The organism is Flavivirga sp. 57AJ16 (assembly GCF_028736925.1).
Classification (GTDB): Bacteria; Bacteroidota; Bacteroidia; order Flavobacteriales; family Flavobacteriaceae; genus Flavivirga.
In genome coordinates this window covers 115,343-173,013 of record NZ_JAQZAT010000003.1, presented here as the reverse complement: position 1 = coordinate 173,013, position 57,671 = coordinate 115,343, and the positions used below count along the sequence as shown (strand labels likewise).

At 33.1% G+C, this 57,671-nt stretch carries 48 protein-coding genes, 2 tRNA genes and 1 pseudogene (2 of these 51 running past the window's edge); 34 read left to right on the top strand and 17 right to left on the bottom strand.

The window, feature by feature from the left end; all coding sequences use genetic code 11:
- Both rpoC and PQO00_RS04720 read left to right on the top strand, forming a co-directional pair.
- A protein-coding gene (gene rpoC / locus PQO00_RS04725; RefSeq protein ID WP_274183678.1) for a DNA-directed RNA polymerase subunit beta' crosses the window boundary here: on the top strand, positions 1-841 show its 3' end. Its footprint begins 3,461 nt before the window's first position; 841 of the gene's 4,302 nt are visible here — the last part of the coding sequence; its start codon lies off the left edge, out of view; its stop codon occupies positions 839-841.
- A 209-nt stretch (positions 842-1,050) separates the two neighbouring features.
- Entirely contained in the window at positions 1,051-1,368 is a 318-nt protein-coding gene (locus PQO00_RS04720; protein WP_274183677.1) for a DUF3467 domain-containing protein, read from the top strand.
- Between the two features lie 715 nt (positions 1,369-2,083).
- Here PQO00_RS04720 and PQO00_RS04715 read toward each other — a convergent pair.
- Together PQO00_RS04715 and PQO00_RS04710 are read right to left on the bottom strand one after the other, a co-directional pair.
- Positions 2,084-2,320, bottom strand: a complete 237-nt coding sequence (locus PQO00_RS04715) for a (4Fe-4S)-binding protein (protein WP_274183676.1) — start codon at positions 2,318-2,320, stop codon at positions 2,084-2,086.
- 129 nt (positions 2,321-2,449) lie between these two features.
- On the bottom strand, positions 2,450-4,039 hold the full coding sequence (locus PQO00_RS04710) for a peptide chain release factor 3 (RefSeq protein ID WP_274183675.1): 1,590 nt from the start codon (positions 4,037-4,039) through the stop codon (positions 2,450-2,452).
- A gap of 1,095 nt (positions 4,040-5,134) precedes the next feature.
- Here PQO00_RS04710 and PQO00_RS04705 point away from each other — a divergent pair.
- The 8 genes from PQO00_RS04705 (at position 5,135) to PQO00_RS04670 (ending at position 15,364) form a co-directional block, all read left to right on the top strand.
- Complete coding sequence (locus PQO00_RS04705; RefSeq protein ID WP_274183674.1) at positions 5,135-10,003, top strand: gliding motility-associated C-terminal domain-containing protein; 4,869 nt, start codon at positions 5,135-5,137, stop codon at positions 10,001-10,003.
- 31 nt (positions 10,004-10,034) lie between these two features.
- A complete protein-coding gene (locus PQO00_RS04700; RefSeq protein ID WP_274183673.1) occupies positions 10,035-10,967 on the top strand; it encodes a type IX secretion system membrane protein PorP/SprF in 933 nt (310 codons plus the stop codon).
- A gap of 13 nt (positions 10,968-10,980) precedes the next feature.
- Positions 10,981-12,879, top strand: a complete 1,899-nt coding sequence (locus PQO00_RS04695; protein WP_274183672.1) for an OmpA family protein — start codon at positions 10,981-10,983, stop codon at positions 12,877-12,879.
- 149 nt (positions 12,880-13,028) lie between these two features.
- Positions 13,029-13,553, top strand: coding sequence for an isopentenyl-diphosphate Delta-isomerase (idi, locus tag PQO00_RS04690; RefSeq protein ID WP_274183671.1), 525 nt, complete (start codon positions 13,029-13,031; stop codon positions 13,551-13,553).
- Entirely contained in the window at positions 13,550-13,960 is a 411-nt protein-coding gene (locus tag PQO00_RS04685; RefSeq protein ID WP_274183670.1) for a 6-carboxytetrahydropterin synthase, read from the top strand. Before idi ends, PQO00_RS04685 begins: the two co-directional genes overlap by 4 nt.
- Positions 13,961-14,932, top strand: coding sequence for a type I phosphomannose isomerase catalytic subunit (locus tag PQO00_RS04680; protein WP_274183669.1), 972 nt, complete (start codon positions 13,961-13,963; stop codon positions 14,930-14,932). It abuts the gene before it with no gap.
- A 27-nt stretch (positions 14,933-14,959) separates the two neighbouring features.
- A complete protein-coding gene (locus PQO00_RS04675; protein WP_274183668.1) occupies positions 14,960-15,229 on the top strand; it encodes a hypothetical protein in 270 nt (89 codons plus the stop codon).
- Between the two features lie 61 nt (positions 15,230-15,290).
- Positions 15,291-15,364, top strand: a tRNA-Thr gene (locus PQO00_RS04670).
- An 885-nt stretch (positions 15,365-16,249) separates the two neighbouring features.
- Here the strand turns inward: PQO00_RS04670 and PQO00_RS04665 are convergent.
- The 3 genes from PQO00_RS04665 to rho all read right to left on the bottom strand — a co-directional run bounded on the left by PQO00_RS04665 (position 16,250) and on the right by rho (position 18,821).
- Positions 16,250-16,771: a YdcF family protein gene (locus tag PQO00_RS04665; RefSeq protein ID WP_274183667.1), complete on the bottom strand. Its 522-nt coding sequence runs from the start codon at positions 16,769-16,771 to the stop codon at positions 16,250-16,252.
- Between the two features lie 2 nt (positions 16,772-16,773).
- Positions 16,774-16,920 (bottom strand): DUF3703 domain-containing protein, encoded by a 147-nt coding sequence (locus tag PQO00_RS04660; protein WP_274183666.1) that lies wholly within the window; start codon positions 16,918-16,920, stop codon positions 16,774-16,776.
- A 239-nt stretch (positions 16,921-17,159) separates the two neighbouring features.
- On the bottom strand, positions 17,160-18,821 hold the full coding sequence (gene rho, locus PQO00_RS04655) for a transcription termination factor Rho (protein ID WP_274183665.1): 1,662 nt from the start codon (positions 18,819-18,821) through the stop codon (positions 17,160-17,162).
- 195 nt (positions 18,822-19,016) lie between these two features.
- On the opposite strand from rho, the gene PQO00_RS04650 reads away from it, so the two are divergent.
- Positions 19,017-19,427, top strand: coding sequence for a DUF4293 domain-containing protein (locus PQO00_RS04650; protein ID WP_274183664.1), 411 nt, complete (start codon positions 19,017-19,019; stop codon positions 19,425-19,427).
- 195 nt (positions 19,428-19,622) lie between these two features.
- Here the strand turns inward: PQO00_RS04650 and PQO00_RS04645 are convergent, their stop codons facing one another.
- Positions 19,623-20,117, bottom strand: coding sequence for a metallophosphoesterase (locus tag PQO00_RS04645; protein WP_274183663.1), 495 nt, complete (start codon positions 20,115-20,117; stop codon positions 19,623-19,625).
- Between the two features lie 458 nt (positions 20,118-20,575).
- On the opposite strand from PQO00_RS04645, the gene truA reads away from it, so the two are divergent.
- Both truA and PQO00_RS04635 read left to right on the top strand, forming a co-directional pair.
- A complete protein-coding gene (gene truA / locus PQO00_RS04640) occupies positions 20,576-21,325 on the top strand; it encodes a tRNA pseudouridine(38-40) synthase TruA (protein WP_274183662.1) in 750 nt (249 codons plus the stop codon).
- A complete protein-coding gene (locus PQO00_RS04635) occupies positions 21,318-23,084 on the top strand; it encodes an ABC transporter ATP-binding protein (protein ID WP_274183661.1) in 1,767 nt (588 codons plus the stop codon). The genes truA and PQO00_RS04635 overlap by 8 nt, the downstream gene beginning before the upstream one ends.
- Positions 23,085-24,041: 957 nt before the next feature.
- Here the strand turns inward: PQO00_RS04635 and PQO00_RS04630 are convergent.
- From PQO00_RS04630 to folP, 3 genes are read right to left on the bottom strand one after another with little or no spacing between them, the layout of a single operon-like run.
- The gene (locus tag PQO00_RS04630; RefSeq protein ID WP_274183660.1) at positions 24,042-24,827 is read right to left on the bottom strand and encodes a diadenylate cyclase; all 786 of its coding nucleotides are present in this window, start codon (positions 24,825-24,827) and stop codon (positions 24,042-24,044) included.
- Positions 24,828-24,862: 35 nt separating this feature from the next.
- The gene (locus PQO00_RS04625; RefSeq protein WP_274183659.1) at positions 24,863-25,546 is read right to left on the bottom strand and encodes a hypothetical protein; all 684 of its coding nucleotides are present in this window, start codon (positions 25,544-25,546) and stop codon (positions 24,863-24,865) included.
- 4 nt (positions 25,547-25,550) lie between these two features.
- On the bottom strand, positions 25,551-26,378 hold the full coding sequence (gene folP / locus PQO00_RS04620) for a dihydropteroate synthase (RefSeq protein ID WP_274183658.1): 828 nt from the start codon (positions 26,376-26,378) through the stop codon (positions 25,551-25,553).
- 105 nt (positions 26,379-26,483) lie between these two features.
- On the opposite strand from folP, the gene PQO00_RS04615 reads away from it, so the two are divergent.
- The 9 genes and pseudogenes from PQO00_RS04615 to PQO00_RS04575 all read left to right on the top strand — a co-directional run bounded on the left by PQO00_RS04615 (position 26,484) and on the right by PQO00_RS04575 (position 32,604).
- On the top strand, positions 26,484-27,023 hold the full coding sequence (locus tag PQO00_RS04615) for a DUF1599 domain-containing protein (RefSeq protein ID WP_274183657.1): 540 nt from the start codon (positions 26,484-26,486) through the stop codon (positions 27,021-27,023).
- Between the two features lie 82 nt (positions 27,024-27,105).
- Entirely contained in the window at positions 27,106-28,440 is a 1,335-nt protein-coding gene (locus PQO00_RS04610) for a BT_3928 family protein (protein ID WP_274183656.1), read from the top strand.
- Complete coding sequence (locus PQO00_RS04605; protein WP_274183789.1) at positions 28,437-29,513, top strand: ABC transporter permease; 1,077 nt, start codon at positions 28,437-28,439, stop codon at positions 29,511-29,513. Before PQO00_RS04610 ends, PQO00_RS04605 begins: the two co-directional genes overlap by 4 nt.
- A gap of 39 nt (positions 29,514-29,552) precedes the next feature.
- Complete coding sequence (locus PQO00_RS04600; protein ID WP_274183655.1) at positions 29,553-30,041, top strand: TlpA disulfide reductase family protein; 489 nt, start codon at positions 29,553-29,555, stop codon at positions 30,039-30,041.
- An 81-nt stretch (positions 30,042-30,122) separates the two neighbouring features.
- The gene (tpiA, locus tag PQO00_RS04595; RefSeq protein WP_274183654.1) at positions 30,123-30,872 is read left to right on the top strand and encodes a triose-phosphate isomerase; all 750 of its coding nucleotides are present in this window, start codon (positions 30,123-30,125) and stop codon (positions 30,870-30,872) included.
- 174 nt (positions 30,873-31,046) lie between these two features.
- A complete protein-coding gene (gene prmA, locus PQO00_RS04590) occupies positions 31,047-31,886 on the top strand; it encodes a 50S ribosomal protein L11 methyltransferase (RefSeq protein WP_274183653.1) in 840 nt (279 codons plus the stop codon).
- Between the two features lie 112 nt (positions 31,887-31,998).
- Positions 31,999-32,076: pseudogene (locus PQO00_RS04585) on the top strand (M57 family metalloprotease); the annotation flags it as partial.
- A gap of 71 nt (positions 32,077-32,147) precedes the next feature.
- Positions 32,148-32,225, top strand: coding sequence for a M57 family metalloprotease (locus tag PQO00_RS04580; protein WP_274183788.1), 78 nt, complete (start codon positions 32,148-32,150; stop codon positions 32,223-32,225).
- Positions 32,226-32,328: 103 nt separating this feature from the next.
- Positions 32,329-32,604 (top strand): ATP-dependent Clp protease adaptor ClpS, encoded by a 276-nt coding sequence (locus PQO00_RS04575; RefSeq protein ID WP_274183652.1) that lies wholly within the window; start codon positions 32,329-32,331, stop codon positions 32,602-32,604.
- 2 nt (positions 32,605-32,606) lie between these two features.
- Here PQO00_RS04575 and PQO00_RS04570 read toward each other — a convergent pair whose 3' ends face one another.
- The 6 genes from PQO00_RS04570 to PQO00_RS04545 form a co-directional block, all read right to left on the bottom strand.
- Complete coding sequence (locus tag PQO00_RS04570) at positions 32,607-32,876, bottom strand: heavy-metal-associated domain-containing protein (protein WP_274183651.1); 270 nt, start codon at positions 32,874-32,876, stop codon at positions 32,607-32,609.
- Between the two features lie 2 nt (positions 32,877-32,878).
- Positions 32,879-34,288 carry a rhodanese-like domain-containing protein gene (locus tag PQO00_RS04565; RefSeq protein WP_274183650.1) on the bottom strand — a complete coding sequence of 470 codons (1,410 nt, stop codon included), beginning with the start codon at positions 34,286-34,288 and terminating at the stop codon, positions 32,879-32,881.
- A gap of 109 nt (positions 34,289-34,397) precedes the next feature.
- Positions 34,398-35,192: a sulfite exporter TauE/SafE family protein gene (locus tag PQO00_RS04560; RefSeq protein ID WP_274183649.1), complete on the bottom strand. Its 795-nt coding sequence runs from the start codon at positions 35,190-35,192 to the stop codon at positions 34,398-34,400.
- A complete protein-coding gene (locus tag PQO00_RS04555; protein WP_274183648.1) occupies positions 35,192-35,605 on the bottom strand; it encodes a DUF6691 family protein in 414 nt (137 codons plus the stop codon). Before PQO00_RS04555 ends, PQO00_RS04560 begins: the two co-directional genes overlap by 1 nt.
- 175 nt (positions 35,606-35,780) lie before the next feature.
- Complete coding sequence (locus PQO00_RS04550) at positions 35,781-36,338, bottom strand: YeeE/YedE family protein (RefSeq protein ID WP_274183647.1); 558 nt, start codon at positions 36,336-36,338, stop codon at positions 35,781-35,783.
- A gap of 434 nt (positions 36,339-36,772) precedes the next feature.
- Positions 36,773-37,402 (bottom strand): Crp/Fnr family transcriptional regulator, encoded by a 630-nt coding sequence (locus PQO00_RS04545; protein WP_274183646.1) that lies wholly within the window; start codon positions 37,400-37,402, stop codon positions 36,773-36,775.
- 83 nt (positions 37,403-37,485) lie between these two features.
- Between PQO00_RS04545 and PQO00_RS04540 the strand changes: the two genes are divergently transcribed.
- Positions 37,486-37,559, top strand: a tRNA-Arg gene (locus PQO00_RS04540).
- Between the two features lie 279 nt (positions 37,560-37,838).
- On the opposite strand, the gene PQO00_RS04535 is transcribed toward PQO00_RS04540, so the two are convergent.
- Positions 37,839-39,491, bottom strand: coding sequence for a recombinase family protein (locus tag PQO00_RS04535; protein WP_274183645.1), 1,653 nt, complete (start codon positions 39,489-39,491; stop codon positions 37,839-37,841).
- Between the two features lie 414 nt (positions 39,492-39,905).
- On the opposite strand from PQO00_RS04535, the gene PQO00_RS04530 reads away from it, so the two are divergent.
- From PQO00_RS04530 to PQO00_RS04480, 11 genes are all read left to right on the top strand, one after another.
- Complete coding sequence (locus tag PQO00_RS04530) at positions 39,906-40,187, top strand: helix-turn-helix domain-containing protein (RefSeq protein WP_274183644.1); 282 nt, start codon at positions 39,906-39,908, stop codon at positions 40,185-40,187.
- A gap of 308 nt (positions 40,188-40,495) precedes the next feature.
- Positions 40,496-41,548 (top strand): ComEC/Rec2 family competence protein, encoded by a 1,053-nt coding sequence (locus PQO00_RS04525; protein WP_274183643.1) that lies wholly within the window; start codon positions 40,496-40,498, stop codon positions 41,546-41,548.
- Entirely contained in the window at positions 41,548-42,855 is a 1,308-nt protein-coding gene (locus PQO00_RS04520) for an ABC-three component system protein (RefSeq protein ID WP_274183642.1), read from the top strand. Before PQO00_RS04525 ends, PQO00_RS04520 begins: the two co-directional genes overlap by 1 nt.
- On the top strand, positions 42,836-43,372 hold the full coding sequence (locus tag PQO00_RS04515) for an ABC-three component system middle component 1 (protein ID WP_274183641.1): 537 nt from the start codon (positions 42,836-42,838) through the stop codon (positions 43,370-43,372). Before PQO00_RS04520 ends, PQO00_RS04515 begins: the two co-directional genes overlap by 20 nt.
- Positions 43,369-46,491, top strand: a complete 3,123-nt coding sequence (locus PQO00_RS04510) for an AAA family ATPase (protein WP_274183640.1) — start codon at positions 43,369-43,371, stop codon at positions 46,489-46,491. Before PQO00_RS04515 ends, PQO00_RS04510 begins: the two co-directional genes overlap by 4 nt.
- 42 nt (positions 46,492-46,533) lie before the next feature.
- Positions 46,534-47,892 (top strand): hypothetical protein, encoded by a 1,359-nt coding sequence (locus PQO00_RS04505; protein ID WP_274183639.1) that lies wholly within the window; start codon positions 46,534-46,536, stop codon positions 47,890-47,892.
- Complete coding sequence (locus PQO00_RS04500; RefSeq protein WP_274183638.1) at positions 47,868-48,542, top strand: hypothetical protein; 675 nt, start codon at positions 47,868-47,870, stop codon at positions 48,540-48,542. The genes PQO00_RS04505 and PQO00_RS04500 overlap by 25 nt, the downstream gene beginning before the upstream one ends.
- Positions 48,539-51,700 carry a hypothetical protein gene (locus PQO00_RS04495; protein WP_274183637.1) on the top strand — a complete coding sequence of 1,054 codons (3,162 nt, stop codon included), beginning with the start codon at positions 48,539-48,541 and terminating at the stop codon, positions 51,698-51,700. The genes PQO00_RS04500 and PQO00_RS04495 overlap by 4 nt, the downstream gene beginning before the upstream one ends.
- Positions 51,697-52,605: a hypothetical protein gene (locus PQO00_RS04490; protein WP_274183636.1), complete on the top strand. Its 909-nt coding sequence runs from the start codon at positions 51,697-51,699 to the stop codon at positions 52,603-52,605. Before PQO00_RS04495 ends, PQO00_RS04490 begins: the two co-directional genes overlap by 4 nt.
- A gap of 404 nt (positions 52,606-53,009) precedes the next feature.
- Positions 53,010-54,455 (top strand): tagaturonate reductase, encoded by a 1,446-nt coding sequence (locus tag PQO00_RS04485; RefSeq protein ID WP_274183635.1) that lies wholly within the window; start codon positions 53,010-53,012, stop codon positions 54,453-54,455.
- 32 nt (positions 54,456-54,487) lie between these two features.
- Positions 54,488-56,098 carry a UxaA family hydrolase gene (locus PQO00_RS04480; protein WP_274183634.1) on the top strand — a complete coding sequence of 537 codons (1,611 nt, stop codon included), beginning with the start codon at positions 54,488-54,490 and terminating at the stop codon, positions 56,096-56,098.
- Between the two features lie 530 nt (positions 56,099-56,628).
- Here the strand turns inward: PQO00_RS04480 and PQO00_RS04475 are convergent.
- Positions 56,629-57,671 carry the 3' portion of a pitrilysin family protein gene (locus PQO00_RS04475; RefSeq protein WP_274183633.1) on the bottom strand. Its footprint extends 1,834 nt past the window's final position, so only the last 1,043 of its 2,877 coding nucleotides appear in the window; the start codon falls outside the window, past its right edge; it ends in the stop codon at positions 56,629-56,631.

Below are 57,671 nucleotides of genomic sequence, written 5' to 3'. Positions count from 1 at the left end.
AAACCCAGCTGTAGTTAGTGAAATTGATGGCGTGGTTTCTTTTGGTAAGATAAAAAGAGGTAATCGTGAGATTATTGTAGAATCTAAATTAGGAGAAATTAAGAAGTACCTTGTTAAATTATCGAATCAAATTCTTGTTCAGGAAAATGATTATGTAAAAGCAGGTATGCCACTTTCCGATGGTTCTATTACACCAAACGATATCTTAAATATTAAGGGACCGTCTGCAGTTCAACAATATTTAGTGAATGAAGTACAGGAAGTATATCGTTTACAAGGTGTGAAAATTAACGATAAGCACTTTGAGGTGGTTGTAAGACAAATGATGCGTAAAGTACGTATTATAGATTCAGGAGATACTATTTTCTTAGAAGATCAATTGGCCCATAAAGCCGATTTTATTAAAGAAAATGATGATATTTTCGGAATGAAAGTGATTGAAGATGCTGGAGATTCAACAAATCTTAAAGCAGGACAAATTATCTCACCTCGTGAATTAAGAGATGAAAACTCCATTTTGCGTAGAGAGGATAAGAAACTTGTTGAGGCAAGAGAAGCAAAACCAGCAACTGCTACTCCAATATTGCAAGGTATAACAAGAGCTTCACTTCAAACTAAATCATTTATTTCAGCAGCATCGTTCCAGGAAACAACGAAGGTCCTTAACGAAGCAGCTGTGGCTGGTAAGGTAGATAGTTTGGAAGGATTGAAAGAAAACGTAATTGTTGGTCATAGAATTCCAGCAGGTACAGGTATGCGAAGGTATACAGATATCATTGTAGGCTCTAAAGAAGAGTTTGATGAAATGATGCAAGTAAAACAAGAATTGAATTATAATTAAATGAGGTTCTGATTTTGTAGCCTTGAAAAGGGAGGCAAAATCAGATAACCGAATTTATCCTGAACTTGTTTCAGGATCTCAAATAGTTTATAGCTACTGGGAACAATAAAGCAAAAGCCTTCATGTATATAAACTTGAAGGCTTTTTTTAAATTAAATAGATGTATAATAAGGCTTCCACCTACATGGAAGTAAAAAATAAAATTTTCTATGGCAAACGAAAAAGACAATCAAAAGCAAGGCCAAATAAATATTGAATTAGATGAAAAAGTAGCAGAAGGGACCTATTCTAACTTAGCTATTATCAATCATTCAGTTTCAGAGTTTGTTGTAGATTTTGTAAATATTATGCCTGGGATTCCAAAAAGTAAAGTGAAGTCTAGAATAATATTAACGCCACAACATGCTAAAAGGTTGCTTAAAGCTTTAGGTGATAATGTAGCACGATTTGAGAATGCCCATGGGGAAATTAAAGATTACGAGCAACCACCAATACCATTAAATTTTGGACCAACAGGACAAGCTTAACTTTTATGGTAAGTAAGCCTGTAAAAATAGAGCGTTGCTCGAAATTTTTTATATGGCAACCACCAATACCATTAAATTTTGCGCCAAGTATAAAATAAAGAGTTGGTTGGAAAGTATTTGTTTCGTTATTCTAGGAATAGCGAAGCATTTTATGTTTTGTAAATCTTTTATAAGATTCCCTGTCTGTGGCAGATAGATATATTGTATTTAGAGTGATACTTTTTAGAATGCTTTTTAGTGGTTTTATACCAATTATTATTTAAAAAGAGCTATAAATAATTTGAATTATATTTTGGTCAGATAAGATAGAAAATTCAATCATAGCCTTAGTTATGGTTTTATACCCAGTCAAGCTGAGCACATGTTTAATATTGAAATATGAGCAAAATAGAAATCGAAGATTCATGAACACCTATTTTTAAAATGAAAGATAGTGAACTAAACAAATTATAGGGGTTGTTTTGAGTAATAATTGGTATTATACCCTCAAAACTAGCTTCGGTTTTTCTTTTTTTGAAATTTAATACTTTGTGTGCTTGCGAAGTAGTTTGTTTTTATAGTTACTAACTATACTTAAAAAAATCTATTGATTTTAATAAATTAGTTTCTACTCTTTTTTTAGATTTCTATCTTATCGTTAGATAGTATAACTATAAAGTGGCTTAAATGGGCTCATTTTAGCCTATTGACAATTACGGCTAAAAAATCTAGGTTTTTATGCTACTTTTTTCTCTTTTTTGTTATAATGAAAACTCAAGGCTCCAGAAGGACATTTTTTAACTTGCCGTATTATTTTCTTAGTAGGAGCACCTTCAAGGTCGATCCAAGGAATAACAGAATTTTGAAATACATTTGAAAGTTCTTTTGCACAATGATCAGCATGTGTACAAGCACAGGGATTATAAGTTACAGTAATATCTGAATTACTGAAAACATTGTCTTTAGTTTTCATAAGTAGGTTCTTTTAAGGCTGTAATTCTTTTTAAATCTATGTAGAGATTAATTTAAATACTTAAATAATTGATTAAATACATTGAATAATCGATTAAAAGCAAAAAAATCGATGAAATACACGTGAGAATTAGTTGAATTCTGAGGTAAAATGAAATGTTATACTAGGATATTTTTGCTGTGTCATCTGTAATGAAAAGGGAGAATCTGCTAAAAATACCAGCTGATTTTGCTTATCTTTCGCAAGAAAACGTTGTTTAACCCTAACAAATTCTTTGTATTCCTCACTTTTAGAATCTTCTGGATCCACCCAACACGCCTTATGCACATTTAAATTTTCGTAAGAACATTTTGCTCCATATTCATGCTCTAGTCTGTACTGAATCACTTCATACTGTAGTGCGCCAACAGTTCCAATTACTTTTCTGCCATTAAGCTCTAGTGTAAATAATTGGGCAACACCTTCATCCATTAACTGGTCTATACCTTTAAAAAGTTGCTTGGATTTTAAAGGGTCTGCATTATTAATGTATCTAAAATGCTCAGGAGAAAAACTAGGAACTCCTTTATAGTTTATAGTTTCACCTTCGGTAAGCGTATCACCAATTTTAAAATTGCCCGTATCATGTAAGCCAACAATGTCACCTGGGTAAGAAATGTCTACAATTTCTTTTTTCTCTGCAAAAAATGCATTCGGGCTAGAAAATTTTAACTTTTTCTTGTTTCTTACATGTAGGTAAGGTGTATTTCTTTTAAATGTACCAGATACAATTTTAATAAAAGCTAAACGATCCCTATGATTAGGATCCATATTAGCATGTATCTTAAAAACAAATCCAGAAAATTTATTTTCATCGGGCTTCACTAAACGCTCTTCACTTTGTTTAGCTCTTGGTTTGGGAGCAATTTCAATAAAACAATCCAATAGCTCTCTAACACCAAAATTATTTAGAGCAGAACCAAAAAATACAGGTTGTAAATCACCATTAAGATAATCCTCTTTCTTAAATTTAGGATATATACCATCAACAAGTTCAATTTCATCCCTTAAAGTTTGAGCGGCCTTGTTACCAATGAGCGTATCTAACTCTAAAGATGTTAAATCTTTAATCTCAATAGTTTCTTCAATATCTTTTCTGCTATCACCACTAAATAAATTAATATTCTTTTCCCAAATATTATAAATACCTTTAAAATCATAACCCATACCAATTGGAAAACTTAAAGGTGTCACTTTTAATCCCAGCTTTTGTTCAATTTCATCTAAAAGATCGAAAGCATCTTTCCCTTCCCTATCCATTTTATTAATGAAAACGATCATTGGAATGTTCCGCATTCTACAAACTTCAACTAATTTTTCAGTTTGCTCTTCTACGCCCTTTGCCACATCAATTACTACAATAACGCTATCAACTGCAGTAAGTGTTCTAAAAGTATCTTCAGCAAAATCTTTGTGTCCAGGTGTATCAAGAATATTAATTTTTATACCATTATATTCAAAAGCCAAAACAGAAGTAGCAACAGAAATACCACGCTGGCGTTCTATTTCCATAAAATCACTGGTAGCACCTTTCTTTATTTTGTTGCTTTTTACAGCACCAGCTTCCTGAATAGCACCACCAAAAAGTAATAACTTTTCGGTTAAAGTAGTCTTACCTGCATCGGGATGTGAAATAATACCAAAGGTACGTCTGCGCTGTATTTCCTCTAAAAAACTCATAACTATTTATACAAATGGGTTGCAAATATAATATATATATAATGAACTCATCTTGGTATTAAAGTTTTTTAAAAACAGTTATGCGATACTATAAACTACTATACTTTAATATGTAGTAAAATAACGAAGGTATTCGGAACCATATGTTTTATCGATTAAGAGTATGTAAAAAATAATGATATGAAATTTTGGGTGATTAGGGCGTATAATTACAGTGCTTGCAGGACTGACTTATTTTCCAACATACATTAGCAGTATATGGGATAAAACGGGTAGTTCATTAAATGGTATTTTCATATAGTTTCTCCAAGATTTTATAACTCATTAGTTGGAGTACGCAAAAAAAACATTGCCCTACACGTCTATTAGTTAAAAATGTTTTTATCAGTATAGCTTAATTTTTAATTAATGAAAAATACTATCAGTATTGCAATTTCTATGAGTCTATCTAATAATTTGTTAGTATTATCTAGACTATGCTACCTTTTATAAAAATGTCAATTGAATTTAAAAGATTGTGAGATAATAAGAAAAGAAGAACAATGAACTTTAATATAGGAAGAAAGATGTTAAAATGACTACAAACTAAAGTTCTTGAGCCCCAAAAAAATAAATATGAAGATAAAACTTGATTTTTTAAAACTATTTATTAATAACTTTTTCTTTAAACTCGCATATGCTATATGTTGGTAAATCAGGTAGTTTTATATGACATATTGGTTGTTGTGAAAGTATTAACCACATGCGTAAGAGAGTAATAGATTACATATAGTAATAAATAGTCAAAAAAAAAATGATTTTGTTTGCAAAAGTGTATAAAAAATATATATTTGCACTTCATCGATTAAAAATGCACTTCATCGATTTTGAATTGCATTTTAATAAATGAAAGAATAATCGCTATTATAACAATGTCTACTAACATACTCTCTAAACATATGGATTTTTCTACTCAACCTCCAAACAAAAGTAAAAGCAACCTTTTAAATTGTCAAACTTTTTATAACACGACTTCTGCTTTTACAGTGTCACTTATTTATCAATAAGATATTAATAAGCAATTAACCTTATTTATTAACTATATACTCTCCAAAAATGAGACCCTACATCTATATTTCATTAAGAAATAAAATAGATTTATTTCTTAAAAGTTTCGAATTAAAAAAAGAACAATTAAAGTACTCACATTTGTTGATATGTGTAAGCTTGCTATTTTCATTTTCTGCAATATCCCAAACTAATATTAGCGGAGTCATAAATGACTATCAAGCGGTTTCAGGTATAACCTTTCCGGGATGTGGCCCATGCAATACTTCAGCAGCATGTTTAAATGCTATTACAGTTGGAGATGTCTCTGCCTTTTCAATTGGAGATAAGGTTTTAATCATTCAAATGAAAGGGGCGACTATAAATACCACAAACACATCGTCAGGAGGTACGATTACAGATATAGGTAATGCTGGTAATTATGAATTTTTTACTATTTCGAATATTATCGGGAATGATATTTATCCAAATGGTCCATTGGTAAATACTTATGATGTACCAGGACTTGTACAATTGGTTAGAGTTCCGAATTTTAGTAATAATGTCAATGTAAATGGAACGGTTTCAGGTATTCCATGGGATCCAGTTTCAGGAACAGGTGGTGTCGTAGCCATTTTTGTAGAAGATACATTAACGCTTAATGCAGATATCGATGCGGGAGAAATGGGTTATAATGGCGTTACGGTTAGTGCGAACGGTTCTTCAGATTCTTGTGCAGCTGATCCAGATACACAAATGGTTTTTCCTTCTACAAATACGGTATCTTCACCTAAAGGACAAGGAATTGTTGTAGATGATCCGAGTGCCAACCGAGGTAGAAGCCCTAGAGCAAACGGCGGCGGCGGTGGCGTTGCTGGAGATTCTGGAGGGGGAGGAGGTTCCAACTATGGGATTGGAGGTATAGGAGGTAAAAGATGGTGTGATACTGATCCAGGAGGTGCAGATGCAGGTGGATTAGGAGGTGTAAGTTTATCTACTTATTTGGCTCAAAGAAGGGTTTTTTTGGGAGGCGCAGGTGGCGCAGGTTATATCACTAATTTAAATCCAGCGATAGCTACCAATGGAGGAGGTATTGTAGTAATACGTGCCAGACACATAGTAGGTAATAACCATACTATTTTTGCGGAAGGCGCAGATTCAGTGGCACCTGGAACAGGTATTGATGGCGGAGGCGGAGGCGGTGCTGGAGGCTCTGTTGCTTTTGATATAGAATCGTATTCTGGTACTGTAAATGTTGATATATCTGGAGGAGATGGTCAGGATTTAGGTACAGATGTATTGCACGGCCCTGGAGGCGGTGGCGGTGGCGGTGTGTTTCTTCACAATTTAGCAGTACCACCAGCGAATATTATTATTGATTTACAAGGAGGCATTGCTGGAGTGCATCAAGCGCCAGAAGATACAAATACTAATGGAGCTCAGGATGGAGCTATGGGAGGTATTATATCCTATTATACTATTGTAGAAACCCAGGATAGAGATGGCGATGGTGTTGAAGATTTCTGTGATTTAGATAGTGATGGTGATGGTATTTTAGATACAGAAGAGGCGGGAGGTTCTGCATTTGATCCAAGTGGCGATGCCGATGGAGATGGTATAGCGAACTATTTGGATAGCAGTGATGCGACACCAGGATTTCCAGCATTTACAGATGCCAATGGAGATGGTGTAAATGATTTATATGATAACGATGGTGATGGTTTCCCGGATTATTTAGATTTAGACAGTGATAATGATGGGATATATGATGTTATTGAAGCGGGAGGTGTTGATGGTGATGGTGATGGATTCATTGGAACAGGTGCATTGGTCGATACGGATAATGATGGTTGGTCAGATATAGCCGATCCAGATAATGGAGGTACACCATTAACATTGATACATTCTGATGCAGATTCAATCCCGGATTTATTGGATGTAGATAGCGATGGAGATGGTTGTTATGACGCCATTGAAGGATCAGGAAGTTTTGTTGCCGGTGATTTAACAAGTAGTAATAATTTAGCAGATGATGACGAAGGTAGTGTAGATAGTAATGGAGTTCCCACAAATATTGGAAGTCCACAAGGAACTAATTCATTTGTAACTACTGCATCTACATTAGGAGGAATAACAACACAGCCGACAGCGAGTACAATTTGCGAAGGAAGTAATGCCACATTTACAGTTGTTGATTCTGGAGATGACCTGGTTTATCAATGGCAAGAAAAAATAGGAGCAGGTGCATGGAACAATTTATCGAATACAGGGATTTATTCTGGAACAGATACGGCGACTTTAACTTTAACAGCTGCTCCCATTGGTCATTCAGGACGAGAATATCGAGTGGTTATTATAAGTACGACAAATGTTTGTAAAGATGTGACTTCGGATGAGGTTGGACTTACAATACAAGCGGCCCCAGAGGCGGGATCTAGCAGCGGAGCCATAACGATCTGTTCTACGGGCAGCGTTACCCAGGCACAGCTAGAGGCTAACTTAACGGGCGAAGATGCAGGTGGCGCATGGACGACATCTGGCGGTGCAGCTGTAAGCTTCCCTATAACAACGGCCGATACCTATACTTATACCGTGACGGGAACTGGCGCATGTTCTGCGGAGACGGACACGGCAACGGTAGTTGTAAACGTTACCCCGGCCCCAGAGGCGGGATCTAGCAGCGGAGCCATAACGATCTGTTCTACGGGCAGCGTTACCCAGGCACAGCTAGAGGCTAACTTAACGGGCGAAGATGCAGGTGGCGCATGGACGACATCTGGCGGTGCAGCTGTAAGCTTCCCTATAACAACGGCCGATACCTATACTTATACCGTGACGGGAACTGGCGCATGTTCTGCGGAGACGGACACGGCAACGGTAGTTGTAATGATTAGTTCAATTGATTCTGATGGTGATGGTGTTATTGATTGTGATGAATCTACTCCTCCAAGTGGTGGAACACCAACTGATCCAAATGACTTCTGTAACTATAACCTAGATGATGTTACTGTAACACCAAGTGTCTCATGGAACGCTGTTGATTGTGATGGCGACGGTGTAACCAATGGTACTGAAGTAACTGATGGTACCGATCCATTAGATGGCTGTTCATTTATATTGACAAGTGCAAGTGTTGCGCCAAGTATAGCATGGAATACAAGTGATTGTGATGGAGACGGCGTGACTAACGGAGATGAAGTAACCGATGGTACCGATCCATTAAATAACTGTTCATTCCTGACAGCAAGTATCACTTTACCAGTAAGTGCAACTAATGATTGTGATGGTGATGGTGTAACTAACGATACAGAAGTAACCGATGGCACCGATCCTCAGGATCCATGTTCATTTGTACTGGCAAGTGCGAGCGTAATACCAGATGCGGCATGGAATGCAGCAGATTGTGACGGTGATGGCGTAACTAACGGAGATGAAGTAACCGATGGTACCGATCCGTTGGATGAATGTTCATTTAATACTCCAAGTATCACCTTACCAGTAAGCTCAACTGCAGACTGTGATGGTGACGGCGTACCAAATAATGTAGAAGACATCGATAGCACCGATCCTCAGGATCCATGTTCATTCGTACTAACAAGTGTGAGTATAGCACCAAGTGCAGCTTGGAACACAATAGATTGTGATGGAGACGGTGTAACTAACGCTACAGAAGTAACTGATGGTACTGATCCGTTAGATGACTGTTCATTCAATACAACAAGTATCACTGAAGCTGTGACATCTACAAGTGATTGTGATGGTGACGGTGTACCTAATAATGTAGAAGATACAGATGGCACCGATCCCCACGATCTATGTTCATTTGTATTGGCAAGTGCCAGTGTAGCACCAAGTGCAGCTTGGAACACAGCAGATTGTGATGGCGATGGTGTAACTAACGGAGATGAAGTAACCGATGGTACCGATCCATTAGATGAGTGTTCATTCTTAACAGCAAGTATCACTACAGCCGTAACATCAACTGCAGATTGTGACGGTGATGGTGTGACTAATGATATAGAAGTAACTGATGGTACGGATCCACAGAATCCATGTTCGTTTGTATTGGTAAGTGCCAATGTAGCCCCAAGTGCCACATGGAACGCAGCGGATTGTGACGGCGATGGCGTAACAAACGGCGATGAGTTAAGTCCGCCAGATGGTGAAGTGCCAACTGATTTCCTGGATCCATGTTCATACAGACCGGCAGATATCACCGTAGCAGTAACAGCAACAGCTAATTGTATGGGAGCGCTGGAAGTGACCAAACTTGTAGATGATTCCGATACAGGATTGGGTGATACCATTACGTATACAATCGAGGTTGAAAATACTGGAAATGTTACCATAACCAACATAACATTGGTAGATACCTTCACGGATATAAACGGTAATCCATTGACATTAACAGAAGAACCAGTATTTGATGATGCCGATCTAGGTAGTGTAGAAGGCACCTTATTAGTAGGCGAGATAGCAACCTATACTGCTACTTTTGAAATTAACCAACAAGCAATCAACGCAGGAGGTTTAAGCAATAGTGTCGAAGCATCAGGAATCACGCCAAGTTTTGAAATAATAAGTGATGTAAGTGATGATGGTGATGATGTGGATGGTAATACAGAGGACGACCCTACAGAAACTGAATTAGGCTGTTTAATAGTTATTAACGAATTTTCGCCAAATGGCGACGGTGTTAATGAACTTTTGGTCATTAACTGTATAGAAAATTACCCTAATAATAGATTAGAGATCTATAACCGTTGGGGTAACATAGTCTATAAGAAGCAGAGTTACAATAATGAGTTTGATGGGATATCAAATGGAAGATCTACTATAAATGGTACTGAAATGTTACCGGTAGGTACGTACTACTATGTATTGGACTTAGGAGATGGATCCAAACCAAAAGTAGGCTGGTTATATATAAATAGATAGAATAGAAAACAAATAACTAAAGAAATTAAAAATGATAAAACAATCGTCATTAACAAGAGACTTAATTTTAGTAGTGTTTGCATTACTATTATCTATAGAATTAAGTGCACAACAAGACCCTCAGTATACACAGTACATGTATAATACAATGAGTGTGAATTCAGCCTATGCTGGTCAGCGAGACGTGTTAAGTATAACAGGGCTGTACCGTACTCAATGGGTCGGTATTGATGGTGCTCCAAAAACAATAACTTTTGGAGCCCATTCCCCGTTAAGAAACAAACGTCTTGGATTGGGGTTAAATCTGGGGAGTGATAAATTAGGACCTTCGAGCGAAACCAATGTGGATGTTAACTTTTCATATACCATACCTATAGATGAAATTAGAGGTACAGAACTGTCATTTGGATTAAAAGGAGGCTTTCATTTATTAAATACGGATTGGAGCAAAGGTGTATATCAATATCCCGACAGAGTCTTTAATGATAATCTAAACTTGTTTTCGCCAACCGTTGGCGCTGGTTTATATTTACATTCAGAACAATGGTATTTGGGGCTGTCCGTACCGAACTTTTTTACAACAGAACATTATGATGGTGTACAAGAATCTATAGCCACCGAACGGTTACACTATTTTTTAATAGGAGGTTATGTGTTTGATATGAGTGAAAATATGAAGTTAAAACCAGCTGTTTTAGTAAAAGGTGTATCAGGAGCCCCACTAATAGCAGACCTATCTATAAATGCTTTATTCCATGAAAAACTAACGTTAGGTTTAGGCTATAGATGGGATGATTCCATTAGTGGTTTGGCAGGGTTTCAAATAAGCGAAGGCTTGTTTATAGGATATGCCTATGATTTAACGACCACAAATTTGAATAATTATAATAGTGGTTCTCATGAAATAATGTTAAGATTTGAATTGCAACAAATAGGAAGAATATTATCACCAAGATTCTTCTAAAAAGATAAAGGACATGAAAAAAAGAATATTCATATTAGTGTTATTGACATTACTACTAACTAATGTATCCTTGTCTCAAGGAAGTATAACCAAAAGAGCAAAAAAGACATACGATGACCTGTCCTATGTGCAGACTACAAAGCAATTATTGGCAGCAGTAGAGTCAGGTAATAGATCACCGGAGGTGTTAGAAAGCTTAGCAAACTCCTTTTATTATAATGGCAAGATGAAAGAAGCTTCAAAATGGTATGGTGAATTAATAGGTTTAAAAGTAGAGGGCTTAAATTCGGAAAACTATTTTAGATACTCACAAGCTTTAAAAGGAATAGGCAATTACACCAAAGCCGATGAAGCACTAAAAGAGTTTATAGCCTTAAGACCAGAAGACACCAGGGGCAAACGGTTTAAATCGGATTATTTAAGTGTTATAGATAAGCATTCTGATGATTTTGAGATGAATAACTTAGAAATCAATACACCATTCTCAGATTTTGGTACCTCCATTTATCAGGACCGTTTGGTTTTTGCATCCTCAAGAGGAAAAAGCAAGGAGTTATACAATTGGAACGAACAGCCCTTTTTAGATCTCTATGAGATGAAAACCGATGGTACAACATCGGCAATAAAAGGATCTATAAATACAAGATACCATGAATCATCTACAGCCTTTACCAAAGATGGTGAAACGGTATACTTTACAAGAAACAATTACTACAAAGGAGCGTTTAAGAAGAATTCAAAAAGACTCCACGGACTAAAAATATATAAAGCAACATTAATAGAAGGTGTATGGACAAACATTGAATCCTTGCCCTTTAATAATGATGACTACAATGTAGCGCACCCAGCGCTGAGTGTAGATAATACCAAACTTTATTTTTCATCAGATATGGACGGTGCTTTAGGAGCTTCAGATATTTATGTAGTAGAGATAAAAGAAGATGGTAACTATGGCGAACCAAAAAATTTGGGTCCAAAAATAAATACGGAAGGTAGAGAGAACTTTCCTTATGTAAGTGATAACGGGACGCTGTATTTCTCATCTGATGGTCATCCAGGATTAGGAGGCTTAGATGTATTTGCGTTTAAGGATATTGAAAACATAAGCAGCTCAAATAACAAAGTTATCAATGTAGGAAAACCAATCAATAGTCCAAAAGACGATTTTGAATACATAATAAACGAGGAAACGTTAAAGGGCTATCTGTCATCAAATAGAGAAGGCGGAAAGGGCGATGACGATATTTATAGCTTTACAAGAAACCCGCGTTTGCAGTTTATAGCAGGAACTATACTGGACAGGAATACAAACCAAACCATAACAGATGCAGATGTCGTGATTTATGATAATATAGGTAAAGTTCTTAAAACTTTAAAATCGGATGCAAGTGGTACATTTGATTTGAAATTACCAATGAGTAAGAGCTTGTTTAAAATTCAAGTAACCAAAGATAATTATAAAGAACATATTCAAGATTTTACTATTAATTCAGAAAGAGAAGAAAATATGGAATTAGTCGTAAAACTAAAACCAAGCGAAGTAGATTTATTTAAACTACTAGATTTAGAACCTATCTATTTTGATTATGATAAGTCTAATATAAGGCAAGAAGCCGAAATAGAATTAGCGAAGATTATAAATTACATGAAAGAATATCCAGAAATTAGGGTAGATGTAAGATCACATACAGATTCCAGAGGAACAAAAGCATATAATCTAGTATTGTCCAATAGAAGAAATAAATCTACTATAGACTATCTTATAAAAGTAGGCGGGATAGATGCCAGTAGATTAACGGGAAAAGGATACGGGGAAACCGAGCTTATAAATAAATGTCCGAAAGAAACCAAGTGTAGTGAAGAAGAACATCAAGCTAATAGAAGAAGTGAGTTTATATTGATTGTAGATTAAACATCTGGTATATAAAGAAGTGGCTGTCTAAAAAGTATTACTCATGAATGATACTTTTTAGACAGCTTTTTTATTTTATAGCTAAGCTTTAACTTAAAATTGGTATTAGAATATGTTTTTTAAAATTTACTTGGTATTTTTGCTGTTCTATGGAAGAGGAAAAAGTAATTCTTGTTAATGATAGGGATGAGCAAATCGGATTGATGCCAAAAATGGAGGCCCATGAAAAAGCTTTATTGCATCGTGCATTTTCAGTTTTTATTTTTAATGATAAACATGAGTTAATGCTACAGCAAAGAGCTTTAGGTAAATACCATTCTCCAGGACTTTGGACCAATACTTGTTGCAGTCATCAGCGTGATGGAGAAACTAATATTGAGGCAGGAAAAAGACGTTTAGAAGAAGAAATGGGATTTGTGGTAGACTTAGAGGAATCGATTTCATTTATCTATAAAGCACCATTTGATAATGGGCTAACCGAGCATGAGTACGATTATGTTTTACTAGGAAATTATAATAATGAGCCTATTATTAATCCAGATGAAGTAGCTAGTTGGAAATGGATGTCTTTAGAGGCTATTAAGGCAGATATTTTGTTTCAGCCAGACTTGTATACAGCATGGTTTAAGGTGATTTTTGATAAATTCTACGAACATATAAACATTTCCAAATGAAAGTAACCGTTAGTAGAAAGGCACACTTTAATGCAGCCCATCGCTTGTATCGAAAAGATTGGAGTTTTGAGAAAAATGACCATGTTTTTGGAAAATGTAATAACCCAAACTTCCATGGTCATAATTATGAACTCATTGTTAGTATTACAGGAGAGATTGATGAAGAAACAGGTTATGTTATTGACATGAAAATCTTAAAAGATATTATTAAATCTGAAGTAGAAGATGCTTTCGATCATAAAAATTTAAATGTAGAAGTGGTGGAATTTAAAGATTTGAATCCAACGGCCGAAAATATAGCCGTCGTAATTTATAACAAAGTGAAGTCAAAATTGGCGGCACATTTAGAATTGGAAATCACTCTTTTTGAAACACCTCGTAATTTTGTAACCTATTCAGGAAAATAAATGAACAATACTTTATACCCTATTAAATTTAACCCTATTTTAAAAGATAAAATCTGGGGCGGGCAAAAATTAAAAACCATTCTCAATAAAGAAAGCGACCTACCAAATATTGGTGAAAGCTGGGAAATTAGTGATGTAGAAGGAGATACGTCCATAGTGTCTAATGGCAGTTTGGCTGGACATTCGTTAAAACAACTTTTAGAAACTTTCAAGGGGCATTTGATAGGAGATAAAAACTATAGGATATTTGGAAATAAATTTCCTTTACTTATCAAGTTTATTGATGCTCGAGAAGACTTATCAATACAATTACACCCTAATGATGAGTTAGCGGCCAAAAGACATAATTCTTTTGGAAAAACCGAAATGTGGTATACACTACAAGCCGATGAAGGGGCGAATTTAATTGTTGGGTTTAATCAAGACATGACTCCAGAGAAATATTTAAGTCATCTAGAAAACAAAACACTCACCGAGATTTTAAATTTTGATGAAGTAAAAGTTGGAGACACTTATTTTATTGAAGTTGGTCGTATTCATGCTATAGGAGCAGGAGTGATGGTCGCTGAAATACAACAAACAAGTGACATCACTTACCGTGTTTACGATTGGGACCGTGTAGATGATGCTGGTAACGAAAGGGAACTACATAACGATTTAGCGATTGATGCATTCGATTTTAACATGCCCGATAATTTTAGAGTAGCATATTCTAAAACAGAAAATCAATCTAATGAAATGGTAAGCTGTCCTTATTTTACGACCAGCTATTTAAAGGTTACCGAAACATTAAAAAAGAAAAATGAATATGATTCATTTATAATATATATGTGTGTAGAAGGCGATGCAGAGATTTTGGTTGGTGGTGTTTCTGAGCCTATTAAAAAGGGAGAAACAATATTACTTCCTGCAGCAATTATTGATTATGAAATAGCCGCCAAAAATGCTACACTATTGGAAGTTTATGTTTAATTTTGCAATCATATAAAAATATAGATTATGGCAAATGTTAGAGACCTAAAAAAAGACATTAATTATGTTTTAGGTGATATTATAGAAGCAGTTTACGTATGGGAATACGCAAATACAGACAAAGACACAAAGAAGAGTGAGGCAATTATTGATGAAGCAATTGCCATTTTTGATGAATTGATAGCTAAGGTGAATGCTAAAGATGTAGATAATGCAAAAAAGCATTTTAAGGCTATTAATGCAGAGCTGGAAACTAAAGGCAGAGCCTTAATTGAAAAAATCAATAAATTAGGATAAATTTTTTCACGGACTCCTTGCAAATATTAAATTAGATATTATATTTGCAGCCGTTAAATAAGCCGATGTAGCTCAGCTGGCTAGAGCAGCTGATTTGTAATCAGCAGGTCGTGGGTTCGAGTCCCTCCATCGGCTCTGAAAAAGTGAATAGCGCAAAAGGAAGTTGATTAAATGGTTTTAAAGCATTTTTTGACTTGGGACGAGAAGTTTATCCTGAGCGTAGTCGAAGGGAGTCCCTCCATCGGCTCTTCAAATTCCTGCGAAGGCAGGAATCTCAAAGCAAACTGGACGAAGCAGTTTTAAAGCTGTTTTTAACTTGAGACGAGAAGTAGTTTATCTTGAGCGCTTGAAGAAACTAAAAAAGGCTGTCTGAAAAAGACAGTCTTTTTTTTGGATTAATCCAAAAGTTGCATGAAGTATGAAATTATATATAACAAACCATAATCAAGCGTATAACAGTCACTTTAAGGTATAATCCCTTTTCTAGGTATTTGAGAGAGGGTCGTAATAATAAAGCACCCATAAAAACACCTCTTTTTTCCAATTTTAAGATTAAAATTCATCTCTTCTTAAATTTAAGAGAAGAGCCCTATTGGATCAACATGTAGAATAAAATTTAAAACAATACCGAAAACATGAGACGATCCTGTTCCTCTCTTTTCAAAACTACCGAGAGTACACATCTATAAAAAAGATACGAATGGCACAAATTCACACGAATCCAATACATTATGGAATAGATTGGACACAGCATGAATAAGAATCCCTAGACTATATAGGCTTGAAATCTGTCGATAGACAGAATAATTAGTGAAAATTTGTGCCATTCGTGTCCAATCTTTTTATTGTGCTTTATTTGTGTACACATGGTAGTTTTGAAAAGGGAGGATCATTTCGATCTTGTCGAAATTTAGGAGGGTTAAACCAAGATAGGTTAGCGGAAGGTTATCCTAACTTTTTTGGAGTATTACTAAATTAAATATCAATATTGGATTTTAAATACTATGCTCTTACTTTTTATTAATAATAAAGCCCGTTTTTTAAAATAGAGTTTATGGCCTTTTTTTCGTGCTGTACTAGCGTATTATATACTTCTTGTTCCAAATGGCTTTTCACACCAATAAAATCCATTGTATAACCTTCTAGTATTTCGTTGAAGATTAGTTCCACTCTTTTTAAATGATAGTCAGAAGTAATTATTGTTAATTTAACTTTCCCTAATTTAGATATAATCGGTTTTATTTTTACGGCATCATCAACCGTATTCCCTGATAAAGCAAAATCCAAAAAATCTTCTTCTAAAAGCCCTTTTTTAATTAAAAATTGTTTCGCAATTGATGCGTGTGAATTTTTTGAGGTATTAAAATGTGCTCCCCATCCTCCAGTACAAAGTATAAGATTTCCTTTCTGATAACGATTGGCACAGTAATTCAATCTACTTATTGAAATAGCACTTAATTTGCCAGAAGGTGAATTAGGGCTGCCCAAAATTATTAAAACCTCTTTTTCCATAAATGTTCCATGTGTTATTCCAATATACAAAACTATGAGTATATGGGAATTATGTGCGCACGCTCTAAATGGTTCCACACACTTTTTAAATTTCCGTTTGCACACGCCATTTGATATTCGTTCAATTCAGCATCGTAATAAGGATTCAGTCCTTTTAGAATCGAAGTATAAAATTTCATATTCGTGTTATTTTTGTCCGTAAGTTATTTTAACCCCCAACGCGCACTTCTCCCAACATATTTCAGGAAGGTACATTTACTAAAAAAGCCTTAACAATAATATGCTAAGGCTTTATATTCAGTTTTTATCTATAATACCATTTCTAACTTAAAATGACCCACTAACATTTGCCCTTTTTTACCTATGTAAAAAATAGCTGTTTTATTTGAGCAATTTAAAATCAGAACTGATATAAATGTTACCCATTCATAGATATTAAAAATTCTTCGTTATTTCGTGTTTGTTTGAAACGTTCGTTAATAAATTCCATAGCTTCAACGGGGTTCATGTCTGCAAGATACTTACGCATAACCCACATACGTTGAATAGTGCTTTCGTCCAGTAATATATCATCACGACGTGTACTTGATGATGTTAGGTCTATAGCAGGGAAAATTCTACGGTTAGAAATTTTTCTATCTAACTGTAATTCCATGTTACCGGTTCCTTTAAATTCTTCAAAGATGACCTCGTCCATTTTAGAACCAGTTTCAGTTAATGCTGTTGCGATGATGGTTAAAGAACCACCATTTTCGATATTTCTGGCTGCGCCAAAGAAACGTTTTGGTTTATGGAGTGCATTGGCATCAACACCACCACTTAATATTTTACCAGAGGCAGGTTGAACCGTATTGTAGGCTCTTGCCAAACGTGTAATAGAATCTAATAGAATAACAACATCATGGCCACATTCAACTAATCGTTTTGCTTTTTCCAGTACGATGTTTGCGATTTTTACATGTTCATGTGCTTCTTTATCGAAGGTCGAAGCAATAACTTCGCCACGTACATTGCGTTGCATATCTGTTACCTCCTCAGGACGCTCATCAATTAACAAAATCATTTGATATACTTCAGGATGATTTGCTGCTATAGCATTTGCAACATCCTTTAATAACATTGTTTTTCCTGTTTTTGGTTGTGATACAATCATACCACGTTGTCCTTTTCCTATTGGAGAGAATAAATCCATTATCCTAGTAGAAATAGTACTTTGCTTTTCGGCCAAAGTGAACTTCTCTTGTGGAAATAAAGGTGTTAAGTGCTCGAAAGATACTCTATCCCTTACCACATTAGGGTTTTGCCCATTAATTCTACTTACCTTGATTAATGGAAAATATTTTTCGCCTTCTTTAGGTGGTCTTACATGGCCCAGAACGGTATCGCCGGTTTTTAAACCGAATAACCTAATTTGTGATTGTGAAACATAAATGTCATCTGGCGATGATAGATAGTTGTAATCTGATGATCGTAAAAAACCGTAACCATCTTGCATAATATCTAAAACACCCTCACTTTCTATGATGGCATCAAACTCAAAATCTGGTTCTCTGTAGCGGTTTCTGCCATCTTTATTGCCAGAATCGACATTACCATTTTTTTGATTTTTATGTTGATTTTTATCTCGTCTTTGATGCGTCTTTTGCTGATTGTCGTTTTGGTTTCTTTGTTTGTTTGGACTGTTGTCTTGTTTTTGCTCGTCTTTGTCCTGTTTGGCAATAGGGTTGGGAGTGTCAACCTTTTCTATAGCTTTGGAATTTTCTACCTTCTCTGTTACAGTTTCAACCTTTTGGTCTGTTGCGTTTTTTTCTTCTTTTTTTACAGGTGCCGCTTTAGTAGGTTTTTGCACCCGTTGTCTAGGTTTTCTTACTGCGGGCTTATTAGCTGGTTTGTCTTCTGTTGACTTAGCAGGCAAAACGGCAGCAGCTTTAACTGCTTTTGGATCGGCAGCTTGTTGATCTAGTATTTGGTAAACTAAATCTAATTTTTTTAATGAACGGTATTTAGGAACGTTCATTTTTTTCGCAATCTCTTGTAAGTCAGAGAGCTTCTTTTCTTTTAGTTGTGAAATTTCAAACATTTATGCTTTAATTGAATATATTTTGAATACAAATTTTGAGTAATTCTGAAAAATGATTTCTTGTTTCTGAAGAATTAACCGCTTGTAATAGCGATTGTTGAGAATTATATTGCAATTATACAACTTTATTTTAATTTTTAAGGGTATTTTTATAAAAGAAACTATTATTTTTGCTTTCGAGTTTTTTAAAACTATATGTTACAACGCATTCAAACGATATACCTTATAATAGCCGCAGGGGTTTCTGCTGGCCTTATTTTTGTATTTCATTTATGGATTACAGATGAAGGTATTAATGTATTTGCTAAAGATAATATGCTGTACTTGGGATTCTTTTTAGGTTCTGCAATATTATCTCTAATAGCTATTTTTATGTACAAAAACAGGAAGTCTCAATTTGTTCTGGGACGACTTAACATCATATTAAACTTTATTTTACTAGGATTTTTTGTATATCAATCTCTAAGCATATCTGGAGAAACGGCGGTTTCTGAGAAAGGTATTGGGATGCTTCTTCCTATTGTTTCTATCGTGTTTTTGGCATTAGCCAATAAGGCCATCAAAAAGGATGAAGATCTTGTAAAATCTGTAGATCGATTGCGATAAACCTAACATCTTAGTAGTATTAGTGCGTTAGAACCCAAAGTGAAAGCTTTGGGTTTTTTTAATAGGCCTCCCTTAATCCCTCCAGATGAGGGAAACACTCAATCCTAAGTTATAATAATATACAAAATACAAATGGAACGTTATATGTTGGAGTGTGAGGTGATCCTTCCCTTTGGAAGCGCTTTAGGAAAGGCTTTAACGTTTATTAAATTCAATGACTTCTAAATGGTCAATTTTACTACCATCAATAGTAAAACGGAGCATGGTACGTGTTTTATGAAAACCATGTTTACCAACGGCGCCTGGATTCATATGTAGTAAATGTAATTTTTTGTCGGGCATTACTTTTAGTATATGTGAATGGCCACAAATAAAGAGTTTAGGAGGATTTAGTTTTATTTCATCTCTAATTCTTAAGTTATAAGCATTTGGGTAGCCTCCAATATGTGTTATCCAAACATCAACATCTTCGCACATAAAACGGTTATTTTCAGGAAATTCCATTCTCACTTTATTATCGTCAATATTGCCAAAAACAGCACGTAAAGGTTTTAAGTTTTTTATAGCGTCCGTTACTTTTAAATCGCCTATATCTCCTGCATGCCAAACTTCATCTACTTGTTTTACGTATTTTAAAATGTCGTTGTCGATATAACTATGTGTATCGGATAGTAATAATATTTTTGTCATAGTATGTGTGGGAAAACAATTTGTTTTTTACAGTTGTAAAGCTTGTTTTAATATGTTTATTTCAATTAATGTTCATTTAAAGGTATAACTGACAAACGGAAAAACAAACAAATGTTACTTTCCATAAATCAGAATTATTCAGACAGTTCCACATTTTATTGAAAGTAGGGTGTCTAATCAGTAAAGCTTTTGTAAATACATTTCTTGGTTTCAAGCTAAATTCGATAATTTTACTCGAATAACTATAATCTTTTTAAAAATAATTAGAAACAAGTCTATATTCTTTTATCTTTCAGCGCAGCGTTCTTTCTTCTTAATTTTTAATATATAATTAAGATGTCTGCCTTCGCAGGAATAACAAAACTATCTATCTTTGCATACTATTGTATTGTATAAATTAGCTGTAGGGTAAATTTAAATATGATATGGTATTCATTTTACAAAAGTATTGAATCAGATTGAGGTATTTTATAGAACTTTCTTATAATGGCAGTGCATATCATGGTTGGCAAAATCAACCAAAAGACATATCTGTACAGGAAGTTGTAGAAAAAGCATTGTCCATGCTTTTAAAAGAAACTATTTCTATTACAGGAGCAGGTCGTACCGATACAGGTGTACATGCTTCTCAAATGTTTGCACATTTTGATACTCAGGCTATTTTTAATAAAACGAATTTAGTTTATAAATTGAATTCCTATTTGCCAAAAGATATTGCTATTCATAATATTTTAAAAGTAAAAGACGATGCACATGCTCGTTTTGATGCGGTGAGTAGAACTTATTTATATAGAATAACACTAAAAAAGAATGTGTTTTCGTTTGACAATAGTTTTTTTGTGAAGCAAGATTTGGATATTGAAAAAATGAATAAAGCTGTAGGGGTTTTATTTATGTATAAAGATTTTCAATGCTTTTCAAAAAGTAATACCGATGTAAAAACGTATTATTGCAATATCATGAAAGCCACATGGACCTTAAAAGATAATGAGCTCCATTTTGTGATACAAGCCGATAGATTTTTGCGTAATATGGTACGTGCCATTGTAGGCACTATGATCAATATTGGTTTAGGTAAAATAAATGTTGAAGATTTACATACCATTATAAAGTCCAAAAACAGGAGTAAAGCTGGGTTTTCAGTACCTGCACATGGGTTATATTTAACAGAAGTAGCATATCCAAACGATATAAAGATAAATGAGTAAAAAGCAAGAAAAAATATTTGACGTTACTTTATTTAAGCGTCTTTTTCAATATATAAAACCTTATAAATTTGTTTTTTTAGGGCTGGTGCTTTTGGTAATTCTATTGGCTGTTTTTAGTGCGGCAATGCCTCGGGTAACTCAATTTGCAATAGATAATAGCATTATGGGACAACAACCTAAGGAGTTTCTCTTTTATGTTATAATCATGTTTGCCATTTTAATTTTTCAAACAATATTTCAATTGGCATTTATTTATTATGCTGCGTGGTTAGGGCAAAGTTTAGTGGTGGATGTGCGTATAAAATTATTCGATCATTTATTGCGTTTTAAAATGAAGTATTATGATAATTCTTCAGTAGGGGTACTCATTACAAGAGCCGTGACCGATATGGAACGTATCGCTGATATTTTTGGTCAAGGTTTGTTCATGATCTTTAGGGATTTGCTTACCATGACAGCGGTTTTTGGGATTATGATTTATACGAATTGGCGATTGAGTTTGATTGTATTTATTATGTTGCCCTTATTGCTGTACGCAACACGTATTTTTCAAAAATATATGAAGAAAGCTTTCGAAGAGGTGAGAACCGAAGTGTCTAATTTAAATTCTTTTGTGCAGGAACGGTTAACAGGTATGAAGATTTTGCAATTATTTACCCGTGAAGCTGTTGAATATAAAAACTTTAAAAAAATAAACGAGAGACATAAAAAAGGCTGGCTTAAAACCGTTTGGTATAATTCTATTTTCTTTCCGTTAGCAGATCTATCGTCATCTGTGACCATTGGTTTAATAGCTTGGTACGGAGGATTGAATGTTGTGCTGGATGGAACGGTTACAGAAGGTGTGTTAGTGGCATTTATCATGTATGTTCCTATGTTATTTAGGCCACTGCGTCAAATAGCTGATAAGTTTAATACACTACAAATGGGAATGGTAGCAGCAACCAGGGTGTTCAAGGTTTTAGATACTACTTCACAAATTGATGATACAGGAACACATGTTGCAAAGCATTTAAAAGGCCATATAAAATTTGACAATGTCATTTTTAGCTATGTGGAAAATGAAGAAGTTTTAAAAGGCATAACGTTTGATGTAAATGCGGGCGAAACCATTGCTATTGTTGGAGCAACTGGAGCGGGTAAATCCACTATTATTAATTTGTTAAATCGTTTTTATGAAATTAAAGATGGTGTTATTTATGTTGATGGTATTGATATTAAACAAGTCACTTTAGGGTCGTTGCGTACTCAGATAGCTGTGGTATTACAGGATGTATTTTTATTTGCAGATACTATTTTAAATAATATTACATTAAATCATCCTGAAATAACAGAAGCGCAAGTTCAACAGGCAGCAAGGGATATTGGCATTCACGATTTTATAATGAGTTTGCCAAACGGTTATCACTATAATGTAAAAGAAAGAGGGGTTATGCTATCCTCTGGCCAGCGACAACTTATATCGTTTTTAAGGGCTTATGTAACCAACCCTAGTATTTTGGTGTTAGATGAGGCGACATCATCTGTCGATTCGTATTCAGAACAGCTCATTCAAAATGCCACGGATAAAATAACTAAAGGAAGAACTTCCATTGTTATTGCCCATCGATTGGCAACCGTTAAAAAAGCAGATAGAATTATAGTGATGGATACTGGTAATATAGTAGAGCAGGGAACTCATAAAGAATTGCTTGAGAAAAAGGATGGCTATTATAAAAACTTATACGAAGTTCAGTTTTTGCAGGAAGAAGTGCTTTAAGTTTTATTAGTTCACGCCTTTGTCGTGGCAGGCTAACCCCGCTTCATGTGCTGAACTTGTTGAGCTAAATTCGGTATAAATGTTTCAGTATTTCAATAGCTAGCATATTATACCAATAAATAAAATAAGCCTAATAATTCGTTTAGTTCACTATCTTTCATTTTAAAAATAGGAGTTCATGAATCTTCGATTTCTATGGCACTTATATTTCAAGATAAAATAACCCCATAACTAAGACTATGCTTTCATACCCAGTTCCTGGCTCGCCGGTAGCTACGGTGTACCTACAAATAATACAAAAATTCACACAAGTTAATTAGTATCTACTTTGTGCCAACGGCTTGTCCGAGACGGGTTCCTCCCTTTTTTGCTAAAAAGGGAGGTGACTGTATGTGGTAACATACAGCCGGAGGGTTTGTTTTTTAGTGTTCTTTTCTTTTTTAGTGCGGTCTGGTCTCTCTGCTCATTGTCGGGAAAAGGCCATAGGGCTGTCCCCGACCTTTCGGAAGGATAGGGTACAAAAGCTTCGAGGAACAGGAGCATTGGCGTTGGATATTGCGGGTGGGGCGACGCGAAGTTTTGTCCCCGGTTCTTCTCTGGCGATAGCATGAGAAGAAATCCCTCTCGAAAGGGCGTCTTTTCTTTTGTTACTTTTCTTTGGACGGGCAAAGAAAAGTAAGTAAACTTTTGTTTTTTATATTGAAAAAAGATGTGGGTACACCGTAGCTCGCCGGCAGGCAGGAAGCTTCGCACATGTTTTCTATTTTATATAAGCGTACTATAATTCAAATTATTCAAGGCACATTTTATTTGCTAATTACTACGAATTTAGGATCTATTTTCAGGATCCAGAACCTACCCTGGAGTTTGCTTTTTATTGAAATTTAAAGAAAATATAATTCAAATTTATTACCAATCATTTTAAAATTCATTTGGTATTACAACTTTTGTATAAGATTAAGAAAGGTCTTCTTTAATCATTAAGTTAAGTTGATTGATATCATCAAAAACTACAAACTCACCATCTTTAAAATAAGAGATACGTCCCGTCTCTTCACTTACAACAAGTGCCAGGGCGTCTGTTTTTTCAGTAACCCCAATGGCAGCTCTGTGACGGAGACCAAAACGTAACGGAATATTTTTTTCATTATTTACAGGAAGGATAACCCGTGTTGCTTTTACAATATTATTGTTAACTATAATGGCACCATCATGCAACGGACTATTTTTAAAAAAGATACTTTCAATAATAGGTTGGGTCACCTTTATATTCATTTCATCTCCAGACGATGATAAAAAATCTAAATTATTGTTCTTTTCAAAAACTATTAAGGCACCAGTTTTAGATATAGCCATTTTGTTGCAAGCCGAAATAATAGCATCTACATCGGTTTCGTCTTTAGTTTCGGTTTTTAGAAACTTAAGTTGTTTTAAAAATTTGCGCCGCCTATTAAAATTGGTAGAACCTACCATTAATAAAAATTTGCGAATTTCTGGCTGGAATACAACGATTAAAGCAATAATCCCCACCTTCATAAAGCCACCAAAAATACTGGTTAGCAATTCCATATCAAGGAATTCGGTAAGTTTCCAGACTAAATAAATAATAATAATACCTATAAAGATATTTATGGCCACAGTGCCTTTTACTAGCTTATAAACATAATAAAGTAAAAGGGCTACGAGAACAACATCAACATAATCGATGAGGCGTAAATCTAAGATGTCTTTAAAAATATCCAACAGTAGTGGGTTTTGGTAAATTTAAGAAAATATGGTTAATTAGAAATGAATTCGTTCTTTGATATTGATATGGATTTGCTTTTTAGTCTTGATAAAACCGATTTAAATAAAATATACTCATTAAAACTCAAATGATCATCAAAGCATAACAAGACTGAGGCATTATTTTTATTTTCTGATAGTGATGTGATGCTATGATTTAATTCTGAGATATTAGAATGGGTTATATTAATTTTGTCAAAAAAAGAATTGATTTTTATGTTTTTAGATGAATCAAAATGAATGATTAGCGTGTTATTTGGTATTGAATGATTATCAGCAAGTACATTTATAATGCTCTTTTTTATATAAACCACATCCGTAAAATCAATAAATCCTAAATTCTTTTTGCTAATGTCGTTACAGGTAAAATAGTTTTTTGCATTTTTATTTTTATGACTCGAATTTTGCTTTTTATCTTGAAGAAATTTTATATGTGGAATCGCTTGTTTAAGTGTTAAGCGTTTATCAACATTAACGAGCCAGTTTGTGGTGCTAATTAAGTTCTTTCTGTTTAATTCAACACTATCTTTTTGTGTAGTATCATAAAATAAATAAGCAGGCGATACATCATTTATTTCAGATATTTCAGAATGATCAACCTCAGGAAGATGGAGTATTTTGTCTTTTCCGCAAGAACATACCAAGCTAATAAGAACTATGAGAATAGTATTTTTCATAATTTTAGTGGCTAACAACAGATTGAACTAATTTAATACATTCCATGGCTTCTTTAACATCATGGACTCTTAAAATTGAAGCTCCTTTTTGTAAGGCAATCGTGTTTAAAACACTGGTGCCATTAAGGGATTCTTTAGCCGAAGTTTCTAAAGTTTTATAAATCATGGATTTTCTGGAAATACCAACTAATAAAGGTTTTTCTATTGTTTTAAAACGCTCAAGTTTATTTAACAATTCATAATTTTGTTCCAGAGCTTTGGCAAACCCAAACCCAGGGTCCACAATAATGTCGATGATCCCTAATTGTTTTGCAGCGGCAATGCGTTCGGAAAAATAAAAGAGCATATCCTTAATGATATCATCGTAATCGGTTTTTTGTAGCATGGTTTGTGGTGTCCCTCTCATATGCATCATAATATAAGGAACATGTAAATTGGCAATAGTTTGCAGCATGTTATCATCTAATTTTCCTGCAGAAATATCATTGATTAGTGCTGCTCCAGCTTCTATGCATTGTTTTGCAACGTTACTTCTAAACGTATCAATAGAAAGTAAAACCTTAGGGAATTCCTTTAAGATTAAATGGATGATAGGTAGGATTCTTTTTAATTCGTCGGTTTCACTAACATGGTCTGCGTTAGGGCGTGAACTGTATGCTCCAATATCTACAAAAGTGGCACCACTAGTAAGCATTAACTCGACATGCTTTAAAACATCCCTGTCATTTTTATGCTGTCCGCCATCATAGAACGAATCTGGCGTTATGTTTAGAATACCCATCACTTTTGGCGATGTTAAATCAATGAGTTTTCCTTTGCAGTTTATTGTCATTTATACCTTTTTGTATGGTGTTTGTACTAAGTTTAAAACTTTAAACCTGAAACTTTGATGGTTAAACTTTTTTATGCGAAATTTACGCAAAATACATTTTAATTCATGCAAGATACTTCAAAACAATATGATGCCGTCATCGATACGTGTAAAAGTTTATTCATAAAAAAAATGTCGGATTATGGCAGTGCGTGGCGTATATTGCGCTTATCATCGCTCACCGATCAAATTTTTATTAAAGCACAACGTATTAGAGGGCTTCAGCAAAATGATGTTAGAAAAGTAGAAGAGGGTGAGGAAAGTGAATTTATTGGTATTATAAACTACTGTATCATGGCCTTGATTCAGTTGGAAAAAGGTGTGGTTGAGCAACCCGATCTATCTACGGAAACGGCCATCAAATTATACGAAAAACAAGTAGCCATTACTAAGCAGCTCATGCAAGATAAAAATCACGATTATGGTGAAGCATGGCGTGATATGAGAGTAAGCAGTTTAACCGATTTAATTTTACAAAAATTATTGCGAGTTAAACAAATTGAAGACAATGCAGGCAAAACATTGGTGAGCGAGGGTATTGATGCCAACTATCAAGACATGATTAATTATGCCATTTTTGCATTAATACATTTAAACGAAAAATAATAATAACAAATAGTTACCTTGAGTACTTTGTCTACGTCCAGTATGAACAAAAGTCAAAAGGTCTTTTTTAAAAGGGATTTTAATGAAAATAATAGTAGCAATAAGTCGAATATTTGTGGGCGTTTTATTCATCATTTCTGGATTAATAAAGCTAAACGACCCTTTAGGGTTTTCGTATAAATTAGAAGAGTATTTTAGTGCAGATGTTTTAAACATTACTTTTTTAGAACCTTATGCATTAATGGTTTCTGTTTTGGTAGTGGTGTTTGAAGTTGTTTTAGGGGTGTTTTTGCTTATTGGTTATAAACCGAAGTTTACCATTTGGAGTTTGTTGGGAATGATTATGTTTTTTACATTTTTAACCTTCTATTCAGCGTATTTCGATAAGGTAAAAGATTGTGGTTGTTTTGGAGATGCTTTAAAGTTAACACCATGGGAAAGTTTTATAAAAGATTTGGTTTTACTGTTTTTTATATTGATTTTGTTTTTTGGAATACGGCATATTAAGCCTGTATTTAATAAGCTAATAACAACGGTTCTTGCTTTATTGGGTTTTATTTTTAGTCTTTGGTTTGGTTATTATGTACTAGAGCATTTGCCTGTTAAAGATTTTAGAGCATATAAAATTGGAGCAAATATTCAAGAGGGTATGAGCGTTCCCGAAGATGCTGTAAAGCCTATTGTAGAATATAGTTGGAAGTTTAGTGTCGATGGAGAAGAGAAGATCATTACTACCAATGGTTCTTATCCGTCTGTCAAGGGTGATTTTATTGGCGTTGATACTAAAGTGGTTCAAGAAGGATACCAACCACCTATTTATGATTTTTCAATAGAAAGCGAAGATGAAGATTTAACACAAGCATTTTTAACTGAAGAAAACCTCATAGTCGTAATCTCTTATAGTTTAGAGAAAATAGAGCAGGAAGGCGCTAAAAAATTAAAGGCTTTATCTGAAAGGGCCATTAAAAATGGCTATAAGGTAATTGGTTTGACAGCTTCTGGAGCAGATGCAAAACAACAAATTAAAGAAGCCTATGGTATTGATTTTGAATTTTATTTGTGTGATGAAAAAGCCCTTAAAACGGTGGTGCGTTCTAACCCTGGTATTATAGAATTGGATGCAGGTACCATTAAGCAAAAAGTACATTGGAACGATATTGATAATTTAGAGTTGCCAAAAGTTGAAAGAAAACAGGAGCCAAAAGTAGCTGAGGACATTATGGCTTATTTTATTAACGGAGAGTTATCGACTAAAGAAAGCATAGAGGCTTTAGAAAAAGAAAAAATTGAAAGTATTAATGTCGTAAAGGATTCTTTAGCACTAGCAGCGTTGAATACTCAAAATAACACCATTTATACTGGCATTATTGAAGTGACGTTAAAACCTAACAACCAACAACCAACAACCAACAACTGATAAGCTACTTACTAAATAAAATCTCATATGCTTTACTCACATTATTTGGAGTAGTTACTGTTATCTTCTTTTTATTTAATGTGCTTCCTGGAGATCCTGCACAAATGATGTTGGGGCAAAATGAAGATAGTAAACAACTGGACATTGTAAAACAAAAATACGGATTCGATAAACCTATAAGTACGCAGTATTTTTATTATATAAATGATTTGTTGCCTATTTCATTTCACTCAAAAAAACAAGGTGATTACACTTTTTTAAGAGCAGGAAAGTATAGTGCAACCAGGCTGTTTTCAATAGGGAACACTATTGTAGTTTTAAAGTTGCCCTATTTAAGGGAATCTTTTACAAAACAAGGAAAAAAGGTAAGTCATGTACTAGCAGAGACATTGCCTAATACTTTTGTTTTAGCGGTAACAGCTATTGTAATAGCTATGGTTTTAGGTATTTTATTAGGAATCGTTTCGGCGCTTTATAAAGATGGATTGTTGGATAAAACGATTCAGGTTTTTAGCACTTTTGGTATGAGTATTCCATCTTTTTTTAGTGCTATTTTATTTGCTTGGTTTTTTGGATATATACTGCATGAGTATACGAATTTTGAAATGACAGGGAGCTTATATGAGTTGGACGATTTTGGTGAAGCTATGCATATTAAATGGAAAAACTTGATCCTTCCGGCTATGGTACTAGGCATTCGTCCGCTGGCTGTGGTAATTCAACTCATGCGAAATTCGTTATTGGAAGTTTTTAACCAGGATTATATTCGCACGGCAAGGGCGAAAGGGTTAAGCGAATTTCAAATTATAAAAAGACATGCCGTTAAGAATGCCCTAAACCCTGTAGTTACTGCAATATCCGGTTGGTTTGCTTCTATGTTGGCAGGAGCCGTTTTTGTAGAGTATATTTTTGGTTGGAACGGATTGGGAAAAGAGATAGTATACGCCTTAAATACATTGGATTTGCCCGTTATCATGGGATCGGTTTTAGTGATAGCTACGATGTTTGTAATTATCAATATTTTTGTTGACTTAATATATGTTTGGTTAGATCCAAAAGTAAAATTGGAATGATTTTTCATTTTAATGAAAACCTTAATAACATATTAAATCATGAACAAAAAGAAATATTTAATCATCCTGTTAATTTGTTTTTTAAATTGCACTAAAGGACCCAAGCAATTTTCTGAGGAAGCATTAAATGATACCTTTACAACTCTAGAAGGGGGTTCTATAACTTTTAATGAAATATTGGAAGCCAATAAAGGAAAAACAATCGTTATAGATATTTGGGCTTCATGGTGTAGCGATTGCATAAAAAGTATGCCTAAAGTGAAGCATTTACAAAATAAGTTTAAAGAGGTCTCTTATGTGTTTTTATCTTTAGATAGGGGAGAAGACGCTTGGAAAAGGGGCATAGATAAGTACGATATTATAGGTGACCACTATTATATGCAAAACGGACAGGATTGTCCATTCGCAGATTTTGTGAATATTGGCTGGATTCCTAGATATATGGTGGTGAATAAAGCTGGCGAAATCGTTGTATTTAATGTTATTGAAGCTGATGACGATAAGTTAATAGAAGCATTGAAAAAATAACTATTTTAGCATTTCAAAATTGAAATAATTAATTAGAAATAATAAAATGTCCTTTAATAAATTGAAGGTTAGCAACAGATTATGAGAAAAAATATTGTAGCAGGTAACTGGAAGATGAATAATGATTTATCGCAAACGGAATTATTGATCAATGAGCTGAAAAACAGAACCAAAACTTCAAATGCTGAGGTTATGATAGCGCCAACATTTACTAATTTATTTCATGCTTTTGGAGTGTTGAGAAACACTAATATAGAAGTTATTGCACAAAATATGCATTTTGCGGAAAACGGTGCCTATACTGGAGAAGTAAGCGCTGGTATGCTTAAAAGTATTGGAATAAAAACAGTCATTTTAGGACATAGCGAGCGTCGTGAGTATTTTAATGAAACAGATGAATTACTTGCAAAAAAAGTAGATGCAGCATTATCAAAGGGTATGCGTGTGATTTTTTGTTTTGGAGAAGAGTTAGCCGATAGAAAATCTGGAAATGAGGAAACGGTCGTTGGAAATCAAATTAAAAATGCTTTGTTTCATTTAAATGCAGCTTCTTACCAAAATATCATATTAGCTTATGAGCCGGTTTGGGCAATTGGTACGGGTGAAACTGCCAGCCCAGAGCAAGCACAGGATATGCATGCTTTTATAAGAAAGACATTGGCCGATAAATACGGGAATGATGTTGCCGATGAGGTTTCAATTCTTTACGGAGGTAGCGTAAAGCCTGCAAATGCCGAGGAAATTTTTTCCAAGCCAGATGTCGATGGTGGCTTAATTGGAGGCGCTTCACTTAATGCAGACGATTTTTTTGCTATTGTAAATGCATTTTAAACGTAAAAAAAATAGTCTAATAGTTTTGAAATAAATTATGGACAATTTATTAAATAAGGGTGTTTCTTGATTTACAAAAAATAGGAAACACCCTTATTGTATTTTATTAAAATAGACAGAGGTGGCTGATTTATTATAGTATTACTTCTATCTTTGCAGTCGAAAAAATGGGCTATGTCTAATATGACTTATATAGGTTACGAGTTTAAAGTAAAACCCGTGCAACCGGGAGTAGAAATACTTATTGCAGAATTGGGTTATTCTGGTTTTGAAAGTTTTGTTGAAACCAAAAACGGGGTTACGGCATATATTCAAAAAGAAGATTGGAACGAAGCTATCCTTGAAGATATTCATATTTTAAATTCAGATGAATTTGAAATTAATTTTACCTTTAATGAGATTGAACAAACCAATTGGAATCAAGAGTGGGAGAAGAATTTCAATCCTATTGTTGTTGACGATGTATGTACTGTCCGTGCACCATTTCATGAAAAACCAGGTACAAAGTACGATATTATAATTGAGCCAAAAATGAGTTTTGGTACTGGACATCATGAAACGACACATATGATGATTCAACATATTTTAAAAAATGATGTTGCTAACAAGTCTGTTTTAGATATGGGATGTGGTACGGGCGTATTAGCTATTTTGGCAGAAATGAAAGGCGCAAAACCTATTGATGCTGTAGATTATGATAATTGGTGTTATTTAAACAGCATCGAAAATGTTGAACGTAACAATTGTAATCATATTACCGTTATAGAAGGAGATGCGTCGGTTTTAAAAGGTAAAAAGTATGATGTTATTATAGCCAATATTAACCGTAATATTTTATTGCAAGATATGGAGACTTACGTATCTTGTTTAAACAAAAAAGGGACCATGTTTTTAAGTGGTTTTTACAACGACGATATTCCAGTTATAAAAGAAGCATGTAATACAAACAACCTTGAACTTCGGTTCCAATTAGAAAGAAATAATTGGGTGGCTTTAGAGTTTAAGAAAAAATAAGCCTTTAGGCTATTTTCAATAAATCACTGTTTTTTGTGACAAGAAATCTTAATATATATGGTAAATCACAAAAATATTCTTCTATATCGTTGTTTATTTATAGAGCCTGTAAATTACTCATGAAATAGGGCATTCAGTTGGATCTAGGCATACAGATTGGCAAACAAGACAGAGTTGTGGTCAAAATGTGAATGAAGGGATTGGAACAATAGGTGCAAATGCCATTCGGGGGACATCTGCAGGTTATACCCGAATTCAATTATGGTCTCTTGTTTTAATTCTTCAGAGGATGGAGAGTTTGACTATGATGATATTATTGGGTTACAATATATGTACTAATATTCTTAATAAAAATAGCTTTATGTTTAGAAGGGGCATCATTTTGGTGTCCTTATTCTTTTTGTTTAAGAAAAATAAATTATTTTAGTATAAAAATTGGAAAATGAGTTCTAAAGAAAAAATATCAGAAGAATTACTACTTGAAGAAGAAGTATCAACTCAAAATGAAATTGTTTTATTTAATGACGACGTTAATACGTTCGATCATGTTATAGAGACTCTCATCTATGCTTGCGATCATACTGCAGAACAAGCAGAGCAATGCTCGCTTATAGTGCATTATAAAGGAAAATGTACGGTTAAAACGGGTTTATATGATGACCTAAAACCACGTTGTTCCATGCTTCTTGAAGCAGGATTAAGCGCAGAAATCGTATAATATTAGCCATTCATTCTACCAATGGCACAACTAACAAAAGATTTAGCTTTTGTAGCGAGCACATTTTTTTCTCCAACAATGGGATAGCCAATTTTATGTAATAATTGTTTAGCTTCTAAAAGCGTTTTATCGTTTTTATAAGAAAAAGAAACGGCATGTGCTTCATTGTTAATTGTTACATCACTAATGTTTTCTATATTCGATAACTTGCTCATAATTGTGTTGGCACAACCGCCGCATTTAAGATTTTGTATTTCTAATGTTATTTTCATTTTCATAAGGTTGACGGGCAAACGAAAGTAGTTGTTGGCAAGTCCGTATTTTTAATAGCAGCAAAACCACCGGCAATATCTATAACGTTAAAACCTCTGGCTTTTAAAATAGATGCCGCAATAACCGAACGATATCCGCCAGCACAGTGTATATGATAGGTTTTGGTTTTATCGATAGCATTCATATTATCGTTCATATAGTCTAAGGCAAAATGCTGCACAGAATCACTATCGAGGTGTTCCGACTTATATTCGCCATCTTTTCTAACATCAAGCGTATTAATAGCCTCTTTTTTAAATCGATTAGAAAACTCGTTAGCAGTTATAGACTCTATGGTTTCAATGTCTTTATTTGCATTTTTCCATGCATTAATACCGCCTTTTAGATAGCCTAGCGTATTATCGTAACCAACACGGGATAATCGAGTTACGGTCTCTTTTTCTTTTCCTTCTGGTGAAACGAGTAAGATAGGTTGCTTTAAATCGGTAATTAAAGCACCGACCCATGGAGCGAACCCACCATTGATTCCAATAAAAATGGAATTAGGAATATGCGCTTTTACGAATTCTTTTTCAGTTCTAACATCAAGCACCAAGGCGCCTTCTTGGTTTGCAATAGCTTCGAATGTTTCTGGGTCTAGTCCCGTATCTCCTTTTTGAAGAACAGTATCAAAATTATCATAACCAGATTTGTTCATCATGGCATTTTTGGCAAAATATTGTGGAGGTGGTGCAATGCCGTCTAAAACTTCTTCTACAAACTCTTCTTTTGTCATATCGGCTCTTAAAGCATAATTTGTTTTTTTCTGATCCCCTAAAAGCCCTATGGTTTCTTTACTTAGGTTTTTTCCACAAGCAGAACCAGCACCATGCGCAGGATATACAATAATGTTATCTGCTAATGGTATAATTTTATTTCTCAAGGATTCATATAACATCCCAGCTAAATCTTCTTTTGTTAAATCAGATTTTATTGCCAAATCAGGACGTCCTACATCACCCAAAAACAAGGTGTCTCCACTAAAAATAGCGTGGTTATTTCCTTTTTCATCAATTAAAAGAAATGTTGACGATTCTAAGGTGTGACCAGGTGTGTGTAATACTTTAATCGTAATATTTCCAATATTAAACACTTCATTATCCGATGCTATATGTGCATCATAGTCTGTTTCGGCTCCAGGGCCGAAAACAATGGTGGCCCCTGTCTTTTTTGCTAAATCGACATGCCCGGAAACAAAATCAGCATGAAAATGAGTTTCAAAAATATATTTGATTTTAGCATCTTCTTTCTTTGCTTTATCTACATATTGCTGCGTTTCTCGTAATGGGTCAATAATGGCAACTTCACCATTAGATTCTATATAATAAGCTCCTTGAGCTAAACATCCTGTATAAATTTGTTCTATTTTCATGATCTATTTTTTATTAACCAGAAGATGAGGTGAGGTAATCTTTTGAATTAAAGCCTTTCAAAAATACGAATCCTGAACGGTTCTTTTTGTGACTTAAGTCACATTACCATTATTTAAGTTCTTTATAAATAATATAAACAGCCATTATTAAAACAAAGAAACCAAAGCTTTTTTTAAGTTTCTTGCCACTTATAAATTTTGATATAAAGACCCCTAAAATAATTCCTATGATAGAAATTAGGGTAAAAGAAAGCAAAAATAGCCATTCAATTTCTAAAGTTTGAACGTCTCCTATAAAACCAATTAGAGAATTGATGGTTACAATAATCAAAGAAGTACCTACTGCTTTTTTCATTGGGATATTTGCCCAAACGACTAGGGCAGGCACATATAAAAAACCACCACCAGCACCAATGAGACCTGTTACAGTTCCAATAATTAAACCCTGAACAAATGTTTTGTAGTAGGGTTGGGAAGGTAAAATGACACCTTTGTTCTTCTTTTCCTTTTTTATCATGGAAAATGAAGCTAATAGCATAATAAAAGCAAAAAATATCATAATGCCCATTTCTTTGGTAAGGGCGTGGTCACCAAAACTAAAAAGCGTATCTGGAATACCTGGAACTAAATAGCGTCTCGATAAATAAACCGCAATAAAGGACGGGAATGAAAAGGCCAGACCTATTTTAAAATCGACAAAACCTTTTTTGTATTTTTGATAAGTGCCTACCATAGAGGAGGTCCCTACTACAAAAAGAGAATACGCTGTTGCAACAACTGGATTGTAACCTAGAAGATAAACTAATAAAGGGACGGTGAGTATAGAGCCTCCCCCTCCAATTAATCCTAAAACCAATCCAACAATTAACGCTCCAATATATCCTAAGAGTTGTATGAAGTCCATTAATGCGGAAGTTTATCTTTTATTGTTCCATAAATAAACGTCCCTAACATGGCAGCGGCAATTACAATAATCATGCTATATACACCTGTACCTAATAGGATATACATAGGGCCTGGGCATGCCCCGATAAGCGCCCAACCAAATCCAAAAAGTGTCCCGCCAATGATATATCTAGAAATACCTTTTTCTTTTTTAGGAACAAAAATATCGGCGCCTTTGATGCTCTTTATAATACCTCTTTTTGAAATTTGAAGAAATAAAATTCCAGAAGCAATGGCTGTACCTATAATACCGTACATATGAAATGATTGAAATCTGAACATCTCATATATTCTATACCATGAAACTGCTTCAGATTTTACTAAAACAATTCCGAAGAAAATGCCAACTAATAAAAATTTTAAATATTTCATACGTTTAAATTTATATAATTACCAGATATTAAATTAATTATAAAATTAAGAACATATGCAACCACTCGTTGCACTCGTTCTCTCATTAAACCTGCCTGCCTGCCGGCCGGCAGGAATTTTAAACATTATCTTTTATAAAGAAATTTTTAAAATTTGTTAATGTTCGTTTCATGTTTTAAAAAATTAAGGGTAAAATAAAATTGGCCATTATTAATCCCCCAATAAAAAAGCCTATGACAGCTATTAGTGATGGTTTTTGTAAGCTGCTAAGCCCAGTTATAGCATGCCCGGAAGTGCAACCGCCGGCATAGCGAGTACCAAAACCAACCAATACCCCACCTAGAACCAAAAGAAGCAGTCCTTTAGGAGAGGTTAATGCTTCAGCGCTGTACATTTCATTAGGAACTAATGTGGCTCCAGAATTTTCAAACCCCATATTTTGAAGTTCGGCAATGGTAGTCGGATTTAAATTGGTGAAGCTATCATTTGATAAATATTGCGTTGCTACAAAACCACCTATTACGGCACCAAGTACAACAGTTAGGTTCCATATTTGCTCTTTCCAATTAAATTTAAAAAAGGCTGATGTTTTTCCGGCCCCCATCATTGAGCACATGGTCCTAAGGTTAGAGGACATACCAAATGTTTTACCAAAATAGAGTAATAATGCCATAACCATGGCAATAAGTGGCCCAGATATATACCATGGCCAAGGGTTTAAAATGTATTCCATACCTGATTAATTTATCGCAAATGTAAAGTTAAACCAAAGGAGTTTTGTAATAAATGTTACCTGTCTGTATCATTATTGCCTGAATTCATCTTGACTTTTTGTTTTTAACCAATACCATTTCTACCTTAAATTTACTCAATAAAATGGCACCTTTTTGCCTAATATTTCAAAATAAAATAGAACCGTAGTCCTGCTATGCATGTATTTTATTTTTCATTTGAGTCAAAAATCTACTACTTTTCTTATGAGTGAATTTAAATCAGAATTGGTATAAAATATGTCTAGATAAGGCACTTTTTGAAAGGCATAGGGACTTGTGCTGAGCGAATCCGAGTACCGCTACGAATAATAAAAGTAACGAAATATGGACGGTTTTAACCACTCCTGCTTGCTGTAGACAGGTTTTAGAAATAGTAAAAGTCAAAACGGGTTCATTATAAAACTTCAATTTTATTTCTACTGAGCTTTATTTTATTTTCGTTTTCAAGTTGTTTTAAAAGCCTGGAAATAACAACACGAGATGTATGTAAGTCCTCTGCGATATCCTGATGTTTTGCAATAATAATTTTAGATGTGTGAAGTTTAACTTTATTGATTAAGTATTTATATAGACGTTGGTCCATTTTCATAAAAGCAAGGTTGTCTATAGCTTCTAGCATTTCATCAAAACGTATTTGGTAACTTTCTAATATGAAATTTCGCCAGCTCTCATTATTATGAAACCATTCCTGCATTTTTTGAACAGGTACCATGATAAGGCTAGAATCCTTTTCGGCAACGGCCCTGATTTTACTTTTCGAAGTCCCCATACAACAGGTTAGCGACATGGTGCAGGTTTCTCCTGCTTCTAAAAAATAAATGAGTAATTCATTACCCTCATTATCTTCTCGAAGTATTTTAATGCTTCCACTCAATAAAAGAGGTATATACAATAATGGTTGATTGATATCAATGATAATATCATCTTTTGTAAATGTACGTGTAGTACCAATTTTTTCGATCTCACTTATTAAAGTATTATCGAAAACATGATTGAATTTCTGATATAATAATTCCTTTGACATATTCAAAAGTAATGAATTACAAATTTGGAATAAAAATTTGATTAAGTTTTAATAAAAATATTTATATTTGCACCCACAAAAAAGGCCTCGTGGCGCAACTGAATAGCGCACTTGATTACGGCTCAAGAGGTTACAGGTTTGAATCCTGTCGAGGTCACATAAAGCCACATGGCGCCAAATAGTGCCATGTGGCTTTTCTTATTCATAAAACTATAATAATCAGATTCTTATCTGTTTTTGACTTTTGCTTGGATTAAAAAAGCATTTTTTAAGAGTTTGAACTTTCGAATATTATATAAAAATCTGTAAATCAATTGTTTATTATTAAATTTAAATACTTTTTATAAAAAAAGGTTCGAAAATCCTGTAAGGGTGACTTCTTAGGATTCGAACCCTTCATAGCATAAGGATTATCAGCGATTTGCTTTAATAAATACTATTGAAAATTAATAATGGAAGCCATTTTTTTGAGAAAAGCAGTTATTTCGGGGAATTTACTCCAAAATATAGAACTGGTCTTTATAGATTTAGATGCACTTTCTTTCAATAGTTCATTATAATAGTATCTGCTCTCTTCATCATAATTGGACACTGTTTTTGTATCCGCTTTTTCAATTAAATTCTTATTGATATGGACATCAATACCAAAAACAATATTAACAATATCCGATATTGTAAAATTTTGAAAAGCTTCTTCCGTTTGAATAATTTCATTTTTCAATAAAAGCCTGATTATTTTCCTTTTAATATCAACTGGCGCATCCTTGTAAAGCTGTAACATATTAAAAAGTTTGGAAGATTCTTTGTTAAGGTTATCCCGAAATTTCATCATTTCAAATGTTACTTGTTGCAATTCCTTACCCATTGTATTTATCTTTATCTCACAATCATTCTTTATAATTTTAAAATCCTCTTCGTCAATCTCTCCCGTAAGGAACAATTCTTTTGCCTTAATTGATCGATTAAATAAATGTTCTAAATTCTTTGTAACTTGGTTTTGCTTCATGGAACATTTTTTCAAACTTGAATCAAATAACTTTTTGAGGATAATCCTATATAGATCTATTACAATCTCTGGTGGATTTAAACCTTTAAGAAGTTCTAAAAACTGTTCGTCTATTTTACTTGTTCTTATCCTAAATTTACATCCGTTATAACAATGATAATAGGAATAGTATTTTTTACGTCCTTTTGAAATACTACCCGTAAGTATATGACCGCATTTTGGGCATACAAGGATGCCTCTGAAAGGGAAATGACTATTGTTAGTTTTCTTGATTATTTTTCTTGATCGGATGTTCAACATCTCTTGTACTTTTTCAAATAAGCTATCTGAAACCAGGCCTTCATGATTTCCCGAAACTATGCAACTCTTTTCATTCTCAAAATCAGGAATCTTTATCTTGCCACAATACACAGGGTTTCGTATCAGGCAATAGAAGTTACTAAAGCTACATTTGAATCCAGATTGTATTGCAATTCTATGTACTTCTCTTATGCTTATATCTCCTTGTGATATGCGATCAAAGGTATTTTTTATGATTGTTGCCTCTGGCTCAAAAGGGACAATAACTTTTTTCCCTGTTTCAATAGTCTTATTGATATAACCCTTGGGTGCTGGACCTATCCATCTCCCTTCTTTTCTGGCCTTATACAAAGCTTTTTTTACATTTAATGCTCTTCTGTCATTTTCTACTTCCGAAATAGCAAGATATAATGCCAACACGAGTTTATTTTCGGGAATATCCAAATCAAGTAACTGCTCAATTGCTTGTACTTCAATCATCTTCTTTCTCAAAAGAGCAATCATGTAATAGGCATCTCCTGTATTTCTGCTAAACCTATCCCAACGAGTAAAAAGGATTAGATTCGGTCGTTTTGCTTTTTCATGATTAAACAGCTTCAGCAAATTGTTCCATTCTGGTCTGTTGAATGTTTTAGCTGAATAATCTTCACGAATTGTTTTGAGGATTAATATATCATTCTGTTCACAGTATTTTATTAAACTTTCCTCCTGATGTCGTAAAGAGTATCCTTTAGATGCCTGTTCATCAGTGCTTACACGGATATATAGAAATGATGTACGCATAGGAATTTTTCTACTAAATTAGCTTGGCTTCCTTATTATAAAGTTAATATTCTTTTATTATTGGATTAAAAAATTAAAGAAAACATAAATTCAAACAATTGAAAACTAATGTTTTATAACACTTACTAATGTTTGAATTATGATCAAGATTCTTGATTCTGTTAAAAATTCCGTTTGTAGGATTACTTGTTAGTGACGTTGTTATTTTTCAAAATTCTTTGAAAACATTCTTTTTGAACTTGATTACCTGTGCAGACATGAATGTAGAGAATCGCTATAAAATAATTACAAGTTTAGAATTATCTTTTAAATATAAGAAAACGAGTAAATCATTTATGAATGTATAAAAAATATTACAATATTATTTTTATATTTGATATTTGTCTAAATAAGACAAGTCTTAAAAATTCAAATATGACATTTGGAAAGCGAATAAAAAAATTGAGGGAAAGCAAAGGTATATACTTGCGAGAAGTTGGAGCGGCTTTAGAATTAGATAACGCTTTTATCAGTAAAGTTGAAAATGAAGGAAGACTGTTACCTAGAAAACACTTAGGAAAACTTGCTGAGTTTTTAAATGTACCAAAAGATGAACTATTGGTTTTATGGCTTTCAGATAAAATAAAGTCAATTATTGAAGATAAAGAAATTGGGAAGAAAGCATTAAATAAGGTATTAAAAGACTTCGAAAAATGATTAACAAAATTGAATAAAATTATAAATACACATTATGAGCTTATTTAAAATAGACTGGAATTATGCTCATAATAGCAAGCTGGGTTTTATTACCAAAATAACATTGCAGCACTTAAAATTATTGAGTGCTTATTTTTCAATTCAGATATAATCCAAATTAGATTGAAAAATTATGATGAAGGTTTCTATATAGATGACATTATTGTTTGTCGAGAAGATAAAATTGATTATTACCTTAAGGTTAGCTAACTGAAGAAAAATATGGTATCGTAGCCGCAGTGAGTATAGATAGATAAAATGATTACAATATGAAAATAAAATTTTTAAAAGCATTTAATGGAGATTCCATTTGGATTTCATTTCTCGAAAACGATATCCCAAGAAATATTCTTATTGATGGAGGAATTGGTGATACTTATAAGACGACTGCAAATGTAAAAGGAGATTTACATAAAGTAATTGAAAAAATTCAAGAAGAGGAACAATTTATTGATCTTCTTGTTTTGACTCACTTTGATGATGACCATATCGGAGGAATTTTGAGATGGCTGAATAAAGACAAAGGGGCTTCTAAGCTAATTAAAAAGGTTTGGTTTAATTCTGGAAAGGAAATAGCTAAAAAGTTTGAAAGTGATGAAAACAAAGATTTAGATATTGAAATAGTTGATGGAGCAGACGATTTTCATACAAGTCTTAAGCAGGGAATTAAATTTGAAAAATATCTTAGAGATAATCATTTGTGGCAAGGGGAAATTATTGAACAAGGTTCAGAGTATGATTTATTTGGTCTAAAATTTAAAATTTTATCGCCAAATAATGAGAAACTTGATAAGTTACTAAAACTGTATGAAAAACAAAAGGATTATTTTACAAGTGGTGATGAATATGATTTTCAAACTTTATTGAAAGATTTTATAGATGAAGAAAGTCAAACTGATTTTAGATTCAAAGAAGATAATAGTGTGGCTAATGGCAGTTCTATCGCTTTTATAATGGAATACCAAGACAAAAGTTTTTTATTCTTAGCGGATGCTCATCCTTCAGTTGTAATTGAGGGACTAAACAAATTTGGATACAATAAGGATAATCCGTTGCAAGCAGTATTAATGAAAGTTGCTCATCATGGAAGTATGTACAATACCAACAAAGAACTTTTGGAAGTTGTAAAAACAAACAATTATCTAATAAGTTCAAATGCTACTAAACATGGATTACCAAATAAAAGAACAATAGCTAGAATTATCAAGAATAATCCGAATGCATTTATTTATTTTAATTATGATTTAAAAGATATAGTATTTTCAGAAAATGACTGGAATGATTTCAAAGATTTTAGATCAAAAACGCAAAATGAATTTTGATGGACGAAAATGACTTAAAAAGATATACTATAATACTTGGATCTGGTAGTGGAGTAATGTTTCAACCTTTGGACGAAACTAAAACTTATATACTTTCAGCAAAGCATGTATTTTATGAAAAAATCACAAATGATAATGGACCAGATACCTATGAATTGTTAACTACAATTAATTACTCAATTTCAGATAAACAAGATACATCCATTGAAGTTATAATTAATAAAGGAGAAAATTATTTTGAACATTCAGACGAAAACGTAGATGGAGCTATCTTAATATTAAATGAAAACTTAGGCTTTAATCAAATTTTTACAGATGAAAGAACAACTGGTTTTGAGGGATTTAATCTAACTGGCTACCCCAATATTAAACGTAATGCAGATGACAAATATGACAAACAAATAATAAATACTCTAAATAGTTATAATGATACACTAATTTCTTTAAGGTTAAATGTTAGTCATTTAGATCACGAACAAATAACTGGATTTTCAGGGGGAGGAATTATTAAAGCTAATGGCGACAGTTTATTATTAACCGGAATTCAAAGTAAAACACCAAATGGTCCTTGTAATGGAGAAATACAAGTTGTACCAATCAAAAAATTTGAAGAAATAGTTGACGGGAATAATTTATCAAAACTATTACCTAGCTATTTGTCAAATATAGAACTATTAATAAATTCAATAATCAGTTATAATGAAACTCTACCTGCTTTAAAACCCAAATTGCAAGTTGCCATTAGAAAGCAGTTCGAACAAGTAAAATGCGAACTAAATAGTATTTATTCAAATGACTATATAAAAAAATCAACTACTTCAATAACAGGTATAAAAAGTAGGCGTTTTTGGACTTCATTCCTCGAATACGCTTTAATAATTAGTCTTCTTGAAGTAGATGGTTTTGATGAAGATGTATTAGCCAAAATGAATTTAACTAAGAAATTTATATTCTCTGACTCTTCTAAAGATATATATGATTTATATAGTGAAGTACTATTGTTTGCTTCTGAAAACATTAGTGATAACTGTCAAATTTTATTAGCAACTAATCAAACTCCAAATTCTCCAAATAGGAGAAGAATGCCAGCTAGTGAAGTTAATCTAAATGTGGGTAGTGTAATAGATAACGAAACTATTGACAGGGTTCAAACAAGCTCAAAAATAAAGGAGATTATACACTTAAAAGCGATTGAGTTTGATTGTATTAATACAAATGAAAATGCTTTAAATCAATTCACAATACAACAATTTGAAGATATTTTAACCGAAATTAAACGACTTGTATATGAATTTTTCAACAATTGAAATAAATAAACCAGACTTTGTAATTGAAAATTGTAAAGTCTATCACTATAGAAACGAGAATAACTTCAGAATAAATATATTCTTTCTTGAAGCTAACAGTGGCATAATAAATGAAAATTGGAAACGATTTTCAAACATGGTCGCAGCTAATTATCAAACATCAGAATATATGTCAAATAGAGAGTTTGACAAATGGAATTTTTATATCATTTATATTTCAAAAGATAATGTTTCAAAAGAACTCAAAAACAAAATTGAGAATGATAAATTTTCAAGTAGAAAGATTGTTGAAGATGCATATGCCAATGAATTTAATAACGAAGAGGCGAATCGTTTAATTGTAAAACATATTACCAATTCAGATTTAAAAGAAATTGTAGAGGCAACTCAAGAAGTCACTATTTCAACCTACATCCCTAAAAATGAAAAACTTTGGAAGCTTTTATTAGATGAAGAAAAACTAATTGGTGACAGGAAAGCTCAAGAAGCGATCATTAAAAAAATAAATACACTATGAAAATTAAAAGCGTGAAAATTACTGGTTTCAGAGCATTTGAAAAAGAAGAAGATTCCACTTTTGATTTTACGAAAGGTGGTGAAATAATGAATTTTGCTTCAATATATGCTCCAAATGGGTTTGGTAAAACTTCATTTTATGATGCTGTTGAATGGGGGGTTACTCATAAAATCCAACGATTCGATAGGATGGTTGATTTTGAAAAAGTAAGAAAAGATAATGATGCTCCCTTGTTATTAAATAAGGCTTCGTTGTCTGGAAAAGTAATAGTTGAAACTAGTTCAAAAAATTTTGAGAATCTTATCAATAAAAAGAAAGTTTATAAATATAATGAAAAACCTGTAAACGAGTATTTTCAAAATCAAATATTAACACAAGATTTAATAGATGCTTTTCTAAAAGAAGAGAAAGCCGATAAACGCTATGAAAACTTCTTGGAAATTGATGATAATTTAAAAAAATACGATTCAGCATATAAGAAGATCATTCGTCTATTAGAGTATATAAAAGATGAAAGAAAAGATTTAGTTGATAGGAAGAATAAAGAAGAAGCCAAATATCAAGTTGAAATTGATTTTGAACAAGAATTTAAAAAGTTTGATGAAATTAATGAAGTAGTCAATTCGCTTAACAAAGAAAATGAGAACTTAAATTTAATTGATCAAATTACATTCAATCAGACCTCTTATGATAATCTATCCAGGAATATTGATGTTCGATTGTTATCACTGGAAGAAGAATTAATCAAGGTTAAGTTACGTATCGATTCAATAATTTTAGCCAGAGATGGGGCAGAATCTGAAGACAGAAAATTAAATGGCGGAGTTTTATCTTATCTTGACAATAAGAGTAAAATCGTAAAATTAGATGAGCAAGTTAAAGAACTTGATAAGATAATAAAGTGGTTTGAAGAACAAGAAAAGCTTAATAGTGAATCTAGGGTTATCGAAGAGAATTTAAAAATCCAGCAAAATAGATTGGAGCGAGCTTTTAATATTGAAAAACAATTTGAAACATTTCTTAGTATACAAAAAGAAATAGATGATTTAAATAAAGATATTGTAGGGTTTAAAGACACATTACTTAATTCCGAACGAGAGAAGTCTGATGTTGAAAAGGAGAAAAACGATACAATTATAAAGCTTAACGATTTAAAGAAGTCTCTTGAAAATAATCGATCTAAATTAAATAATATACCAACTCAGCAAAAACAGTTCGAATTAACTTCTAAGGCTATTGTTGATTTACAAAAGGTTATTGATGATTTATCAAAATCAATTACAACAGAAGAAAAGAAACTGAATGATCTAAAAATAATTTTGGATGAGTTTGGATATTATGAAAATAAAATCAACGATGATGTTGAACTTCTATTGGAATTTAAATTATTTGGCGAACATAAAGAGTTAGTTACTCATTACATAAGCGAACAACAAAATCTAGAGAAATTAAAAAAAGATATTCAGGAAATTCAATTCAAAATTGACAACCAAAACCAGTTAAATAAAGAACTTAATGACTTTATTAATTCAGGATTGGAATTGGTAAACAAGTCACAAAGTTCAGACTGTCCTTTATGTAACCACAATTATGACACATTTGAAAAACTATCTGAGAATATCTTATCTAATAAGTTATTAGATAATCAATTGAAAATATACCTTGAAGAAAAGGTTGAAACAGAGTCAAAAATAAATAAGCTAGTATTACAGCTTTCTGTTGATAAAGAAAAAATTGAGAAGTTTTTTTCTTCAATCAAACAGCCTTATTTATTGGATTATAGAAATGTACAAAATGCAATTGATAAATTAGGTTCTGAGAGAAAGATTAATTCGGAGAAATTGAATAGTAATCAATCGATCTTAAGCGACATTAATTTATCATTAGGAGATTCAAAGACCTTTGAAGAATTATCAACCAAAATACAAAATGATATATCAAAAACAGATAACCAAATATTGGAGTTATCTGGTCAAATGAATAATAATGATAAAACATTATTAGAGAAAGAAACATTAATTAAATCAACTAAAGAAAAACTAGAAATTTCAGAACACAATCTGTTAAAACATCAATCTTCAAATGAGCATAAGGAAGTCCGAAAGTATTTTATTGAAGAATTGAACTCTAATAATATTGAAAAATCTATACTATCAGAAGGCATATCTAATATTAAAGTAACTATAAATAACTTAACAGACGAAAAAAGAAATCTAAACAAATCTTTAGAAGAGTTAAAGCTAAAACTATCTAATCATACATTAGGTAAGGATGAATACATCAAAAAAACTCAAGAAATAAATGATGCAAAAAGCCTAATTTTGAGAGTTTACGAAAGTTATGAAAATTATATTCTATCAGAATTTGGTATAAAAATAAGCGATAAAGATAAATTTCAAATTGAAACAGCATTTATAGATTTGATTGAAAAGCAAAAGAAGGTTGAAAGACAAGTTGAATATAGAATTGAAAAATATAAAATTCTAAAAATTTTAAATGATGCCTGTATAAAAGCTACTGAATCTAAAAGAGTACATGATGAAGTTGAAAAAATCAATAATAGTCTTAAGGAATTAGGTAATGCTGAGAAAGAACTAAATAATGAAAAAGAAACGCTAAAAACATATCTAAAAGGTACGATTGAAGCCTATTTTTATACACCTCTCATTAACGCCATTTATAGAAAAATAGATCCTCATCCCGACTACAAAGAGATTGAATTTGAATGTGATTTTGGAGAAAATAAACCTAGATTGCAAATCTATGCGAAAGATAGTATAGGAGTAAAAAGCATTCCCTCATTATATTTCAGTACAGCGCAGGTGAATATTCTTAGTTTGAGTATATTCTTAGCAAGAGCTTTAAAAACAACAGACAATGAGGGTAATTCTGTAAATTGTATTTTTATTGATGACCCGATTCAATCAATGGATAGCATTAATATTCTCTCATTTATAGATTTATTTAGAGGTATCACTTTTTCCTTAGACAAACAATTGATAGTTTCAACTCATGAAGAGAATTTCCATCTACTATTGAAGAAAAAGATTCCTGATGATCTTTTCAAGTCAACATTTATAGAGTTTGAGACTTTTGGAATTGTAAAACCAAATTTGTGAAGACTAATAAGGGAACACCAATATAAAATTCTTGCGTAAATAATGAAAAAGCAACTACTATACGCCAAATACGATCTTCTACTTCCTTCAAAATTTGACGGCGGTTATTTGGTTATTGCTCTATATGAAAAAATCAAAGACCGTGAAATTGAAGAATACTTTACACAAAAGGAAATCAATGAAATACTGAAAGAAATTGCTGTTAATTTTAATCAAGATTCAGTCCGACAATGGAATAATATCAAAGACAAGCTCTTCCATTATTTTTTAAGAAGTCTTCCTGATGAACCGTGGAAATATTATCTGACTGATTATGCAAAAAATGTGGTGGATTTGATGATAAGTAAATTAGAAAATCCATATAAGAATCATGCCCTCAAAAAAAGCGTACAGGACTCATTTACCTTACGTCCTAATGAAATTAATACCATTGAGGATCTTGAACGGAAATTTGGAAGAATATTTATTCAAGGATCAAAGAAGATTATTCTGGATCACTTAGAGTCCTTAGAAGATGAATTACGGGAAGCTTACAAAGAGCTAAACGAGATTCTTCGCAAAGAAGACGAACAAAGTGCAACTTATTTGGTCAGAGAGTTTACCGTTGTTTTTAGGAAGTTTGGAGAAAGAGCTGAAGATATAACAGAAGCCATAATTTCCAAAGACAAATTTCTTGGTGACTTGGTAAATGTGGTGGATCATTTTTACAGAAAGATGGAAGACGATGGAAAATTCAATATAGAAAATGTAAAGGAAAGTAAGATTCATTGGGAAAAAGCTCAAGAAATATATACAGATATTAGAGAATTTTTCAATTCAGTAGACCAAAAAGTAAGCATTATCCGCAGGCAAATCAACCATGCTAGCGAGAAATTAACGGAATTACAAGAGCAATTTTCTTCTAGAGCTTTCTTTAGGATACAAATAAAAAAATTACATAGAACAGTTTTGGAAAGTTCGGCATATACCACCGAAGGGATTAGGTTTAGTAATAATTTCCCCCTAAAACAATTGGTATATGAGCCTGTTCGAATGTTATATCCAAAATATTATGAGTTTGAACTTCCAAAACCTAATATTATTGTAAACATCAAGGTTGATGAAGCATATGAACGTAATGAAAAACAGAAAATAGCAAAGGAAATCAACCGTCAGCAAAGAATAAATCAATGGGTTGACAAAGCCAAAGATATTTTAGAGAGTAAAGGACAATTATCTTTAGAAGAACTCATGAATAGTATTGTAGATGAAGAAAAAGACCTATCCATCGCTTATCAAGTAGCATCTGGGATGACGGCTTATACTTCGGAGAATAACAATGTATTCATTGATGTTGAACAAAAAATCATTTCCTTATCACAACAAAATCTATCCCTATGGAAAACGAAAATTATGAAGTAAACGATTATACTTTTCTATTAGAGGAAAGTGTAGAACAACATTTCGCAAACATCAATATTTTATTATTGTCAGGTAAACATATTGACCATAAATATTACTCTGAATATACAGTGTTGGAAAGCTATGAATCACAGTGGAAATTTTTTTACCAGAATCTATATAAGCTTAATCTAGTTGACGATATATTTGATGGAAGCCGTTATTATTACCTCGGCTTTACGGAGAACGGAAAAGGAAAATTAAGCGATGTAAGCCGTAATAAAGAGCTTACTGAATTACAAACGCTAATTGGATTGACTCTTTTGGATATGTATTATCAAAAATATTTTGATGAAGAGAAGGTCATTTACTGGAACGACATAAAAACACAAATATTAGAGAGTGATCATCAAGAAGCCTACAAACGGATTTTGTTCAATGATATAAGGGATTCTTATGACGAAAAGGAATGGAGCGAAGTACATACAAAATTTGGCAAAACGATAGATAATTTTGACCGTTTAGGCTGGGTAGAAAAACAATCAGGAAGGAATGAAGAATTGTTATTTGAAATAAGACCAGCAATTCATCGTTTAGCTAAGCTGTATAATGAAGAGCTTCAGAATTTTGAGTCATTTAGCAAGCAACTTAAAAATGATGAAACGGTATGAGGTATCCAAGAATTTACTCCTTATCTACAGTGGGCATTTTGAAACATTATATTCATGATTACCTTTTCCATCCCACACGAACCGATTTTGTTGGATCTAACGGTGTGGGAAAATCCATTATTGCGGATTTACTCCAAATGATTTTTGTGTATGATAAAGACCTTATCAAATTCGGTACTGATGGGGTAAAAAAAGAGGAAAGACAAATCAATACCCTTCCTTATAAAACTAAATGTGCTTATTGTTTCTTGAATATTGAGGTAAATACTGGTAGGTTTATTAGTATCGGAATACAGATAAATAGCCAAAAGGGAAAACGTATCACCCCTTTTGTTATTACGAAACAGGCAGATATAAACCTGAAAATAAATGAACTATCTCTTGAAAAAGAAGAGCTTATTTTCGCCAAAGATTTATTAAAGGAAAAAGAAGCTGGAAAGAAAGAAATAGTGGATATACAGGATTTAGCAATACTCCTTTACGAAAAAAAAAGACTTCGACTAAACTTTTTCAGTAATAATGAAAATGTCAGCACTTATTATAAGTTCCTTTATGATAAAAACATAATGCCTCTGAACCTCAGCCAGGACAAAAATCTAAAAGCTTTTGCTAAGGTTATACAATCCTTTTCAAAAGCTAAAACGCTAAATTTAAGCGGTAACCAGGCTTCTAGAAACTTAAAAGAATTTCTCTTTGAAGAATCCGATGAAGATATTCTTACCAATTTTCAAAAAGAGCAATCCGAACTAGAAAAGATATTGAGAGAATATGAAAGCCTAAATAAAGACATTCAAAATCTGTCCAACAAGCAAAAAAGGTTAACCAATTTACGAGAGTTGGAACAGTCTCACAAAGTGAAATTTAAATCGTTTAAAGAAGCTGAATTACAAAATGCCTACATAGAATTAAAGCAATTAGAACAAAGAGAATCAGAAGGAAAGAGACTGATAACAATCCAAGAAACTGAATTTACTGAACTAAAAACAGCTATCGAAAATCTTCCAGCGGAAGAAGAAATAATTAAAAAGAGTTACGAGGAAGCAGATGAAAATTTTAATATGTTCAACCGTTATCAAGACTTATCTAATAGCATAGAAAAGTTGGGTAAAGAAGTTGATGAACTTAAAATGTTTATTCGTCCTAAAGTAGATGATAGCTGGGCAAATGAGATACAAAGAATTGATATTTTAAATAGAAACAATGAAGGTATTAAAAAAGAAATCACTTTTGCAAAACCTTATTTGGAAAAGTACAAAACACTTGAAAAAATTATCCAAACCCGAAAAGAACAATTAGAGATTTTGGATGAATTAAAATCATCATTAAAAAATGATAAAGCAATCAAAGAAAAACTATTAGCATTATTGCAGGATAATGATGAAAGTGGACTTTTACACTGGTATATTAAAAATCTACCCTCGTTAGATAATGAACAATTACAGACGGTTTTGTATTACGCAACCAAACCTATTTCTGAAATTTCTAATCCTAACAATTCATCTCAATATATCAATCCTGATGAACTAATCAAAAATTTTGAAGCTAATCCATCTAAAGATGGTATCTGGCTAAAATTGGGCGCATTACACCAATTTATACAATTTAATCCAGATGCAAAGCTATTGGGAGACAAAGCAAATCTGGAACAATCTGTACAACAGTTAATTCAAAAATTGAATATCGAAATCAGTTCGATAAATACCAAGCTAGAAGCATTAGAGAATATCACAGATGCAAAGCCTTACAATGTTAGTCTATTTGATTATTCCTTTGATATTTCTATTGCTGTTTTTAACAATATTGAAAAATTAAAAAATGCAGTAGCTTGCATTTTACAAATTGATGAAAAGATTTCTCTACTGCAATCGCAAAAGGCAAGAGAAGAAGAAGAATTATTGGAAATCAAAAACCGGTTTAAGATTGAATATGATGAGCCGGAAGTCGTAAAAAAGGAATTGTTGGAGATTCGTAAAGAATGGAGCGATAAGAAAGATAAGTTTTATGAAGAAAAAGGAGCTAACCAAAGTAAGTTCAAATCTCTGGAAAGTAAAATAAAAGATGATAAACAAGACTTGCTGATAATCATTGGTAATCTGACTAAGAAGCAAACAGAGTTCACCACGCTCAATAGTGCTTATTACCAGCATTTCCAAGAGAACATAACTGACTTTCCATTAACACATGGAAACACTGAGGAATTGGAGCATGCCTACAATGAGTTGTGGGAAGAATATAAAACAGCATTTATTGGTATTTCCAATTTATTTGAAGAAACGAGTAATGAAAAAAACCTTGGTGTGCAATTAGCGATTAAAGACCAGAGTTTTTCATTCCGGGTTTTGGAAGAGGCGTTATTGGGGAACAAAATCAAATCTACAGATGATATTGCCACAGCCTTACAGGAAGCCAATCAAACCCGAACGACTATAGCTGATGGTATAAGGGATAACATGATTAAGATATTCAGTAAAACTACGGAACGCTATGAAAAGTATAATGAACAGATAAAAAGAATAAATGCATTCTTTGTTGACCGAAAAATTAGTAATAAGTTTTATTTCAAACTAGAATTCGATGGCAGTAAGGAAATAAAGATTGATTATATCAAACAAATCGCTTATGAGGTTCGTAATACGGCTACAAAAGGAGAATTACAATTTGGACAATCCATAGTAGATTTTATTGAAGGTTTTTTCAAAAAGCAAGCGAAGATTAAAAACAAAGTTCCAATTGATAAATTATTGAACCCTAAAACATATTTTGAGTTATCAGCTAAGCTAACGGATCAATTTGGAGCAGAAGTTCCTGGTAGTACTGGAGAAACCTATTCGGCTATCGCACTCCTTGGTGTAGCAAGACTTTCAGCAGTACAAAAAGAAAAGCGTAATGGTCTAAGATTTATTATCTTGGAGGAATTGGGAAGTCTTGATAATACTAACTTTAATACATTTCCTGCCATTGCAGAGGAGTTTCAATACCAGATTGTAACTATGGCTCCACACACGTTCAACATTGGATTGTCTGATGAATGGTATGCGCATCACCTGATTAAAGGAAAAGAAGATGATAATATCAATTATTGCCCTTCTGCATCATATTTTAAAACAAAGAACAATAATGAAGATCTAAATATTTATATAAACAGAATTTCAAAATGAATTGGATTGAATTAAAAGCATTAAATAGTCTATATATTAATGGAGAGACAAAGTTGAATGATACTTTAGACAAAAGTGGCGAAATTAATTATCTAATCAACTCGCTAAGAAAACTTGAAAAGTCATATAATAAGCTATCTACTTTAGAAGGCTTTACAGAAACATATGAAAAAGATTATTTGAAAACATATAAAAGTTATGAAATTTTCTTATCAGAAAACCAACTGTTAAAACCTCAACTTCGCTTTGAAGAGAATGATATTAAGATTTTAATGAATATCCAAGCATGGAAAAAAGAAGGAACGTTGGAGGAATTAAGAAACCAAATTATTGCTTCAGATGAGTCTTTACGTGGTGTTTCTTTGATGTTTTTTAAAAATGAAAAATATCTGGATAATAAAGCTTCTCTAGTTAATGCTCTAAAGCAAATTTTAGAGGTTGAACATTTTGCAAATGAAAAAGACCAGCAGTATATTTATAAACTAGAATGCTATAAGCCAAAGACAATTATTCTTTGTGAAAATCTTGATTTTCTTACTAAACCTAACAAACCTCGTCAGCATGGTATAGAACTTTGGTATGCTGGGGGCAAAAACATAAATAAATTAGATTTTACTGATACAAGAGGCCTGCCTATTTATTATTCGTGTGATTGGGATTACGATGGTTTGTTTATCATTTACCCATTGGTAAAAGAAAAAATACCAACGATTCAACTTCTTACCCCAAATGGTGAGCCAAGAGGAATTGAAGAAACTGAACATAGTAGTAAATGGGCTATTAAAGATAGGAATATAGATTCTCTATTAACTTTTACTCAACTAAATGTATTAAAAGGGTTAATTAAAAATAATCAATGGATCATTGAAGAGTCAAATAATTTAATTGATATGCTTAAAATATAATTTACCTATTGTTTTATCCTCTTAGTTAATGGGATTATACTAAGCATTAAAAACTACTTAACAGCTTCAAATCCTCCAAAAAATGATTCGAAAATCGTACTGGGAAGGTCACTCTAGCGGAGAATTTATTGATATCAATAGGTTCTCCGTTTTTTATTTTACATAAATTTATTGAAATCAAAGGGGTTGAAGAGAAAATAGAATGGACCCTATTGGTTTGAACTTTGCCATTTAGCTTATCGTAACTTATTCCGGAAGGAAAAACCAGGTTTTGGAATTTCTTTTTTTGAGCCAAATCATTCTTGGATTGGTACACTTGTCAATGCTCAAAATGATTCCATTAGATGAAAATTTAAAACCAGTGAAAAATTAACCTTTGTTTTTAATACTTTTATAAACTCAGAATGAAAAAGTTAAATAGAACTAATATTAGGTTAAAAGAAAAACTGCCAATCAAGGTTGTACAGTTTGGAGAAGGCAATTTTTTAAGGGCCTTTGTTGATTATGCTTTTCAAGAACTGAATAAAGCTGTAGATTTTAATGCAGGGATAGTTGTAATACAACCCATTGATAGAGGTTTGGTTAACATACTGAATGAACAAGATGGTTTGTACACATTATTTATGAAAGGCATAAAAAAAGGAAAGGAAATTCAAGATATTGAGCTTATTTCAAACCTTGTAAAAGGTATAAATCCGTATACGGATTTTAACGATTATTTAAGTTTAGCTAAAGAAGATTCTTTAGAGTTTGTAATTTCCAACACTACTGAAGCCGGTATTACTTATCTAGAGTCAGATAAATTTGAAATGCAACCTCCTAGTTCGTTTCCTGGGAAGTTAACGGTATTATTATACGAAAGGTTTAAGCATTTTAAAGGTGATACTTCAAAAGGGTTAACTATTATCCCTTGTGAGCTTATTAACCATAATTCAGAAACTTTAAAAGAAATCATTTTAAAATACGTTTCAGATTGGAATTTAGGAGACGATTTCAAAACTTGGATATTAGAAAGCAACTCGTTCCACAGCACATTAGTGGATAGAATTGTACCAGGATATCCAAAGGATAACATTGAAGCTTATAGCGCACAACTAGATTATTCAGATAATTTAATAGTTGCAGCAGAAGCATTTTTATTATGGGTTATTGAAGGTGGGGACGAGTTAAAAGCAAAATTACCATTTGATAAAACAAATTTGGATGTTAAGATTGTAGATGATATGCAACCTTATAGAACCAGGAAAGTACGTATATTGAATGGTTCACACACAACCATGGTGCCGTTTTCTATCCTTTATGGCAATAAAACCGTAAAACAATCGGTTGATGGCAACTTTACAGGGGATTTTATAAATAAAGCTATTTTTAATGAAATTATTGACACATTAGATATGGATAAAGATGAACTTATTGGTTTTGCTGAAGAGGTTTTAGACCGTTTCAGAAATCCTTTTATCATCCATAACTTATCAAGCATTGCATTAAATTCAATATCAAAATTTAAAGTAAGGGTATTACCAAGTTTATTGGAATATGTAAAGATTCATAAAAAAGTACCAACCCATTTAACATTTGCTTTTGCATGTTTGATTCGTTTTTATAAAGGTACTTGGAAAGGCGAAAAGCTGCCTGTAAATGACAGTGAAGACATTGTTGTCAACTTCAATGAGATCTGGAAGTCAAATGATTACCATCAAATAACCAACGAGGTTTTAAGTAATGAAGACTATTGGGAAGAAGATTTAACTAAAATCGAAAATTTAACAAACGCTGTAGTCCTAGCATTAAGAGAAATAGATGCATATGGCGTTGAAGAAGGGTTTGAAAATTTTAGCAAAACTTATTAAGTTTTGATGATATAACAAAACAGATTACGAGGATGCAAAATAAAATTATAAAAGTAAATTCATCAGATAACATTGCTGTTGCTTTAGTTAATTTGAACGCAGGAGATATAGTCTCTTTTGAAGGGGAGGATATTAGCATCTTATCAGATACTAAATCAAAACATAAAATAGCTTTGCAAAGATTTGAATCTGGCGATAGAATTATCATGTATGGTGTTTTGGTAGGAACTGCCAATGGCGTCATTAAAAAAGGAAGTGTGTTAACCACTGGAAAGGTAAGGCACCAAAGTGAAAAAGTGTTTGGTAAAACAGCTTCTTTTAGTTGGACACCACCTAATGTTGGTAAATGGAAAGATAGCACCTTTTTAGGGTACCATAGAGAAGATGGACAAGTAGGGACAGAAAACGTCTGGCTGTTTTTTCCATTAGTGTTTTGTGAAAACAGAAATATTGAAGTTTTAAAGGAAATTTTTGAAAAAGAACTTTTAAAACAAAAAGAAAATCCATATCGCGTATTGTTGCGTTCTTTAGTTAAAGGAGAAGGAGAAGGAGAAGTAAAGCCAGCAATTTCAGAGAATGTTTTTAACAATGTTGATGTAAAATTCATAACACATCCAGGAGGCTGTGGAGGTATTAGACAGGATTCTGAAAGTTTAGCTAAATTATTGGCCGGTTATGTAAACAACCCAAATGTAGCTGGAGCAACCGTATTGAGTTTGGGTTGCCAAAACCTTCAAATCGATATTTTTAAGGAGGCATTAAAAACAATTAATCCCAAATTGAAGAAGCCAGTTCTGATTTATGAGCAACAGCAAATTGGAACCGTTGATGAGATGCTAAATATCATTATTAAAGAATCTTATGAAGGTATTAAAACAGCTAATAATATAGAACGAAAACCTGCACCTTTATCTAAACTAAAAATTGGTTTAGAGTGTGGAGGTTCCGATGGGTTTTCTGGTATATCTGCTAACCCAACTTTGGGGCATGTTTCTGATTTAATTGTTGCTCTTAAAGGAACAGCGGTTTTGGCAGAGTTTCCAGAATTATGTGGTGTTGAGCAAGAATTAGTCAATAGATGTGTAGATGATAACAAAGCCAATAAGTTTTTGGAATTGATGAAAGCTTACGAAAAATCTGTGGTCGATGCAGGTTCTGGTTTTGATATGAATCCATCACCAGGTAATATAAAAGACGGTTTAATTACTGACGCCATGAAATCGGCCGGAGCCGCTAAAAAAGGAGGCACTTCACCAGTTGTTGATGTGTTGGACTATGGAGAATATCTATCAGAGAATGGACTTAATTTGTTGTGTACTCCCGGAAATGACGTAGAAAGCACTACGGCGTTGGTCGGAGCTGGAGCTAATGTTGTTTTATTTACAACAGGTTTGGGAACACCAACAGGAAATCCAGTGGCCCCAGTAATTAAAGTGTCTTCAAATACGGAATTGGCTAAAAAGATGCCCGATATTATTGATTTTGAAACAGGACCAATAATTCGTGGTGAAAAATCAATTGAGGAAATGGCTGAAGAGCTTTTGGAATTGATTATTGATGTGGCAAGCGGTAAGGTAAAAACCAAAGCCAATCTTCTCAACCAAAACGATTTTATACCTTGGAAACGTGGAGTTTCCCTTTAATAGTCCTCATTTCTTTTTTAAAGATTCCCTTCTCAATGAGGCATGCCTAATATACAATTTTGGCTTTAGCACTATCTTTTTTTCTATTTTGGTATTACAGTTTGTTTGCCCATTTCCAAAGGAAATTGGCAATAGAAGAAATTGAAAGTTCCATAAACAGGGTATAAGGCTCGTTACTAAAACCAACACCACAGAATTCTTCAGGAATTTTTATTCCTTGATGTTTTATTCTTGAACAGCACCTAATGCACTCCAATCACTTGTAGGGCATCAGGTGGGTTTTTTAAAGCCAACAACTTTCTTATGGCAATTTTACCAGATTCAACGTTACCTCTAACTTTAATTGTTAAACTTTCATCAAATTTATATCCATTATCCAACAAAGATTGTTTGTATCCAGCAAAACGGTTTTTGTAAATTTCAAATGATTGGTTGCTGGTAAAATGGGCAATTCGTTTACACCCTTTTTTAATCTTAATAACGCTCTATTAAATTTGCCTTTTTAATATTATTTCCGACATCTGAAAATGTCATTTATTGGTGGAAGATTTTGTCACTTCTTTCAGAATTATTTCATTTCCTTTTTTGTCCAAAAGTTTAACGTCATCAAAGCCCATGTGCTTAAATTGCTGAAACTGCGTATTAGCATCGCCCACAACAAGATAAGCCATTGTAGACGTGTCAAGATATTTGTTTATAAGTTCTTTATGACGCTTAAGCGTCATCTGGTTTGTGATGGATTCTTCACGTTCAATATATTTAAAATCAAGATTATAAGTGCTAATTTCCTGTAGCATGCGAAGCAGCGCATAATTAGTCTCAAACCTTCTTGCATTTGAATTTATTAAAGCATTTTTAGTAAAGATTAGTGCTTCCTGAGAAATACCATCTTTATACCGGGAAATTTGATCTCTGAGAATTTCAACGGATTCCTTAGTGGTATTCGTTCTTACACTCGTTGAAGCCGTAAAAGTTCCGGGCATCCTGCTTTTGCTGAATCCGGTTTCAGCGTAATAAGCGTAACCCTTTTCCTCGCGAAGGATTAAATTAACACGACTGGAAAAGTTACCGCCAAGATTATAATTCATAACTTCAGCAGGATAAAAATCGGCACTGGTTCTTGACATTGCTACATAGCCTATCTTTATTACAGATTGTTTTGCATTGGGTACATCAACAAAATACAATGTAGATTTGTCTCTGGTGTTTTTCGTATTAAAAGAGGGAATATCAACTTCTTTCATCTTCCACGCTACAAATCCATCAAGAGCTGAAAACACTTCTGATTGCGAAACTGCTCCCACGATATGAAGTCTTGCCTCCGAAGGTGATAGATTTTTATTGTAAAATTCCTTAAGATCAGCCAGAGTGATGTTATCTATAGTTTCTTCAGTACCATTGATAGGACGTGCAAACGGATGATCTTTGCCATAAAGTACTTTCTTATAAACGCTGTTTGCAATAACATCCGGTTTAGAACCCGATTGTTTTATACTGTTTTTAATACGTGTAGCAATCCTGTTAAATGCTTCCCGATCCCATCGTGGCTCCATCAAAACCTCCTGTACGAGCG

Excerpts from the sequence above, each read along its gene's own strand:
- PQO00_RS04480 (WP_274183634.1), top strand. The coding sequence starts at position 54,488 with ATGCAAAATAAAATTATAAAAGTAAATTCATCAGATAACATTGCTGTT.
- tpiA (WP_274183654.1), top strand. The coding sequence starts at position 30,123 with ATGAGAAAAAATATTGTAGCAGGTAACTGGAAGATGAATAATGATTTA.
- PQO00_RS04555 (WP_274183648.1), bottom strand. The coding sequence starts at position 35,605 with ATGAAATATTTAAAATTTTTATTAGTTGGCATTTTCTTCGGAATTGTT.
- idi (WP_274183671.1), top strand. The coding sequence starts at position 13,029 with ATGGAAGAGGAAAAAGTAATTCTTGTTAATGATAGGGATGAGCAAATC.
- rho (WP_274183665.1), bottom strand. The coding sequence starts at position 18,821 with ATGTTTGAAATTTCACAACTAAAAGAAAAGAAGCTCTCTGACTTACAA.
- PQO00_RS04495 (WP_274183637.1), top strand. The coding sequence starts at position 48,539 with ATGAGGTATCCAAGAATTTACTCCTTATCTACAGTGGGCATTTTGAAA.
- PQO00_RS04650 (WP_274183664.1), top strand. The coding sequence starts at position 19,017 with ATGTTACAACGCATTCAAACGATATACCTTATAATAGCCGCAGGGGTT.
- PQO00_RS04580 (WP_274183788.1), top strand. The coding sequence starts at position 32,148 with ATGGTCTCTTGTTTTAATTCTTCAGAGGATGGAGAGTTTGACTATGAT.
- PQO00_RS04700 (WP_274183673.1), top strand. The coding sequence starts at position 10,035 with ATGATAAAACAATCGTCATTAACAAGAGACTTAATTTTAGTAGTGTTT.
- PQO00_RS04680 (WP_274183669.1), top strand. The coding sequence starts at position 13,961 with ATGAACAATACTTTATACCCTATTAAATTTAACCCTATTTTAAAAGAT.
- PQO00_RS04515 (WP_274183641.1), top strand. The coding sequence starts at position 42,836 with ATGAATTTTTCAACAATTGAAATAAATAAACCAGACTTTGTAATTGAA.
- PQO00_RS04550 (WP_274183647.1), bottom strand. The coding sequence starts at position 36,338 with ATGGAATACATTTTAAACCCTTGGCCATGGTATATATCTGGGCCACTT.
- PQO00_RS04720 (WP_274183677.1), top strand. The coding sequence starts at position 1,051 with ATGGCAAACGAAAAAGACAATCAAAAGCAAGGCCAAATAAATATTGAA.
- PQO00_RS04575 (WP_274183652.1), top strand. The coding sequence starts at position 32,329 with ATGAGTTCTAAAGAAAAAATATCAGAAGAATTACTACTTGAAGAAGAA.
- PQO00_RS04505 (WP_274183639.1), top strand. The coding sequence starts at position 46,534 with ATGAAAAAGCAACTACTATACGCCAAATACGATCTTCTACTTCCTTCA.
- PQO00_RS04520 (WP_274183642.1), top strand. The coding sequence starts at position 41,548 with ATGGACGAAAATGACTTAAAAAGATATACTATAATACTTGGATCTGGT.
- PQO00_RS04490 (WP_274183636.1), top strand. The coding sequence starts at position 51,697 with ATGAATTGGATTGAATTAAAAGCATTAAATAGTCTATATATTAATGGA.
- PQO00_RS04710 (WP_274183675.1), bottom strand. The coding sequence starts at position 4,039 with ATGAGTTTTTTAGAGGAAATACAGCGCAGACGTACCTTTGGTATTATT.
- PQO00_RS04570 (WP_274183651.1), bottom strand. The coding sequence starts at position 32,876 with ATGAAAATAACATTAGAAATACAAAATCTTAAATGCGGCGGTTGTGCC.
- PQO00_RS04565 (WP_274183650.1), bottom strand. The coding sequence starts at position 34,288 with ATGAAAATAGAACAAATTTATACAGGATGTTTAGCTCAAGGAGCTTAT.
- prmA (WP_274183653.1), top strand. The coding sequence starts at position 31,047 with ATGTCTAATATGACTTATATAGGTTACGAGTTTAAAGTAAAACCCGTG.
- PQO00_RS04660 (WP_274183666.1), bottom strand. The coding sequence starts at position 16,920 with ATGAAATTTTATACTTCGATTCTAAAAGGACTGAATCCTTATTACGAT.
- PQO00_RS04715 (WP_274183676.1), bottom strand. The coding sequence starts at position 2,320 with ATGAAAACTAAAGACAATGTTTTCAGTAATTCAGATATTACTGTAACT.
- PQO00_RS04610 (WP_274183656.1), top strand. The coding sequence starts at position 27,106 with ATGAAAATAATAGTAGCAATAAGTCGAATATTTGTGGGCGTTTTATTC.
- PQO00_RS04645 (WP_274183663.1), bottom strand. The coding sequence starts at position 20,117 with ATGACAAAAATATTATTACTATCCGATACACATAGTTATATCGACAAC.
- PQO00_RS04615 (WP_274183657.1), top strand. The coding sequence starts at position 26,484 with ATGCAAGATACTTCAAAACAATATGATGCCGTCATCGATACGTGTAAA.
- PQO00_RS04545 (WP_274183646.1), bottom strand. The coding sequence starts at position 37,402 with ATGTCAAAGGAATTATTATATCAGAAATTCAATCATGTTTTCGATAAT.
- PQO00_RS04535 (WP_274183645.1), bottom strand. The coding sequence starts at position 39,491 with ATGCGTACATCATTTCTATATATCCGTGTAAGCACTGATGAACAGGCA.
- PQO00_RS04560 (WP_274183649.1), bottom strand. The coding sequence starts at position 35,192 with ATGGACTTCATACAACTCTTAGGATATATTGGAGCGTTAATTGTTGGA.
- PQO00_RS04625 (WP_274183659.1), bottom strand. The coding sequence starts at position 25,546 with ATGAAAAATACTATTCTCATAGTTCTTATTAGCTTGGTATGTTCTTGC.
- PQO00_RS04695 (WP_274183672.1), top strand. The coding sequence starts at position 10,981 with ATGAAAAAAAGAATATTCATATTAGTGTTATTGACATTACTACTAACT.
- PQO00_RS04500 (WP_274183638.1), top strand. The coding sequence starts at position 47,868 with ATGGAAAACGAAAATTATGAAGTAAACGATTATACTTTTCTATTAGAG.
- PQO00_RS04525 (WP_274183643.1), top strand. The coding sequence starts at position 40,496 with ATGAAAATAAAATTTTTAAAAGCATTTAATGGAGATTCCATTTGGATT.
- PQO00_RS04600 (WP_274183655.1), top strand. The coding sequence starts at position 29,553 with ATGAACAAAAAGAAATATTTAATCATCCTGTTAATTTGTTTTTTAAAT.
- PQO00_RS04675 (WP_274183668.1), top strand. The coding sequence starts at position 14,960 with ATGGCAAATGTTAGAGACCTAAAAAAAGACATTAATTATGTTTTAGGT.
- folP (WP_274183658.1), bottom strand. The coding sequence starts at position 26,378 with ATGACAATAAACTGCAAAGGAAAACTCATTGATTTAACATCGCCAAAA.
- PQO00_RS04635 (WP_274183661.1), top strand. The coding sequence starts at position 21,318 with ATGAGTAAAAAGCAAGAAAAAATATTTGACGTTACTTTATTTAAGCGT.
- PQO00_RS04510 (WP_274183640.1), top strand. The coding sequence starts at position 43,369 with ATGAAAATTAAAAGCGTGAAAATTACTGGTTTCAGAGCATTTGAAAAA.
- PQO00_RS04530 (WP_274183644.1), top strand. The coding sequence starts at position 39,906 with ATGACATTTGGAAAGCGAATAAAAAAATTGAGGGAAAGCAAAGGTATA.
- PQO00_RS04485 (WP_274183635.1), top strand. The coding sequence starts at position 53,010 with ATGAAAAAGTTAAATAGAACTAATATTAGGTTAAAAGAAAAACTGCCA.
- PQO00_RS04705 (WP_274183674.1), top strand. The coding sequence starts at position 5,135 with ATGAGACCCTACATCTATATTTCATTAAGAAATAAAATAGATTTATTT.
- PQO00_RS04685 (WP_274183670.1), top strand. The coding sequence starts at position 13,550 with ATGAAAGTAACCGTTAGTAGAAAGGCACACTTTAATGCAGCCCATCGC.